This is a genomic window from Mesorhizobium sp. WSM4810, assembly GCF_055811235.1.
This window is the reverse complement of record NZ_JBVVQV010000003.1, coordinates 182,915-240,585: the sequence shown is the minus strand read 5'-3', so window position 1 is coordinate 240,585 and position 57,671 is coordinate 182,915. Positions and strand designations below refer to the sequence as shown.

The following is a 57,671-nucleotide window of genomic DNA, read 5'->3' as shown; positions in this document are numbered from 1 at the left end:
ACTTCTAAAAGCAGCAGTTGGTGCATGCTGGCATTAGCGTGGAGAATAGCCCTTGTTGCGCTGCATCTGAGTCTGCTGGAAGGAATCTCGGGCAACTGATGACCTTGAGAAATATCCTCGGAAATGGCACGATCAATCAACTCGCGGCAATCAAAAGAGATTGGCAGGAGCGTCTGTTGGGCATGTCCGCAGAAGTATGTGAGAGAAGAGTCTCAATTGGCATGAGGGTACGCGTTTGGACCCTCGTCGTATCCTTGATACTTCTCGCGCCGACCGCCGCTTGGTCGGAGCCTATCCGTCCGATAGTGTTGGTCCCCGGAGTATTGGGGTCTCAGCTGGTCGACAACTCAACCGGCGAATTGCTTTGGGGAAGCGCCGCAAGCCTACGGCGCCTAGATCGACTTGTGCTTTCTGATGGCCCCAGAGACCCGACACCAGAGGATGGGATAACCGTTGACGGCATAATTCAAGAGGTATCGGCCTTCGGAGTATGGAAGACGCAGCAATATTCTTCATTACGAAATCACCTTTCAGATCTTGGGTATACATCCTAAGCCGCCGTTACCATTCGCCCGACCCGTCCGACAGAAACGTCACCTCTCGGGTGATGACGATCATGCGGGCCGACGAGTGGTGACTCGCCCTCGCTGCCACGACACTGCTCAGACGATCAGCCTTTACCGAAACGTCGCTCGACGAACCACACAAGACGAATGGCGCAGTATCATCACCGACGGGTGAGGGAACCCAAATCCGACAGTTTGCGCGTAAGGAGTGTCAGCTTTGCGCGCATGTCGGCCGTAATAGTCCAGCTTTGCCATTTACTGAAAGCAGACGTTGCCAGTGATGATGTTTGAGATCGCGGTTGCGCCAGGGAACGAACCCGCTCGCGCGGGAGGGCGCAGGTTCGAGACCTGCTGGTTTATCGGCAGCGCCGGTGAGGTTGTAATCGACGAGGGGTGACGGACAGGCATCGGCCTCCGAGCATGAAGGGTCAACCTTCAGCTTGAGAGGAGCATCCGATGACCTTCCCTTCGCATCCGTCCGGCAGCGCGCTTCGCGAGCGCATGATCGAAGACATGAACGTGCGTGGCTTCACCGAGGACACGCGCCGTGACTACATCCGCTGCGTGAAGAGATTTGCGGCGTTCATCGGCCGCTCGCCCGATGCGGCGACGGCTGAGGACCTCCGCCGTTTCCAAGTGCACCAGACCGAGAGCGGCATGCGGCCGCCGGGCATCAACAGCTCGGTTTCGGCGCTGCGCTTCTTCTTCACCGTGACGCTCGACCGACCCGATCTCTCTCGTCGTCTCGCGATAGTCCACCAGCCGCGCAAGCTGCCGCTGGTGCTGAGCGCTGAGGAGGTAGCGCGGCTGCTCGAAGCGGCGCCGGGGCCGAAGTACAAGGCCGCGCTCGGCACGGCCTACGGCGCCGGGCTGCGGGTCTCCGAGGTGGTGGCGCTCAAGGTGACCGACATCGACTCGACGCGCATGTTGATCCGCGTCGAACAAGGCAAGGGCCGCAAGGATCGCCACGCCATGCTGTCGCCGCGTCTGCTCGAACTGCTGCGCGCCTGGTGGCGGGAGGGCAAGCGCCGCGGCGTGATGTTGCCGCGGGGCTGGCTGTTCCCAGGACGCAATCCGGTCACACCGCTCTCCAGCCGCCAACTGAACCGCGCTGTTCATGCCGCTGCGGAGGCGGCCGAGATCAGGAAACGGGTGACGCCGACACGTTGCGCCACAGCTTCGCCACCCATCTCCTGGAGCAGGACATCGATATCCGCATCATCCAGGTCCTGCTTGGGCACGCCAAGCTCGACACCACGGCGCTCTATGCCCGCGTCGCCACCAACACGATCCGCACCGTGATGAGCCCACTCGACCGGATCAAGCTGCTGACGGAGGACGAGACGCGACCGGACAGATGACGCCGCGGCGGTGAGCCGCCCGTCACTGGAGGTCGCCGACATCTTCCATCGCCATGGCGCCACCTGGCGCGCGGCGCATGCCGGTCATCTCAGCCTCGGCCAGATGAACGTGATGTCGGCGATCGAGAGCTGCCGTACCGCTGCCCTCGGCGGCCATGTCGAGGCTTGCGAGGACTGCGGCCACAGCCGCATCGCCTATAACAGCTGCCGCAACCGGCACTGCCCCAAATGCCAGAGCGCGGCGGCACGGGACTGGCTCGCCGCGCGCCAGGCCGATCTCTTGCCGGTCGGCTACTTCCACGTCGTGTTCACGCTGCCGGCCGAGATTGCCGACATCGCCTACTACAACAAGGCCGTGATCTACGACCTTTTGTTCCGCGCCGCCTCCGAGGCGCTGCTCACGATCGCGGCCGATCCAAAGCACCTCGGCGCGCGCATCGGCATCACCGCCGTGCTCCACAGCTGGGGCTCGGCGATGACCCATCACCCGCATGTGCACATGATCGTGCCCGGTGGCGGCATCTCGCTCGACGGCAAGCGCTGGGTGCATTGCAGGCCGGGCTTCTTCCTGCCCGTGCGCGTGCTGTCGAGGTTGTTCCGACGGCTCTTCCTGGCGAAGCTCGCCGACGCCCATGCTGCTGGGCGCCTGCAGTTCTTCGGTGATCACGACGGTCTGATTGAGCACAGCGCCTTTGCTGCCTTCCTGGCACCGCTTCGGAGGAAGAACTGGTTCGTTTATGCCAAGCCGCCCTTCGCCGGACCTGAGGCGGTGTTGGCTTACCTGTCGCGCTACACCCACCGCGTCGCGATCTCCAACAGCCGATTGATCGCCCTCGACGAAGCCGGCGTGACGTTCCGCTGCAAGGATTACCGCTGCAACGGGCGCGAGCGCTATCGGACCATGACGCTCGATCCGGGCGAGTTCATCCGCCGCTTCCTGCTCCACGTGCTGCCCAAGGGCTTCCACCGCATCCGTCACTACGGGCTGCTAGCCAGCGCCGGCCGCACGGCCAACATCGCGCACGTCCGCGAACTTCTCGCCGCGCCGCAGCCCAAGGCCGAATGCAACGGAACGGGCGCCGATGCCGCCACGCCATCGGACTGGCGGCCGCCATGTCCATGCTGCGGAGGCAGGATGGTCGTCATCGAGACCTTCGAACGCGGCGGCCGCGCCCGCGCACCGCCATGGACGACGGCGCTATGACCACAAGCCGCTCTTCATCGCTCTGCATACCCGCCGAGGGCTCTGATCGTCGGCGGCCCGACGCGATCGTGCGTCTCCGGCTGATCGCATGTCCCACACCATCTGCAGCGCCGAAACCGCCCGCTCTTCAAGGGCCGCATCGCAATGCGCACCGCCATCCCCAGTCCTCCGACGTACCCCTTCCCATCCGTCAGACGTATCAATGCGGGCCACAGCCGACCAAGCGGAACCGTCAAATCCCCATAGCGCCGAAACCGCGCCCTCCATCCCGCGGGTTCCTTCCCTGGAGGCTTCCGGACGCCGGCCCCAGCGCCAAGCGCCACGTGGAGGGCCGGCGTCCGCAACCCTTCACAGAAGTGGCCATCGCGACGTGTATGGTTGAACGACCGAAATTGGGTGAGATTGACTGCGGCGCTTGGTGCGGTCCGGTTCGATACGCGCTGCCGGCTGCCCCAAACGAGGACATTGGACATCGGCACGCTTTCTTCAAAACAATTCCACAACAAGCTTGGTGGATCCGTCGCGAGAGCCAACATAACTGCCGCCCCTTCATTAAACTTCACGATGGCGATCGTGTAATGTTGTCAAATTTGCTATAAGAGAATTGTACGTTCCAACAAGTTTCGGAGGAATAGGATGGACCCCTTATCTGCGATTCTAACTGCACTAGTGGCGGGTGCCACGGCAGCCGCATCGGGAACAGCGGAACAAGCCGTCAAGGATGCCTACCAAGGCCTCAGGAATATCCTCGTGGATACATACAAGTTCGTGTCAGCCTCGCTACTCGACAAAAACCCGACAGATCCGAGTTTCCAGAAGGCAGCACAGGCGGAACTAGCCGCAAATCCTAAGATTGCAGACGACCACAAAGTGCTTGAGCAGGTTACAGCCATCAAAGAAGCGCTCGAAAAGGAGACACCTGAGAAGCTAGCAAGCTGGGGAATTGACCTGCCAAAGCTAACTGTCGTCGGCAATATCGTCCTTGAGCGCATAGCGGGTGTGCATGGAGGCGAGTGGCAAGCCGGAGGAGACTTCAGGGCATCGGATATCACGCCAGGAGGCGGTTCGCCGGGAAAGCGGTAGGGGAGACGGCAGTTAGGGAACCCGTTTCCAAAGCTTCGTTCACAGCAAGAATTACGACGTTAAACGCTGGCAACAATGTGATATTCGCTGGCGGAAATGTCACGTACAATGAAGTATCATGGACTGTAATTTGGGCATTGTTCCTCCTCTATAGCTTCATCACGATTACCAATGTGCAAGGGCGCGACCTTTTTTTTGAGCGCCGTGTGTGGCTTCCATTTTTTGGTCAAATCCTTTCGCTTACTCAGTTTTCCGTGATATTTCCGATATTTTTTGTTGTCATATTTTCGATCGCATTAGTGCATGTTGATAGAGGATGGCGCAATGATGGTGCATCTGGTTTTATAAAATTTGTTGCGTGGGTGTGTGATGTGGCAATATTTCTTGTCGCGCCATTTACTATACTTATCTATACGCAGATACAATTTTTACCGTATCATTCTTCTCCGGTCACCTGGGTGCAGAGACTTTCCATCCTATCTGCAGTGATGGCATTTCTTTTCGTTCGGCTGATCTTTGGAAAGGAGGAGGTGCGTCGAAGCCGAAGCTGGGCTCTTAGCGGGTTTGGCAGGTGGGCAATATCGATTGCGGTCGTGGCGTTCTCTTGGACGTCGTGTGTGTTTCCGGGCGAATGGCAAGACCGGCGAATTGACCAAGTTCGATGGCTGCCTGCGTCTCAAGACTCAATAAGCAGGAGGTCAATAAGCGAATTCCTTTTTAGGGGCGAATGGGACCGAGATCGCCGGACACTCACAAGTCCGTTTTCTGACTCCCTGGTACTCCCGGGCGTAGATGCCGCCGAAACGGGTGGACGCACTTTGCGACTGGACGGCCGTGATTTGACGCACGGATACTTTATTGGCGCAAAGCTCCCAAATGTGACTTTCCTGGGGGCCAACCTAGCAGGCGCTCACTTCGAGGACAGTGACCTCCGGGGCGCGAACTTCTCAAACCGACAAGATGTGGGTAACTGGACCCGTGCAAACCTGCAGGGGGCCTTCTTTGACGCCGCGCAGTTGCAGGGCTCTTGGTTGACAATGGCGCGGGCATCAGGAGCATCGTTCAACGGTGCGGACTTGGTCGGCGCGAATTTGGACCTAATCGACCTAACCGGCGCGATGATGGTGGGTGCTCGCTTACCCGGAGCAAGTCTCTACAGCGCTAAGCTGGTCGGTGCCTCCTTTGCATATGCGAACCTACGTGGTGCTAATCTCTACAGAGCAGATTTAAGTGGAAGCACTTTTTCCCTTGCAGAGATGCAGGGGGCTTCGCTTGCGTCCACAGATCTAGATGGCGCCTCGTTCGTCAGCGCGTACTTTTGGCGAGCCGAAGCTGGCGCCTTTACAGGTTATGAAAAGTTTTCTTATGAAGGCGTGGACATGACTAATGCGGTGTTCTCATCGTTAAGGCGGTGTCGCAGTGACGAACTTGAACGGAGTGAATGTCTCGATTACACTACTCAATTCGAGGTGGCAGATTACGATCGCTCTCTAAACGAGATTGCTGAAAAAGTTTCAAACAGCACGTTGAGGTTCGAGGCCATTCAACGGATTAGTCGGCTCAATCCTTCTCAATCTGAGATGGTGTTCAAGGAGTCGATGTGGAGCAGCGAATGGAAAAAAGTCATAGAAGCAAACCATAATGTCTCTGGGCATTCTTCGCGCAGAGATAAGATACTAATCGAGATCGGGTGCAATGCAGACGGTCCCGACGTCATAAAAAGCCTTGTGTATCCAAACCCGATCATATGGTTAGAAGATACGAAGCAGACTATTCGGATGCAAGATGCGCCGATCTCGAATAACCCATCGGTAGCCCGACGGTTCCTTGACAAATCGAGTTGCCCAGCTTCACGAACTCTATCCGAACGCGATCGCCTGGAATTGGAATACGTTGTCGATGTACAATCTCAAGGAGATATGTAAGTCGCGATCTTTCGTTTAGTGCGTTGCCAAGAAGCGGCGTAACAACGGTAAGTATTCTGAGGCTGTCGATCTCCGCTGTAGTCGAGAACCACGACGGGACGTTGTGGGCCTCGACGAAAATGCCGAACCTAGTGCGACGTTCCAGTTCACCTTGCGGTCGCATCAAGAGGCCCGGCCGTAACTTGGGCGAGCGCCAGCTTCTGCGTTCCAATTCTCAGAGACTGACCGACCGCTTTCGGCCCCACAAAAACTTGTAGGCTCATGGATGGCCATCCTTGGTGGAAACCGGTCGGTCCGATTTCAGATCGTGGAGGGGGAAAAACGGTCATTCGCTCTGCAGACGCCGCTGAAACCGAAATGATAATTCTGTTCCAGTTCGCAGCGCGGGCGGTAGCGTAGTAGCGGGCTTTATTGCCCTGTAGATCAGTGCATTGTGTGGTCTATTGGTTCGGTCGTGGGGCGCAAGCAGCTATTCACCCCGCACCATGGCCAACTGACGGCGGAACTCGGCGTCTGGGATGGCCTGTTTCCAGAAGTTGATGAACCGAGCCACCACTTGCAGGTTTCCAGCCTCGTAATGGCCGTTACTGTCAATGCGGTCCAGAGAGGGCCGCAACTGATCGTCCGGGCCGTCAGCCTGCAACGCGAGCCCCGTGATGGCGCAACGGTGGCCCGTTTCGTCGAGCAGTTCTTTCAGATGCGCAATAAGCGCCTCTTTCGACAGCCTGAGGTCTTTATTCTTTACGGCGCGGTCGACTGTCTGTCCGTTGGCTTGCTTTGCGGCCCGTTCCGCCTGATCCGCCATGTACCAGACTGCTTTGAACCATGCGTCTTTGTAATAGCCAGTATTCTGGCGTTCGAGCTTATCTACCCACCAGAGCGCGTCCAGCGTCCACAGGTCAACGCCCCAATCACGGGCGAGGTTGAGTAACAGGGCATTGATCAGGTCGTACTTCTCGCCCTCTGTGGCCCCGCGAGGAAAAGCGGGCCATAGGCCACGGTCGCGCATTTCTGGCTCGCTGGTGCCGTTCCAAACGCCGTAGCGGTCCTCGTAGGCCACGAGCAGGATGGGTGTCAGGGTGGCGCTACCGACCCCGTCGAGCTGCGATGCGGCGGAATCGTACCGCCCGGACAGGGGTAGGGTCTCGTCGACCAGAGTGGTCAAGGCGTCCCGCAGGTTGTTCATGTCGTCTGCGGCGCGGCGGCCGAGGCGTTCCAACCCCGACCAGTGGTGATTGTGCTTGATGCTCAGGAAATCAAGGTAATCCTGCCTAGTCAGACGCGCCGAGTCGCGGAAAAGCGGTCCGAAACGTTCCAGCACACCGTCACGCTTAGCGACAAAGTTGCGGATGTCAGGCAGGCCGAGAGCCCTCTTAATGTCAAAGGTCATTGGTTCAGACGTCCACGACAGTATTGATATTGTTGTGCCTGACGCCGAAGCACGCCGCCAGTCTCAGCTTCACAAGTCTGCGAGAGATATGAAACAGAATTCGCAATTCTGTTTCATATCACAGCGTAGCACCGCCGACCGCATCCCCATTTTGATGATACTAGCCATCTGAAACAGAACCATCGTATTCCGTTTCATAGATCGAAGATCCGCTCTCAAAAGGCGCTTTTGGTGTCCTGGGGGACGGCTTCGGGTCGTCAGCGGAGTGGCAACTTTCCGCTAGTTCTTTCCGGAACCGGACCGTCTGCCTCCGGCCCCAAACCCGGTCATCCGCTACGTCGCCGACGACCCGGCGCTATTGCGCCTAGCGTAAAAACTGTCGTTTGCAAACCCGCCGGGGAGGAGAGGTTCAGTGTGAAAACCCAATTTCACACTATCAGTTGTCCGTCAGAGTCGTAGACTGTCTGCTGGTTCGAAACTTGGCGCCGGTTGGACGGCAGCTTTGCACCGCATGTCGGACATAAAGCGGGCCCAAGCCGGTTCCGAAACCGGTCATGTGAGCGACATGCGGGGCGGCGCGTTCGCGCCCCGGTCGTCATCGCTGTTGACCTTGAACCTAGCGCCCCAACAACTAGACCGTTGCTTTATTCGTGCAAATCCTTGAACGTTCATATTTTCAGGGCACGTTAAAATATGAACGAATTCGCGGTGCTTCCATCACCGATTGCGGCCGAGAGTGACGCCGACTTGGGTACTCGCGCCGCGCGAATGATCTGGGACGATCAGTCGGGTGTCGATGATCTGGTCGATCCGCACACTCCCGATTTCGCCAATGCCGTGGTCACTGGTTTGGCGAGTGCTTTGGCATCATCGCCCGGTGCCTTGAAAAAGATGATGCGCGGCGCAGCCGCCGCCGCAGAGGATTTGAACGTCGAGCCGTTTCAGGGGCTGACGGAAGTGATCCAAAATGCGGATGATTTACGCGCCCCGGAAGTGCGCTTCGCCTTCCGCGATACGGATGCTGGCCGCGAGCTATTGATCGTGCATAGTGGCCGGCCGGTTGCCTGCCAGCACGTGCTGGGCATGGCGCTGCCCTTCGTGACGACCAAGACTAACAGAACCGATCAGCGCGGGCGGTTTGGCATTGGCCTGAAGACGCTCAAGCGCATCGCGGATGATCTCGCGATCCATTCGGCGCCGTATCATTTTTCCGGGGATCAGCTTTCGGTCCGAGTCGTGCCAGCCGAAGGACCGCTGGCCGGCTTCTACGATCCCGCGACCGACACGATGATCGTCCTGCGCCTGAAACCAGATTTCAGCGAGGAGGGGCTGAAAGCCTGGTTCGCGGAATGGGAGGACGACGGCCTGATCTTCTTGACCTGGGTTTCGAGTTTCCGCTGGTGTGATCTAACCGGCGCGACCCTCGAAGGCCGCACCCTGACTTTCGGCCCGTGGAAAAACATCGCTTTGGTTGGCGGTCGCGCCTCCATCACGGCGCTGTCGAGACGCGAGGTCCAGAGCGCGGCGGAATCGTGGACTGTGTGGCGCGCGACCTTGCCCGTGCCCGGTCATCTGCATCCAGCTCACAAGGCGCGCGCCGAGGAGACGCGAATTTCCATCGCCGTGCCGAGCGCGGCGCGCGCAGGAAGTCTTTATGTCGGCTTCAAGACCCGCGTCGCGGTGGGCCTGTCGTTTTCGCTCGACGCGCAATTCGATCCCAGCACCACGCGCGAGGCCTTGATCGAAAGCACGTGGAACAACTGGCTGATCGAGCGATGCGGCGATGTTCTTGCCGAGATCGCGCATGGCCGTATGCTGTCGACGCCCAAGGACGCCTGGCGATTCGTGCCGGTCGCTGCCGAGTATATCGGCAACGAAGGGGACCGTTGGCTGCATGATGGCTTCGCGAAATCATTCGAGATCGCGCGCGATTGGCTTGGCGAGCATGCGGCGATCCTGATTGGCGGCGCGCCCGTTGCCCTGTCGGACATCGCCTATGAATACGCCATTCTAAGCGATCTTCTGACCGACGCCGATATCGAGGCGTTGGCCGAAGGATCGCGGGCGCTGCCGCTCAATGTTCGCGATAGGAGCGGCAGGTGGCGCACGGTGCTCGATCAAATCGGAGTCTGTGCCACTATTGGCACCACGGAGTTGCTTGAGGGCTTCAAGCAATCGCTGTTTCAACCAAAGGGACCAAATTGGTGGGTAAAAGCCGCGCGCGTGTTGGTGGAGACCCACGCCGATGAGGAACTATTCGATGTGCCGTTCTGGCTGACTGATGAAGGCCGCGCGGTGGTGTGCAAGCGCGAAGGCGCTACGGCCAAGCCGCTCGTTCTCGGCGGAGAGTTTTCATTGTTTTCCCTACGCTGGAACCTGCTCGATCGCCTGCATGCCGCATACGGCATCGAGAAGGATGGCGATGTCGCGACTAAATGGCTGGATGAACACGCGGCGTTCCGGAAAAGTGTCGATGCATCGACCGAACTCGCGGCCTTTGCGGAGCGGTTCGCGGCCACGCCGCTAGAGATAGAGGACGCGGATTTGCGCGAGCTTCGGAATCGATTCGATGAGCTGAGCGATCGCCGCGCGGATGAGATCGGCCATGCCATGGGCGCGGCGCTGATGGTGGACGGCTTCGTTTATAAGAGTGGCAAGATTCACCGACAGAAGGTGCGTCCGACGGAAGCCTATCTGTGCAAGACGTTGGACAGCGATTTTCCCAATTGGCCCACGGCGGCCGCGAACATACCGGGCATTCAATGGATCTCCGCCGGGTACGATGAGAAACTGAAGACGGGCGCTACGCGCGCGCAGCGTAAGCGCGCGGATGGGACCATCTCGCGGGGGCCGCGCAAGTTCTTCACCTTGCTTGGCGTGGAGAACGCGCCGCGACTGAAGCAGACCGGGTTGGTCCGTTGGGGCGGCCCGACGCGGACCCGGGAACTTCGCGGGGCGCAGGCCGAGCAAGTTCCGGCCGATTGGATCAGTCCCGATCTTGATCGCGCCCTGGCCGCATTCTCCAAGTTCTCCAAGAAGGACCTACGCGAGAGAAGCCCCGCTTTGTTCAAGGCCATGGCCCGTGCCTGGGAGCGGTCTTACGCCAATCGCAAGATGGTGGCCTCACAGCACGAGGCGCGCGTCTACGTTTATCCGAGGGCACCAGTCACCGCGCAATGGCTAATCCAATTGCGTGAGACGCCGTGGGTGGTGGTCGGCAAGGGCGAGTTGGTGACGCCAAACGAAGCCGTGGTGAAAACTCAAGAGACGCAAACGCTCTACGCCAGCACCGCCTTCGCGGTCGGTATCGATCTGGGGGATTTTAGCGCGGACTTCGCGGCGACGCTTGGGTTGGTCACCTCGGTGCGAGTCAGCGATCTCGTCAACCTGCTGCGCGAGACGCGCGATGGGGTCGAGGGCATCGATGACGCGCAGGTAATGGCGATCTATCGCAACATCGCGAAATACGTGCCCCGCGCGGTCGTGTGGAACACCCGCATCGGCGACATGACAGCCCAGGATTTGCGCAAGGCTTTCACGGAGAACCAGGGGCTTATCCACGTCGGCGGCAATGTTTGGCGAAGGCCAAACGAGCTGATGCGCGGCAAGGATATCTTTCACGACCGCTCGCGCTTCGTGCCGGTTGGCCCAGCCTTGGCCAGCCTCTGGTCGGCCTTAGACGTGCGCGAGCCTATGCTCGACGACTGCCTTACGTTCCTGAAGTCGCTGGCGGGGCAAGCGTATGACGTGGGGGTCATGTCACGCCTGATCGACGTATATCGCTATATGGAGCCCCTGCTGGCAAATGCGGAGCGGCGGCATCGCGAGCGCATGAAAACCCTGCCGCTGTATTGCGGCGATCGTTGGGAGTCCGAGCGGCCCATTTTCCTGGTGGAGGAATCCGAACTTAGATCGCAATTGGCAAAGGCGTTGCCCGCCAAGAAATTCTGGACGCCGCCCTGCGACCTTCGCGAGCTAGAGTCGTTCGTTGTTTTCACAGGCGTGGCGCGGAGCGAGCCCACCTTGGTCGTCGCGGATGATCGCGAGGCGGCCCAGGATCGTGGCGGTGGCATGCGCGCGCACTTCCGAAAAGCGGTCGATCACCTCTCCGATGAACTAGCGCGCAACGATCCAGAGGTGCGCCAGCACATGGCGATCAGTTGGGACGCGCTGCGGGAGATTCCCTTGTTCGTACACTCCGGTCCGATTGCGGTTCGGGCGAGGGACGAGGAATTGTCGGATGTGAAAATTCCGATCCACCTTCAGGCGTTGGTCGTGCGCGATCCGCTCGAATTGCATGTCTGGGACGAGGCTCTTCCCAAGCGCGAATACGGTGGCCACGCGATCGCGTCGTTGTTCGCGCATGCCTCGCGCCGCGGCATCGAGGCCGAATGGGTGGTAGCCTGGCAGGAAGCGCGCGAGACCGCGGCCGAAGCCATTCGCCTCGCATCGGACGAGGAACACGCCGAGGCGATGGAAGACCGTGCCGCCAAGATCAACGCCGCCCCAAAAAAGAAAATCACGGTGAGCACACCCGGTGGGAAAGGCCCCGCCATGAAGCCCCGAACCCTTAAGAACAGTGTTGGTCCCATTCTGGGAGCCACAGTGGTGCCGGGCAGCGATCCGAAGCCGGCGCCACCACCGGCAAAACCGAAGCTGCACGACACGCCGCCTCCGACAAAGCCGTCCGATCTCGGATCGCGCACGGCGCCGACGGCTTACACCGATCGCGATCTGGAACAACGCGGCTGGGAGTTGCTCACGCAGGCGTTGGAAACCTCGGCGGAAGAACTGCTGGTTGATTTCCGCAACCGGCATGGCGTGGGGGCCGATGGCGCGATCGACTGGAAGACCTTCGTCGAAATGAAAGCGACCGGCCGCGCGCCACAGGGTTCGGTCGAGATGTCCAACGCCGAATACAAGCGCGCCAAGGAATGCGGCAACGACTTCATCCTGGCTTTGGTCAGCGGCCTCGAAGATGGCTATCAGGACGAGGTGAGGTTGATATTCGACCCCGCGAATCGCGCGACCGTCCGCCCGTTGAACGGCGTGAAGCTAGTCGCGTTGACAGAAGCGCCTTCGGTCCTGATCCCGTTTGGGAACTCAGAGGAATGACCTTCTCGCCTATTGTCTCAGAATTCGAAGTTTGTTGCCTGCATTCGTTTATCGAACGGCGGAAGTAGTCGGAATAGAAAGAATGAGCCTGCCTACCGCTCCAAAATTTGAGAAGCGTTTGCACCACACTGTGCCTGACTTTTGGCAGGATGAGTTTGCCGCTGAGGGAGAAGTGGGGCCTTATTATAAGAACGTAAAGACAGGAGCATGTCTCAAGGCGCAAGGGCCCGGACAGAAGATGGCAGTCTTTCTGGCTAACATCGTCTTCGACGAGTTCTTTCGACCTAGCGACAAGCTAGAAGACATGTTTGAAAAGATCGAAGGGATTGCCTCAAAAAGCTTGAGCCAGCTTGTAGCTGCAAAATTCTTCAGTGACAGCATACATGTCGACATTGCCATGCTGCTGGCCATTCAGGCATGCCGATACCCTGAGTACTACCAAACGCGCCTCGACTTAGGAAAATATCTGGCAATTGCGCTAGGAGACTTGAGAGACTGCAATGACGTCGCAACTTTAAATAGCGAGTTGCATAAGCTTGGAATGCCGGTCCAAATTCTGGCTAGTGAATTCGCCCAGCTTTCTGCAACGTCGCCCCAAGCGCTCAACGCTGAACTCGAAAGAATCCTAGCGCTGCACGGGTACGAGGCTGATTTCAATCCAGAACTTATTCTCGCCGCGGCGGTGCGTACCGCTGAGCATCTGCTCGCACTCAAATGGACACTGCTCGTAGCCGACACCCCAGCGTTCATCCTTTCGGATCACCCTGTTCCAGCGCCGCTTGGTATGGGATTCTCGATTGGCTTGTCAGCGTCGCTTGGACTTTTGCTTGAGGACCCACTCACAGGGGGTGGCGGGGAGGTATCCGTCAGGAAGCCAAGCTCGGCGGAAATCGGTGCCGTAAACGCGGAAGTCAGGAAACGAGCTGTAGAGTGGATTTGCGGCTCCGGTGCGTTCGTGCATTCGCTGTGAATTTTCACTGATTGCTTCGGACGCCCGTCCCAGGCGATCTTATCTTGTCGGCTGTGAAGAACGTCGATTTCGCTGACGGCGGTTGCGATCAGGCCGGAAAGACGGGGCTGGCAAATGGGCGTCCGCCGGTTGGATCGTCCAGAGGTGATTAGGCTGTTCGTGGCTGGATCGGCGGCGCTGCGGGGGTGGCGAACAGCGCCAGGAAGAAGGCACACAAAAGCCTCAGCCAGTTGAGCAGGAGGCTGAAATTGTAGCCGACGGCGGCAAGCACAGCGTTGTTGGCATCGCCCTCGGAGAAGGCCCAGGAAGTTGCGGCCCATACGGTGGTCGTTCTTGAGATGGCCGATGACGGGTTCGACGGCGGCCCGGCGTCGCAGCGCCCGTTTGACGACCTTGGTGAGGCCGCGCTTGTAGCCGGCGACATGGACCTTGAACATCTTGCCCTTCGGGGCGTTGTGGCCGCGATAGCCGGCATCGGTGACGATCTTGCCGAGGCTGACGCCGATGGTGTCCTCGATTGCCGGGATGATGGTGGCCAGCGTGTGGCCGTCATAAGGATTGCCGGGCAGCGCTTTGACATGGGCGACGAACTGGCCGCCGCGGCTGCGCTGCAGCGGGGTGGCGACGGAGACCTTGACGCCGAACTCGTAGGGCTTGTGGGCTTTGCCCTTGCCAATGCACTCGACCTCCGGAGCGTGCAGGGAATACACCTGCTTGCCCCGCTCGCGCTGGCGCTGATCCCTGACGCGCCGGGCCAGCGACAGCGGCAGGCAAAGACCTGCATCAGCTCCGGCCGCCCGACGAGCTTGCGGGTGATGTCGCGGATCACCGCTCCCAGCATGGTGCGCAGGCGCTTGAGCTGCCGGTTGGCCCGTTTGAACTGCTTGGCATGGGCATAGCGCTGATGCTTGATCAGCGCGATCTTGCCGACCCGCGCATAGGATTGGCGCAGGGCAATGCCATGCCTCTTGGCCAGCTTCACCAGCCGCCCACGGGCGCGATGCATCAGCTTGGCGTCGGTCGGGAAGGTGATGGCTTTTTCCTGCACGGTGGTATCGACGATTACCGCGCGGAAGTCCGACGGCTTGGCCGCCCCCAGCCTGGCCGCCGCTGCAAGACTTTCCTGAAGCAGCGCCATCAGCCGCTCTTCCCCCATACGCAGCCGCCAGCGCCCACTGATGATCGAGAGCTTGCCCCAGGAGGAGATGGGATTGGGAGCCTGATTGACCCTCAGTTGCAGGTTCCATCTCAAAAGACCAAGTTTGAATATCAGCAGCCACTGCAAAGGGGGTTTTCAGTGTGAAATTCCAGTTTCACACTGAGGACGTCCTTGCCTGATTGAATTATTCGCTTGCCTGACCACCGGTTGGCGGATGTCCTATTCAGGATCTCGCCGCGACAACATCAGAGACTGGGCGCTGCTAGTTCACCCTTTTCTCAGACCCAACTTGCCGTGCTCCTAGTTCTAGAACATCCAGCATCGACACGTACACGTAGTCCAGAAACACGACCATTTCTGAAGCTTCCAAATTCTTCCGGTCCGTAAAGATGCTGGAGGGTGTTGCATGCAGCAGCCGGCTTGTGAAGGAATAGATGAACTCGTATTGTGCTTGCATGCCGACGCTACCGGCTTCCACTTTCCAGTTCCATCGCTCTTTCAGTTTCGTGCGCACGCGCGCCGAACACGCCACGACAAATGCGTTCTGTTCTGCCTCCAATTGGTCGATCTGCGCGTCAACGACAGGCACCACCTTTTTGCGAATAAGGAGCGCCTGGAATCCATAGCCGTTTCGCTTGGCGTCATCGGCATAAAGGCTGAATGCCCTCCTAGCCTTGCGGTCTATTTCGTTCATAACCGCTGCCCTCGCCGCGGAGACATGGTCGGCGCCAGCAGTTCGAGCGTTTTCCTTGAGTTCCCTGAGGTTGTCCTGATGCAGCGCGGATTCTTCCTTCTGCAGCCTTTCAAAAAACGCGATCTCTCCCACCAATTTCTTTTTGTAATCTCTGAAATGCTGGAGCTGTCCGGACATCACTCTCCCGTAGAAGACAAGCCCGTGGTCCGGTTCGCGATCTAGCAGCCGCAACCACACAAGTGTCTCGAACACATACCGCGTGGTGGCCAGCACATTCAGCGTTTCCAGATAGGAGAAATTGTTCTCGAGGATGAGTCGGAGCCGGATCAGCGCGTTTCGGTAGGCGGCGGAGACCCAAAACTCCTGACACCGCTTCAGATCTTCTGCGCCTTTCGAGTCTTCGAAAACGCTAAGTTTGGCATCAAACTTCGCGGTAATTGACACAAAGCTCGGTATCAAGCTCTCCAGCTCCCCCACGATGCGGGCCAGGCGTTGATACGCTACATCATCCACTTTTTACCCTCGTCTTCGTGCTGTCGCTTGTGGTTTTCTCGTTGAATCGCTTCGAACTTCGAAATCCTTACAACTGCTGCGTTGGATTATCGTCAGAGCGCATTCGGTGTTGATGACGATCTACAGCCTCCGGTGGCGCTCGACCACACACGTCGAGAAATCGACGTTAAAGACACTGACGGCATGAGCAATACCGTCTCGATCAAGCCGCCCCATTGCCGCCAATCCCGATGTCGCCTTGGGAAATCCTCGCCGGGCGAGGGGCAGTCAGGGTGAAATACCATTTTCACACTGACGACGTCCTCGGCTGAATGAACTATTCGCTTACTTACCGGACCTAACCTGGAACGAGGTTGTGTTTTTAATCGATGGACGGCGTGACAAGGTTTCGGCATCGAAGGCTGCATAACAGTCGTCTCACCGATCGTTGCGGGTCGAGCCGCGACTGCGTCCGCTCCATGGTGTGCGCCGGCGGCTGTCCTGTGCGTGAAGGCACCTTCTGAGCCAGTCGAGTTTGACTCCGACCCTGATCTGTCAGCACGATCTCGTGCAGCTGACGGATCACTACCTGAGCCCGCAGATCTTCGACCTCGTCGTGTGATCGAGAAAGCTCGCTTCATGGCAGGTCTTCTTCCTGGTCCGGCCATCACTGTCCCGCCGCAGCGCATTTACAACTGATGACTCCGACCTGACCCGGTCTCAGGCCGGCGACAATAGGAATATTTTCCTGTATCCTGATCCTGACCGGAGGGGGCGCCCATGTCGGGACGTCAGTCGAAGGTCGATGGTCGTGGACGGCTCGTGGGCGGGTAGGGAAGTCGTTGATCAGTCCATGTGTGAGCGGCTCGCGGCCTCGAGTGTCGATCACATTGCGACAGTGGCCGGGAAGGACAACCAACTGTGGCGGTGCAGTTCGGGAGCGTTCCCGGCTGGCGAGCCCTCGGCTGCATTGCCTGCGTCTGACGCGGGCTAACCACTCCAACCTAACAAGAACTCGAATACAGGAACTGACCGGCAATGGCGCCGGCCAGAAAGGACCAACCGTGTCCAGAAAGGGGAAAGACCATGACGAACCGGAAACGAGATACGCCCTTCGGGGAAGCCACTGACATCAGCCGGGCGCTCGACGCCACTGTCCTCGAGACCAGGCAACTCAACGACGACCTGAGGGTCCGGCGGCTTGGCGGGACCATCGTCATCACCACCGGGATAGCGGCCCTCGGTCCCTCGGCGATCAGGGATATCATCTCGGCCATCACCGCGTTCGATAGTTTCACACCCGAGAACGATCCCTATGGCGAGCACGATTGCGCGGTCATGACGGTCAGCGGGATCAAGATCATCTGGAAGATCGATTACTATGACCTAAGCCGCCGTTACCATTCGCCCGACCCGTCCGACCGCAACGTCACATCGCGGGTGATGACCATTATGCGGGCCGACGAGTACTGACGCGCCGTCGCTGCCACAATCATGCGCAGGACGACTATCCTCTCTCGCGATTGCAGAACCATTTTGGGGCGTCAGCTCGACCTTTCAAGCTGACGCCCACGCCGTTGGCGATTTTATGATCTCCACCATCTTTCCGCGAAATTTGTCGCAAAGGACGTGTCATGAGTCGTCAGAGGCCTGTGCCTTGGTGAGAATCTCCACATCGATCCGCTTACCGAAACGTTGCTCGACGCACCACACAAAACAAGTGGGTGCAGTAGCGTTCCGCCGACAGGTGAGGGGAGCTTTAGCGTGAAATCCCAATGCAGACGATGTATTGCAGTGGATAATCCCACGTCGCCTACCCACCGCCACGAAATATCGACTAGAGTAGCCTTGTATTTTTCGAGATTGCGGCTGGAATGGCCAAGAAGGCTGCTAAAACAAAACCCTTCCGAATTCTGAGCCTGGATGGCGGAGGCGCCAAAGGCTTCTACACGCTTGGCGTCCTCAAAGAGCTGGAGGCGGCAATCGGCCCGCTGCACAAGCATTTTGACCTCATCTACGGCACCAGCACGGGCTCAATTATAGGAACGCTGCTCGCAATCGGCGAACCGGTCGAGAAAGTCCACGCCCTCTACCAGGAACACGTTCCCAGCGTAATGAAGCGGTGGCTACCTTCGAGCAAAACGGCCCGGCTAAAGGAGCTTGCAGACGAGATCTTCCAAGGGAAGAAATTCGACGCGGTTCAGACTGGCATTGGCATAGTCGCCGCGAAGTGGATCGACCACGAGCCCATGATATTTAAAGCCGACGTGAGGGCGGCTCACGGCCGCCAGAAGACTTTCGTGCCGGGTTGGGCTTGTACCTTGGCGGACGCCGTGCAGGCTTCCTGTTCGGCCTACCCATTCTTCTGCCTGAAGACTGTAAAGCTGGGTAATGGCGACACGGTGAAACTGGCGGATGGTGGCTACTGCGCCAACAATCCCAGCCTTTACGCCATTGCCGATGCGACCAGAGCATATAAGGTCGAGCGGTCCGACATCAGGCTTTTGAGCGTCGGGGTTGGAGTGTACCCGACCCCTATCAAATCACTGGCGAGCCCCATGCGGTATATCGGCATGTTTCCGTCGGTGAGGCTGCTGCAACGGGTGCTGGAGATTAACACCCAGTCTATGGACCGCCTGAGGAGCATCCTGTTTGGCGACCTTAATGCCGTTCGGGTCAGCGGCAAATATCACGAGCCGGAGATGGCAACCGACTTGGTCGAGCACGATCTCATGAAGCTCTCGCGACTTCATCAGAAAGGTCGCACTTCGTTCGGCGATCAGGAACAAGAAATCCTTAAACTTCTCGCATAGCGGAGCTATCATGCCTGTCCCAGAGGAGCAGTTGGAAACTTGGTCGCAGATTGGTGCGATCCAGTCGTCGGCTAGAACCAACGAAATCATCACCAACGTTTTGACAGACCGAGGGGCACCCTATGCCAACCGGTCATTCCAGCCGCCCTTTTTGCAAGGCTCTTACAAGAACAACACCAACATCCGGACGGACAGCGATGTCGATCTCGTCATCTGCACCGACGAGATTTTCTATCACAACCTCTACGAGGTGAACCCGCCGAGGGTGACGGCCGACGGAATAGCGAACTTTCAAAGGTCCCACCCTGGCGAGGCGACATATTCCCAAGCGCAGTTCAAAGCCGACGTAACGCAGTGGCTTACAGCGAATTTTGGAAACGATGTGCGCCCGGGAAGCAAGGCGATCTACATTCGCGGAAACGACAACCGGCGCGATGCCGATGTCTTAGTCACCGCACAGTTCAGGCACTATTTCAACTACATAGACGAGGCGCGCCACGACCGGGCTGACGGCATCGTATTCTGGAAAGCCGACGGTACGAGAATTGTGAATTTTCCGCGCCAACACGCCGATAACTGCACGACCAAAAACCAGAACACCCGCCAGTGGTTCAAGCAGACGGTGCGGGTATTCAAAAACATGCGTAATAAGATGATTGAGGATGGCCTTTTGGCGGCGGGCGTGGCGCCGTCCTACTACCTTGAAGGTCTACTATCCAACGCGCCTGACCATTGCTTTGGACATAGCTTCCAGCGGACCTATGAACAGTGCATGGGGTATTTGCGCTACGCCCCGGTTGACGACCTTAAGTGCCTCAACGGCGTCCATTATCTGGTGCGAGCCAATTCAGATGTGAACTGGTCGCCCGACAACTTCGCAACCTATACGCGGGCGACTTCCCAGTTTTGGTATGGGTTCGGGCGGCGCGTGATTATGGGGCTCGGCCTTTAGGGGAGCGGGCATCGGTATCTCGCGAACATGTTGGGAGTTGATTTCCGGCGCCTCTGTGCCCGTCAGTGTAATACGAATTTTACTATCGGACATGCCGACTGCGGAACGGCCACGTCTGAACATCAATCATACTGTAAGCTGCCCGTCCGCTCGGACATACAGGTTGGAATTCAGTTGCGTTCGCCTAGCGAGCGCTCCGCTCTACTTCGCACGATCACGAAACAGCTAACCTGTTGAGAGCATTGATCGAAACCTGTGAACCCAAAGAACGAGGTTTCCAGGTTCGGAGAATACCCGCCGAGAGAACGATCATTCGGCGGAAAGATCCGGCAGCGCGGTTGCCAGCTTTTCCAGAAAAGTCCGCAGTTCTGCGAGATTTCGACCTTGCTAGGTCGAGCAGAGAATTTTTGGGGAGGGTGATTGGCGGAGGGAAGGGAACTGGGATCCAACGTTCTCCATTCGGCTACGGCGTTCCGGTTCGCGCACCAAGAAAGCCCAATCGCTGCAGGCTGAACTCGTTCCACCAAATGCCGGCACTGCGCGTACTCCTCGTCGGGCCACCTGGCCCTAGATCTTCCGAATAAGTTGGCGTCGATAACCACGTTCCGTTCAATGGCAATTGACTGCTTTGGTTGTGTGGCAGAGAATGACAACGAAATAACAGGCAAGTGCCCTTGCGGAGGTAGTTTGGTTTCTCACGGCGAAGGAGATCAGGATGGAAGACGGCGCGCCCGAGGACGACTATACGCCCCCCCGCAACCAGCAACTTCCTTTATCCGAGTTCCGGCCATGCAAGCACACTCGCCACAACCGCAAACGACAAAAGATCTTTAACACCGTAATTGGGTTGGTGGGCGCTGCTATCGTGCCGACCGCAGGAGCACTAGCTCAAAATACTGAAGAATGGATTGTCGTTGGGTCAGATGCTGCCGAGTTGTCGCAGCAGAACTTTCAATCGAGTTTTGCGGGCCAGCCAAATGCCCCCGAATTTGAGGTCGTTGAGGCGCAGAATGGCCTAAGCATCGTCCGGATCGATCCCCAAGTTAGGGGCCTCGTGCAGAATGTCCTCCACTTGGATTTCCACCGCTGTGGCGGCTACACGTTGCATCCGACCCGCGAGTCCGCGCTGCGAGAGCTCAACAATCCCATCTATCAGCCCGGCTTCGTTCACTCGGAAGGCGTCTTTACTTCGGAAACGATCGATCAGCAGGCGGCCGTGTTACCCGCGCTCGAAAAGATCGACGCCGTAAAGCTCGTCGCAACTATCCGCAGTCTCGAGGCGCTCGGAACGCGGTACTACCAGTCAGCGGGCGGCGAGCAGTCGGCCGCTTTGATAGCCCAGCTTTGGAGCGGGTATTTGGCCGGACGTGACGATATCTCCGTCGAGCGGGTGAACCATGACTGGAAGCAAGACTCCGTCATAGCCACTATCCGTGGCTCACTTCATCCCGACGAGATCGTGATCATCGGCGGGCACCTCGATTCCATTCACAATGACGACAACGACAATGCGCCAGGCGCCGATGACAACGCTTCCGGGATCGCAGCGATTTCGGAGGCACTGCGAGTATTTGTGGAAACTGGCTTACGCCCGGAACGGACGATCCAGTTCATGGCGTATGCGGCGGAAGAAGTTGGCCTGCGCGGCTCCGGCGCAATCGCGGGAGAATATGCAGGATCTGGAAAGAACGTCGTGGGTGTGCTCCAGCTGGACATGACCGGATTACATGGCTCGGACAAAGACATATATTTCGTCACGGATTTCGTGAATCCGCACGTGACTGACTTTCTGAAGGCGTTAATTGCCGTGTATAATAGCAGCGGCAAGCATGTCATAACCCATGGGGAGACAGCGTGTGGATATGCATGCTCGGACCATGCCTCGTGGACGAGGAATGGATACCCGGCCGGATTTCCCTTTGAAGCTCAATTCGCTGACTTCAACCCGAAGATCCATACGCCAGAAGACCTCACGGCCAGCCTCGACGCCACCGGAGAACATCAGGCCCGATTTGCCAAGCTCGCCGTGGAATTTGCGATTGAGCTCGGGGGCGGAGCCGCTTCGTTGCCGATGCCAAAATAAGCGAGACCACAAAGCTACGATGGCGATGCGCACTCGGAGGGCGTCCGCACCATGCAAGGAGGGTGCCGCGGCAAGGTTAGACCGGTGCGGGGAGTCCATATTTCAGCTTGATCAAGGTCGTTGCACCGGCCGAGCCGATGGACAAGATGAAGAGCTTATCGAATTCGTGCGCACCGATTGAGTCCACAGGGCCGCCGCCCAACCCACTTATGATCGGCCCAACTGTATTGCTATGACCGACTACCGCAATCACGGAGTCAGGCGACTGATTTCTCACTGCCGCGATTGTTGTCGCGACGTCATCCAACCCGATGATGGAAAGGGCGGAACCGAGCTTCTCCTTTAGTGGTTCGAGAGTCCGGCGCGCGCGCACGAAGCCGCTGTGATAGCCAAAGCTGATACCAGTATCAGCCAGCATCCATGCCAGGAGCCTCGCACGTTCCTCCCCCATCGAAGTCAGATCATCGACAGGCTCAGCCTGCCGGTCGGCGTGGCGAAGCACAAAGACTATCATTAAGCGACTCCCGAAATGAACATAGCGTGATCGTGCGCATGTGAAGGCTTACGGGGCCGGCGCCGGATTCGGCCGAGTGACGCCGATCATTCATATCACGCTGGCTACGGGGTGAGGTAAAGGCTGTCGGAGGTCATCGAAGTTGCGCCGAGCCAAGCTGATGAGTCAAGCTTGGCGCTTATGTGATACCGACAATCTACGGCCCGGCCGCCACAGTGCGGCTGGGGTCGCACACGAAGCGTTTATCCGCCACGCCGGGCCCGTTATATAGCGCTTGGGGCAGAGAGCCGACCCAAGCGTCTCGGCGACTTCAGCGTCGCAAACCCTTCCTGTCCTATGGACTAGGGGCTCGCGTAATGGCCTGGCCATTTGTGTCAAAAGCGTTCACCGGCTCCATTCTCCTCGATAATGGCGCTGTCACTGTCGACTGAGCTTCTGCTACCTCGAGAGTGGAACCTGCGCTGTCGAATGCCTGTACCAACAGAGATCCAGAACTCAGCTTAAGCGAACCGCCGTTAGTCCAGATCTTCCAATAAATTGTATGGTCGCCGGCTGGAAGTCTGACCGCCGCTACCGATCCAAAACTAGTCCATTCATTGGCGCCGGCAGCCACATCGCGATACGAACTTGTCCAGACTACATTCGGGTCAGGATCGTTCAAGAATCCCGTTTGAAACGTATGGCCCGTCGAGCTCAGGCCGCTGGAGTTAGCGACCATATGAATTGCCGCCGGCTGAGCGAGGTGGATGGTGGCCTGGAGAATAACACTGTTGGCGCTGACTATCTGTGGGGGCGTCCACGGGAAAGTAGCTGACGAAGAAACCGCGCCTCCAGCTGTTGCTGCTGGCGGGTCCGGCGGGCGAGGAATGTTGCGCGAGTCGGCCGCGGCTGCCAGTTCACCGAAATGGGGCGAGCCATTGGCAGGATTCCCGTCTGGCGCGTCTATGACGAACATCAGCCGAACGGCGTCGGGAATGTCCGAAGGATTCGCCGCGCTTGCACCCAGTACCAGACGGGTGGCGAGCGCATTGGCTTCGTTAGCGGAGTGCTCCTGCTCTAATTGCTGCACTAGCTCCCAGACGAAACCAGCATATCGACGGCCGATGTTGTGCACACCGTCGCCCGGAGCAGGCGGCCAGAGGATCACATCGGATGCGGGCCTCAAGCAGGTTCCGGCACCCAGGAAGTCACGCCCCAAACAAGGCTGTTGGGTTCCCAATATGGCGAGCGCATCCCCGAAACCCTCGCTGTATCCGCCGTCGACAATGCCGCCTGTGACTGAATCCACACCGTGCCCGAACTCATGCAATACCACGTCCGAATAGGCGGTGTTTGGGCAGCCGTCACCTTTCTTGAAGAAATTGATGGACGAGCCGTCCCAAAAGGCATTGCACGTGTCAGCGATATTGGTCCTGACCGGCAGATTGGCCAAATCCGTCTGACCCAACGCCGGCCCGGCGAATTCGTGTGCGAAGTTGGTCCAGTAAAACGCTGTCGTCTGGGCTACTTCCGATTCGCCGGAAGCAGTGAAATGAATATCCATCGGGCTTGCATTAGTCCCTGATTGTGACGCCTGCAGCCCTGCACCAGCCTGTTCTTCAACTACTGCGAAGGGGCCCTGAAGCGATGCTGCGATCTGCGCATTTCCAGTGCCCGACGGATATGCGTAACGTCCGTTGGCTCCGGTAAAGCTGGCGAGGCCGTCGATATCCCGTGTAACGCGCGTCCTTGGGAGAGCTTCGTTACTGATTGCGGTTTCGACAAAAGAGCTTCCTGCCCATACGGCTGCTGTCACCGTCCCATGATGCGTATGATAAACCTCACTTTCCCACTCGAGAACCCGGGGCTCACCGATTGCTGCGACCCAGTACCGCCGAACAACCGGCGCGGTCATCGGTCCTGCGCGGAGTTTGAACGTCCAGGCTAAGTGACCGGTCTGCTGCTGATCCACCCAGACCTCGAGGGCAGGGCTCTCCAAGGCTGTGCTGGCGTCGTCCAACGCCGGGGCGGCCGCCTCCCGGGCAACACGGACGGCCTGTTCTGCGGTAACTGATGGAGTTGTCCCGTCTACCGTCTCGGGCAATCCGCGCTGGCGTACAATAAGAAGCCGGCCATCGCCGCTGGCTATCGTCATGTAATCGCTCCCCTTTGAGAGAGGCACGCCTTGATAAGCAAGCGGGTGGACGGTGATGAGCTTGTCGTCGTTCTGAGGGGTTGCGTCAGGACTCTGCAGTCCAGCGGGAGAGGCAGCGGCTGCGTTTCTCTCGGAGCCGATATTCTTTGTTTCTCCGGGCTGGATACTAAAGCCCTGCGGTAAGTTTGCTTGGATTTCCGCTGCTGCGGCAAATCCAATTGTCGCAGAGGAGCCTTGGCCTGTTGCTGGGGTCATGATGGGGGTGTTCACCATGCTGTAACCCGAGTCTAGCCGGGCACCGTCTGGAAATCGACCTTGATCCGATGAGACACCCGAGAGAGGGGTTTCTGGTGTTTGGCCATACGACCACGACCCAGGGACGAGGAGTGCCACAGTAGCATACATCAAGCAAATCGAGTGCTTAAGAGTAAATCCGCGCTTCATAAACGGCCTCCCTTGTTTGAGTTAAACTTTAATCACCTCATGTTACGTCCTTGAAGTTACCCACAATTCTGTCAATCGAACTTTCTAGGAGGCCAATTATACCAGTTTTACACTGCTGCAACAAGAGCTGCCTATGAGTCAGTTTTGAAACTCTGCTAAGCGGCCAATGCCTCAGTGAGAAGGGGAGCGGCGTAGAGGGGGCGGCTGCCAAGCGTCCTTTTACCTCCCGCTAGGACCTCCGGTTTCTGTTGATCCGGCCGCGCGCTTGGTCGCCCAGCGCGCGGGCCGGATGGCAATGCCGCTCTGGCTTGGCTTGCGACGCACGATTTCGGCAATACTGATGGACTTGGCTTGGCAACGTGCAAGGCCTTGGTAGCCGCTATCGGCGAAGATATTCCGAATGAAGGGGAAAGGCGGCGGGGGGTGCGAGCAACGGACCTGCCCGTCCCGGTCCTGCGTGCCGGCAGGAAGAGGAAACAGGACCGCGTCAGTCGATACTATCCCAAACAGGGCATAACACTTGCGGCCAATGACCTTCCTTCAGCATCATAGCCTCGCATCGAAGCCCGCACGACTTTGCTGCCGGGCAAGCAGAGGGGTCCACATCGCTCGTCCAAGTTGGCCTGAACAACCCTCACAGATCACGCGATTCCGAGCCACTCAACCCTTTCGAGACGGGCCGGGAGATGAAGGTATAGAATGTCTCTGCCCCCAAGAAGACTAAGCCTTGCTAGGGTTCGAGAGGCTTTATCCCGCCAACAAGATGTTGCCGCAATGGTTTGCGCAGCTATATTAAGTGCGCCGGTGAGCGCTCGACGCGACGGAGGCAGAACACGTGGGAGCACCCTTTTTTTTCAGCGGACTTGTCCTGCTAACTGTCCTAGCGGGTTTTGGAGCTCTTGAAGTGAGCGCAGAAGATCAATTCCTCCACGAGCCTCTCACGGTACGTTTGCTGCAATCTGGCTTTGCTGGAGTGACCGGTCTTGAAACAAGGGTCTCGCCAGACGGCACGTGGAATCAATTCCGTGTCATGAACGGCACGTCAACCGAAGTTCTTAATTCCGGCCGCTTTGGTTCAGACTTAATGGCCGAATTGTCACTCTCCGTAGCTCAAGTAGATGTCGACAGTGTACCTGATCTTGTCGAGCAATATAGGGGTATTAATCCGAAGACGGTGGAGATACATTATCGTCGCCGAGTGTCGGTTTTGCTACCGCCAGATTTCCGGATTGACCAGCCATGTGAACCCGAGAACGGCGATATATGCCGACTTTTGCGAGTGGCTCAGCTTGTGACAGGCGCTACAAAATAAGTATGTGTTTTGATAAGTATGTGTTTTGCTGGAAGCGAAACATGCCGAAAGGACTTGTTAGCCGCATTGAGGGAAGTTGCCAATCCGAGTCGCCCCTTTAGCTAACATCGAATTGCCGTCCGTGCCGGTGCAACGACTATGTTAGGCGACCGGATGCTACTGCCCTGGGGTCGCGGCCGGAGCAGAGTTAGCAGCCCCCAATCGATGGTGAGATGGGAATGATCGAGGAGTCCATGCGTGTGCAATTAACGCGCAATTTCACTGCATTAAGTATCATCAGCCTAGCGGCACCGTCCTAGACGCTCAAAACGTCGCCGTACGTGAATACGATTTCGTGTCGCCCACTACGACCTGATCGACCATCGCGCATGACTTCGACAGATGCCAGCGGGATGTTTCGATGGACCGAGCGCATATCGTAGCCAAGCCCGCTCAAGGCGAATATTCGCACTGCAACGTCCGCGCGGCCGCCACTAGTTTCGGCAGCCAGAGTAGCTCTCGGTAGTCGCCGTTGTATCGCGGTGTGTTGCACACCGCTGAGAGACAGCGCCTGCCGCGCGCGCGTGCGGTTACTCGGGCTGGACCGGGAAGCGGTATTTGATATCATTTCCATTAGGTAGAGTATTCATGCGGGACAGTTGGACGCGAGCGGCTCGGGCAAGTTTCTTGGCGCTCCTTGCATCTATCTCCTGCTCCACAGCGGCCGAGCTGGTCAGCGATTTCGATCACGGCAATCTCGACCGCCAGGTCTGGAATGACTGCCAGATCGACAAACCGCCGCTCAAATTTGAAGAGCAGAAGAATCCCGATGGCACGGTAAGGCGCGTTCTTAGAATGTCGTGGACGAAAAGAGGGGGAACATCGACGAATGCAAGAACTCGGTTCCCTCCGGGCTAGTGTTAACCAACAGCTCGGTCCGGAGCCACTTGGCCCTTCGGCTCATCGCCCCATCGCCTTTGGAGGCGCTCGGTGCCACTGAATGCCATAAGGGCAGCGACGAGGCTCAGCGCAACGAGCTGCGACTCCAGCACAGGCCGAATCTGGTGCACACCCAAAGCAAAGCTCATTGGTATTCGATGACCTTCCGAGCTGACGGCGACATTCCGTCCTGCGGATCGGCCCGCTGGATCTTGGCTCAATGGAAGCAGGAGATGGATGGCCCGAGTCCTTTCTTGGCACAGCGTTTCGACAACGGCGTTCTCCACGTCACCGTCCAGAACGACCATTGCCGGTGCGCAGTAGCCAGGGCGGAAGGAGATTTCGATGCCATTTTTTCCGTGGTTAGCGCCCAGGCGTTGCCTCTATCGGTCCTAGAGAAAAGCGAGCCTATCAAATGCATCCGATCCGACCTGGACACCGAGACCATGTGCCAGTCGTCCGGAATGAGCGTTCTGACCATAGGGGGACCGCGCCCCCTCCGCTCCCCGACCCAAAGCGCGGTTGGGTAACGATGACTTATCTCGTGCGCGGCGGCTCTGACGGAAAGGGGAACGTCGACATCTACGCCAACAATCAATTCGTCGTACGCATCACAGGCCTGATCGGATACAAGACTGAGGATCCTGGCATTGTGAAGTTCAAGTTCGGGCACTATCGTGACCGGATCGATGGTGCTGCCTCAATCAGCGTGGATCGCATTTGTTTTTCATCCGATCCGGACGTTTGCACCCCAGATCTGCAGCCAATGCCGTAGGCTCTGGCGAAGCCTTTAATCTGAAATTAGCAAGTTCGGGTGCGGCCAAAGCAAACGGAGGGAACACAGCGATGAAAGTCGAACCAAGTGAAAGCCTCCGCTTCTTCGCAAGCGTCTGAGCATCGTGGATCGCATGGTGGGGTGGTCGTTCTTCGACGCCGACGCTGCATACCACCTCTTCATTCCAGTTTCGACCTGAGCGCAGCTGTCGGACGTCACATGCTTTATGTCGCTCACAGGGTGATAAATAATCACCAACGGCTGACCTCGCTCTGACTTCCCGGCCGCGCCAGTCGAGCGACTGGTGGAAAACCACCGTTTGCAGTTTGCTCACGCGGGCAAAACTTGACAAGGAATTTCAACAAGTTAAGTGGTTAAATTATTGCAGTGCAGCATGTACAGAGCTGCGTCCGCGCTCAGCAGCTCCGCTAGCAGTAGGCCATTGCCTTTCGCCCGAGTTCCATCACGGCGTTCCCCGAAATGCCGCGCGAGAAGTGGGCTGACTCCAGAATCGGCACTTGACTCCAAACCAATTGATCGCTTCCACAGCAGGCTTGCCATGGGCGACGATCACCTTGGGCTTAATAGTCTTTAGCAAGAAACTGAATGGCGCGATCTCGCGGAGCGCTAAATCAAGGCTCTTCATGTCATGATCGTGCCCACTGGCGTGGTGTAGCTGACGGCATTGGACGCCGTGCTCTCCGGCATGGGCCGGACTGATCAGCGCGCCACTGCCGGCAGGCTGATAAGCGGATCATCGCTCATCTGGCTGATGGTCTCAAGCGTCATGTAGCGGGCCCGCTGCACGGCCCATTCATCGTTCTGTTCGAGCAGCAAGGCGCCGACGAGACGGACGATGGCGTCGTCATTGGGGAAGATGCCGACGACCTCGGTCCTGCGCTTGATCTCGCCGTTGAGGCGCTCGATGGGATTGGTCGAGTGGAGCTTGGCACGATGTTCCTTCGGGAAGGTCATGTAGGCGAGCACGTCGGGCTCGGCGTCGTCCATGATGGTTGCGAGCTTGGGCACCTTCGGCCGGATCTGGTCGGCGACGGCGCGCCATTGCGTGCTTGCGGCCTCGGCCGTCTCCTGGGCGAAGGCGGTGGCGATGAAAGCCGAGACGACGCGGCGCCCGCTCTTGCCGGCATGCGCCAGCACGTTCCTCATGAAGTGGACGCGGCAGCGCTGCCATGTGGCGCACAGCACCTTAGTGACGGCCGCCTTGATGCCTTCATGGGCATCGGAGACGACGAGCTTGACGCCGCGCAGGCCGCGCCGGGTCAGCTTGCGCAAGAACTCCGTCCAGATCGGCTCGGCCTCAGACGTGCCGACCTGCATGCCCAGCACCTCGCGCCGGCCGTCCGCGTTGACGCCGACCGCGATGATGACGGCGACCGAGACGATGCGCCCGCCGCGACGCACCTTCAGGTAGGTGGCGTCGATCCACAGGTATGGCCAGTCGCCCTCGATCGGCCGGTCGAGGAAGGCCTTCACCTTGCCGTCGATCTCCTCGCACAACCGGCTGACCTGGCTCTTGGAGATGCCGCTCATGCCCATCGCCTTGACCAGGTCGTCGACCGAGCGCGTCGAGATACCCTGGACGTAGGCCTCCTGGATGACGGCGGTCAGCGCCTTCTCGGCCATGCGCCGCGGCTCCAGGAAGCTCGGGAAGTAAGAGCCCTTCCTGAGCTTGGGGATGCGCAGCTCGACGGTGCCGGCCCGCGTCTCCCAATCTCTGTCGCGGTAGCCGTTGCGCTGGACAAGCCGCAGCGGGTTCTTCTCGCCATGGGGCGCGCCGGTGGCGGCGCCCACCTCCAACTCCATCAGCCGCTCGGCGGCAAAGCCGATCATCTCGCGCAGGATATCGGCGTCGGGGGACTTCTCTACGAGCGTGCGCAGGTTCATCATGTCGTGGTCATCGGTGGTTCCTTCGAATCAGGTTGTGTCAGCAACCCAACCCTACCGAAGAACATCGATGACCGCCGCTAAGCTACCGCCGACCTACACCACACGGTGGGACACGACCCATGTCATTGCTGGGACAGGCGAATATGTTGGTTTCGAGCACACGCGCCGGGCACGCCGCATGAACTATTTCTCAATATTACGGCGTGTCGCGCTTATCGCTTGGCGCCGCGTCCTACCGGGCTTCAGAGGCTTTGCGGATCGCTCGCGCTTGTATTCCTCGAGCCAGGCGGCCTTCTCGTAGCCGTATCCACTTCGCCAGAACGTCCAGAAATCAGCATTCATCGTAGTGGCAGGGTTGAACCCCACCAAAAAGACATCGCATTCGAGTGGCGATCCTTCGCACACCAGCGGCCGCAACTCAGTCGGGCCTCCTACGAGTGCCCGCAACTCAGTCTCGAACTCGTCTAGATTCATAGTCCCTGCATACCCTTTCTCGCACATACGTACCTGCTGATGTTCCGGTCCGAGCATTTGACTCGTATGAAGGATCACAAGGACGGCAAAGTCACGACGATGCCCACAGCAACCTGAATGTCCGCTCTTGAATATTCGCGGCCCGAAGCTGCCGGCCTGCTCTCGGCCCCAAACGCGACGTCTGGGTAGTGGTTCAGCGATGACCGCTCTTTGCGCGAAACGATCATTCAGCTGCGGTCGCGAAGGAGTTTTTATCATATGTTGGAATTCAGCTGCATTCGCTTAGTGAGAGTTCACCCAACCTGCTGGCTACTGGCGCACTGCAAATAATTGAAATTGTTCAGATTGAAAGCCGAGAACCAAAAGTGCGAAGTTGAGAGCTTCGGAGAATGTTGAGCCAGAGCACGCCCATTCAGCCCGGGGGGCCGGCAGCGCGGTTGGCAGCTTAAATTGAAAAGCCCCGCGGTTCGTGCGCCATCGAGCCGAGGCAAGAGAATGTTGGGGCAGCGTGCATTGGCGGAGGGAAGGGAGCTGGAATCCAACATTCTCTGACCACGGCAAACCACCGAGCCTAAGCATGAGGTGGCCATGCACACTCAGCCAGACGACTGTCCATGCCGATAGGCAGATTACAAGTCAGGAAATCTCTTCGACAGATGAGGCTTCCATACCATGCAAATCCCATGTTTCTTCCGCATCATATCTGATCTTATCCGATTTCACAGAAACATGGATGTGCTTATTGTGTGGGTTTGAACCCGAATAGCGCCGCCATTCCCAAGCCGGGGAACCTCCCACCGTGGAAGAATTGGCGATGCGCCTTTCCCAAATCATATATTTAATCCGCGCATCTTTTCCGGCGTGAAGCGCTCGCGCGATACTATGGCAGTCGCACCCGCCATCAGAATCATGAGTGATGTCCATCGCTGTAACAATGCCGACGATTCCATCCCTAACATTGGGGCAGTGATCTGACCTCCCACCGCCGCCGCAGTGGCGCTCATCCCAGATTGTGCCGTCCGAAGCCTTCTTCCGGTTCGGGGCCATGGCGTTGATCTGAGCTCGAAGTGTCAGCAAACTTTTCGCGACGCGCCACTGAGTGGCTGCTTCGGCGAACTCGCTTTCACGGCCGCCATCGGGGTGAAACTCCGGATCCACATGAAGGTCTTCCCCGTAAGCAGCAGACTCGAGTTCATTGGCTACTTCGCTGGGAGGGCGGTCCTCCCTAGATCGCAAGATGGTCTTAGTCTCATGGGAGCGGATGTCCTTGTCGGTCATGACGAACTCCCTCCTCTCGCAGGATACTCTACATTGGCCTCCCCACATTGGCCTTCTGGAGTCAATTACCCAGCTGAGACTCAATCACCATCACCAGAGTTTGCAAGCTTGTTAGCCTTGAAATTATTTGACTCTGGCACCGACGCTATCCCGCTTGACTCCCAGTCGCCTGACGGCATCGACGCTATCCCGCTTGACTCCCATTCGCCTGACAATGCAATTGCAACAGCAGCGAAGGTAGCGCCGACAAATGCTAAGAACATAGTCTGTTTTGTAACCATGGTCCGGAGCTTTCCTCGTTTTTCTTAGATCATATATAGCCTTAATCTATCCGTAAACCCTCGGCTTGAGCCCTTGACAACTGCGGGGTGTTTCGATCTTGGCTGATTGAGCTGCTCGCTTAGCGGCGAGCCCGAGCCGTCGTTGCGAGCCTGATCAAGTCGATGCGAACAAGCAGCGCTAGGCGGAAGTGTTGGCACCGATCAGTTGGTCGGCTATGGCGGCCACCCGCCGCTCGGTTCAGGAATATCTCAACACTCTAGACGCCGCCGCACCGGGGGGCGGCGAGCGCCATGGGGTAGAAGTTCGTGTCGAGATCGTCGACTGACGGACTCGCACCGCGTTTCGGGTACTAGAGATGGTGATCGACGGAATGAACAACTTCTCGGTGCTTTATAATATCGAAACCTAGGCTAGACGGTATTCGCAAATCCGTCTAAAATATCTACTCATAGCAGAACAACCGGGAAGGGTTTGAAACGGAGGGCGAAATCATGCTTAATCTTATGCGGCTTGTCTGTATCTTAACAGCAGCGGTATGTATAAGTCCCGCGTACAGTCAGCAAAAGCCTGGTCCCGACCTGCCTAACGTTAGGGTACTCGAAGCTCTGCCGCCGCACCTGAACGCCCGGGTGCTTCGACAGGAACAGACTGTCTTGCCGCCGGGCGCCGGTGAAGAGCTTAGGGCAATTTACGAACAGGCCAAACTCTGGAGTCCCGGCTCATCGATGCTTGTCTGTTTCATGGGGGGGCGGCAGGAACTGCGTGCTCGTATAGCAGTTGCCGCTCAGGAGTGGACAAGATGGGGAAACTTTCAGTTGAACTTCGGCAATGTCAACAATCCGGTTGTCTGTGGGCCTGGTGCGGTCTACGACATACGGATCGGTTTTGGTTATGACGGTTACTGGTCTTTGGTTGGGAGAGACAGCATCAACCTGGCTGATCAGTACGAGCAATCAATGAACCTGGAGGGGTATGATATCGTGCCACCCAGCGAGCCCGAATTCTCCCAAGTAGTGCTGCATGAGTTTGGTCATGCGCTGGGTCTGCATCATGAGCACCAGAATCCCTTGGCAAGCTGTGAAGAGGAATTCGATTGGAACACAATCTATCAATATCTTGCCGGCCCTCCAAACTATTGGTCTAAAGAAACTGTTGATTTCAACCTTCGCAGATTGGTCAACGACGGACGGTATACAACCGTCGGCGATTTCGACGCCAATTCAATCATGCTGTATCGCTTTGACGCATGGATGTACAAATCGAGGGAGCAGAGCCCGTGCTATATTGCCAAGGACAACGTCATTTTATCGGATGGGGATAAGGCATCCATCCGCGACGCGTACCCAACCGTTAATGTTGGTGCACAATTGGCCGATCGCGGGGCGGATATCGAGAAGTTGCGGGCAGAACTGAAGGCGGCCCCCATTGACGCTCAGACGTTAACCCAGGCGCTGGACCAGTTAAACGCAATCGTCTCTCCTGACCTGTCCATTACTTCGCGACGCTCGATTACTGACAGGTTAATGGCACCGCGGCAGTAGCGCAGGGCGAAGCCAATGAGACTCAGTCATAAGATTCCAACCATGAGAGCGACTTTCCTACCCATGGCCGCGGTGATGATTGTGGCCGGAGGAAATCCGGCATTCTCTGGAACCGCAGTGGGTGATAAACTTTGGGAGCCTGGATCACAACTGCGCATTTGCTTCGAGGGCGGGGACTTGGAGGTGCGCAAGCACATCGCTGAGATAGCGACTGAGTGGACGCAGTATGCAAATATCCGATTTGATTTTGGCTCGCCGAATCGGAATTTCAATAGCTGTACTACAAGTGAGCTGAGCGATATTCGAATTGGCTTTGAGAGGTCGGGCAATTTTTCGTATCTGGGAACGGACAGCAAGAGAAAAAGCACCAACTCAGAACTAACAATGAATCTCGATATCAACTATGTGAACGCGAAGTCTGGCTTCACGCGGTCCGTTGTGCTTCACGAATTTGGCCACGCGCTTGGGTTCATAAATGAAGCGCAATCACCAGCCGCTCCCTGCGAAGAAGATTTGATAATTGATCGGCTAATATCCAAGTTCGGTTGGGAAGTGGAGACAGTGGAGTCCAATATCCGCCGCATCGAGGGGGCTCATCCGCTTACGGAATTTGATCCTCAATCCATCATGATGCACCCCATACCTCCCGAATTTCTTAAGAATGGGATAGAAAGCGCTTGCTACTCGCGTACCAACACCCAGTTGTCCAAACTTGACAGGTCTGCAGCGGCGCTGGCGTATCCTCAAGAAGGAAAAGCAGCGGGAGTTGTTCGGAGCGCTGTGGTACTGACATCAGCAGAACTGCAATCTAGGCGACCGTTCAGAGAGTCTCTTATTTCAGCGGGAGTAATATCCCAAGACGAATTGCTTCTGCTGTTTCAGTCTGACCAGGACTCATCCCCAGGGCAAGTTATCGATCGAGCGATCAAACTTCTCGATGAAGTGGTTCAGACCGAAAGAAACAAAGCGCAAGCTGGACCTCTATTAGACGCCATCAAAGCCTTGGACAATGGTGATTCAGTTACAGCGATTCATATCCTGCTAAACTTGGGACCGGATGCGTCGGCAGAAGCATACCTTATACTTACGCAAGTGTATCTACGCGAAGCGAAGGTTACGGGCGATCTTGGTGAAGCCCAGCGATGGGTTCGCGCATCTGCAGAGAGGCGACACAAGATCGGACAGTACCTTCTTGGCGAACTTTACTCCTTCGGAATCGGAACCGCCCAGGACTATGAGCAGGCTTTGACGTGGTTAGAAAGAGCGGCGGAACAGCGCTTCATTCCAGCGCAACTTAGTTTGGCTCGGATTTATATGGGCCGCGACTCTCCTGTCCGAGATTTTGAGCAGGCGGCGCGCTGGCTGCGCAATGCCGTTAAGGAGGAGTCGCCTGAAGCCAAGGCAAAACTAGCGATTCTCTTGGACCAGGGGCTGGGGGAAACGCGTGGCGCGGCAGCGGACATCTACACTCTTGCGGCCGAGGCAGCCAGCCGAGAGTTGGCAGAAGCCGAGTTCTTTGTCGGCCTCCTTCTAGCGGACGGTTTGGGCGTCAACGCTGATGTAAAGAAGGCAATAGAAAGCATCGAGCGAGCGTCGTCTAAAGGGGTAGGTGGGGCACAGGCTGTGCTGGCGCATGCTTACGAGACAGGGTTAGGTGTACCGGAGGACGACACGAAGGCCATGCAGTTGTACGAGCAAGCGGCAAAGGCAGACTATCCCTATGCCCAATATAAGCTTGGCCTGGAAGCGCTTCCGCCCAACAAAGTAGGGGCACCATCCGGTGCCTCATTAGAGTGGATGACCCGAGCCGCGAATAATGGTTACGCCGAGGCGCAACTGAAGCTGGCAGAATTGTATCGTGACGGCGTAGCCAAAAGCGATGGATTCGAAGTTCAAGTGGATCCGGTGGCTTCACAATTGTGGTTTGATTTAGCTTGGCTTAATGGAACCAACGACGTTCGTGATGCAGCCGAAAACGGGCGAGTCCAAGAAGCTGCAACATTGTCGCGCAGGCAATGGGCAGAAGCGCGGCGCCGGGCCGCTGATTGGGTTACGGAGCGGGAGATCCAAGGCCCCACGCAACAGCTATCCGCAGCCGGGCTTGTCGGCCGTCTCTTCGGAGACTTGCATTCGAACGCCAAGCGCGTCAGTTCCGGCTCGGGTGTAATTGTAAACAAGGTTGGATACGTTTTAACCAATCACCATGTCATACAGGAATGCTTAGGTCTTTCCATCTGGAAGGATGGGCGACACTCGCCTGTTGAGAGCGGTCCGTTCGACACCGCGAATGACTTAGCTGTTCTTAGGTTGAAAACGTCGTCATCTGTATCGGCCAGGTTGCGCGAGACCGTTGGCACGCCTATAGAGAAAGGCCAGATGGTTGTGGCTGCAGGGTTTCCGTTACCTGACGTTGTGGGGGAATTCGAAGTTCGCGTTACATCGGGCGAGATCAACGCAAAAAGTGGACCGCAGACTAATACATCTTGGTTACAACATTCCGCAAACATCCTACCAGGGAACTCCGGAGGGCCTCTCTTTGATGCTGCTGGAAATGTTGTCGGAATTGTGAATGAGAAACTGAGGCACGAGGTGGCGCCGAACACTTTCTTCGCAATTAAGTCGAACATTGCCGCTGAATTCCTTGAAGTGGCTAATGTGCCATTCGAGCGGGGACCGCTCTCTCGAACTTTGACGACCGAGGACATTGGCAAGTTTGCCGATGGCGTAACCGTTCGAGTCGACTGCTGGCGCTGAGAAGGAATGCGGACGCGCCTCCGGAGACGCGCCAACAGCGGTTCAGATCCCAACCTATATCGATCCACTTGCCTGGCTCACCCAGACCCTTCGAGCGCATCGGCAATGGCTGGCCAAGCTCATGGATACAATGCTGGTCAGCTTTAAGACCTTTACTGTGGGACTACTTCCACGAGTGAGCCTGCGCGTCGGTCACACCGCGAACGCGCAGCGAACCGTGCTATTCAACGCATGCATAAGCGCAGTTGGCAGGTTTATGCGAGAACCAGCGTGGCGAGACTCCCCAGCGGACGAGGAGCCCCCTCTTGTCTAATTTAACCAAAAAAGGGACGTCGGTCATACGCCGGCCGCGTTCTTCATTGCTTTCAGTTTGAAGACGACGAACCGAACTTTCTTCTGGCGCCCGGCCACGCAAACGCGAATTTGCCGGGTCCGCTTGCCGCCGTCACCTTTCAGTGCGATCCCAAGGCTCTTCAGTTGATCGATGGTTGGCGCGAGGGTGTCGGGAAATAGCGCCGAGAGCGCATCGGTGCTCATAAACAGTCGCTTGTTGCCCGACGGGCCGGCAACAAAACCTGGGCATGACTCAACTATCCTTATATCGTCGCCGTCTTTGAACCGAGGAAAAACGTTCCTGTCTCTCGTGGCCTGCCAGATTGCGGCGGCCGGGTCGTCCTGAGGCTTTTTGCGATCTCGCCCGTCCTCACGAGAACGCTGATAGATCCTCAGTAGGAGTCGATCACTGTCGAGCCGCTGCCAAGGCAATATCCCGGTCTTTATGGCCAACCTCCCGGCAGCAAAGACCAAACCAAACTTTTGCGCGATCCGTCGCTGGACGCCACCCTGGTCTGGACAGACGTGATCCACGAACTTGTCGATGTAGCCCGTAACGGATGCCTCGAGTGTGTCCTGGTTGGCCACCAAGTACGTGACCCACTCGATCAGTGCTGCCCCATGGTACTCCTTGACGTCATTGGCCAGCCGTTCTGATGCCTTGGCCCGCGCCTTTTTTCCGGGATAGTTGGCAGCCGACCATATCCCGCCGTCAGCCTTTCCTGGCACCGGAATGTCGATCATTCGAGCTCTGTCGCCATCGGTGCGGACGTTTCGTCCAAGCGCGAATTCGGCTTCAATCGAAAGGGGACCCGTCGATAAGCCCCACCCATCGAACTTCACGTTCGGCAATCGATTCTGTACCGCCTGCGAATATGTCGTTCCCTTACCGCCCGTAAGCTGATGAACAGTCGAGCCCAGGATCCTCCATTTTGCCGCGTCTTTGATTTTCTCAGTGTCGTCCAGGACTAGCTGAAGGCCGCTTCGAGTAGCTGCGAGTTCTTGCAAGGCTCGTGTGCTGGCATCCCAGTCAGGTAAGTGTGCTTGAGGACCAGCCACTGATGCTCCTACCTTCAGCGCCGTCGTCTTTCCCGTCGAACCGCTTGCCCACAGATGGAATAGCGCTCCCTCCTGAAGTCTCGAGCGCGAGAACCGAAAAAGCGGAGCGGCAAGAGCGTGTAAGATCGCGAAGGCTGTGTAATCGGAGCGCAGGGCCGGTTTCGCTACATGTTCTCGCCAGCCCTCGAGTGTGCCCGCGCTGTAAGGCGCATCAAGGATGCTTCCCACGGTCAGCGCTGGGTTCAGTAGGACGTCGTCGTCTCCGATGCATCGGTTGGCACTGACTAGAAAGGACCGATTGTGCCAGCCGGTCCGGCTCGCCAAAAATTCCGCTGCCTGGAGGTAGCTCGGCCTCCAACCGCGCGAAATCGAGATTGGCTTCGTCTAGTGTCGCACCACGAGCTAACAGGGCGTTCTTGAGCTCCTTGGGGTTCATTGCTTTTTGCCTGGGCAGCAACTCAGTCTCTTCGAGATGGTCGTACCGCTTGAATGCTATCAAGGACCACTCTCTGCCGTCCTCGTCGCGGTACCGGCGGATTTTCGATGTAGGTGACATGGTAATTTTCCTCGGCTTTGCCTCACTTGCCTCACCTGCCTCACCGGATCTGGACACAGTTGGTCGATCTCCACTTTAAGGAGGCTGAGAGAATTCGTGATCAGTTTGATGATGAACGTGCAGTTGTGTAGGTCGTGATTAGGTATTTTACGATCAATGGCGTATGAATTACTCATTCACGCGCCACCAAAGCGATTCCGCGCTATTTTTTGACTTTTCTCGTCTTATCATTAAGAACCTCGAGTTGACTTCCATTTCTCCGAAGTCCGAACAGGATAAGCAGATCGCTGACTTTATGTTTCAGCAAGAATTCGTCGAATAGCGCTTCATAGCCGACGCCTAGTCGTTGCCGATTCCGAGCAAACTCCGGCGGCGCGTCGCGTTGGTTGGGTAGTCCGCCGAGGCGGCATTTAAGCGCGTAACGAAGCGCGCCCTTGTCTTCGACCGGAACAACTTTGACCGGCCTCAGCCTCGGAAATGCCTCGCGATCGTAGCGTTGGCGGAGGTGGGTCTTGAGCGTTCGTACGTTCAACCCCGCAACCACTAAGTGGACGTGCGGGCGCACGATCACATTCCCGTCCTGGGCCTTACCGAGGTCGAAGTCCACCCTACCGACGGCTACGATAGTTAGACCTGTGGCTTCTTCTGCCCTCTTCAGCCCCCGTTTGATCGACTGGACGATGCCGCCGACTTTGAACCGGGGTAAGTCTTTAGGTGCCAACCAATAGGACGGACTCGCCACGGTCATGAACAGTGGTTGGCGATCGAGAGGGGCTAGGATCTTTGCTATCCCGGGCACCTCCTTCCGTTCCAGTCTGATATGAGCCACCCGACACATGGCCGAGCAGGGGTAGGGGTTAGGTGAGGTCGTTCTGTGTGGTGGGATCTTTGATCCGTGCCCGCAACGACCCTTTCCACACTCAAAGAGTTTGTCGTCGAAACCAATCTTTCCAAGATCGCGTAGCCGGCGTAGCCGCAGTTGGTGGTCCGTTTCCGCATGGTCCATTTCGTTGTACTGACGCCACTTGGTTCGCCGGCACAAGAGGTGCTTGGCTTTAGCCATTGTGCCCTCCCTGAGTTGGTAGCGAGCCGCTGTTTGCCCCGAACTCGCAATGTTGGAAGGCCACGAGGAATCCGGGAAAGATGGATTCGAAATAACGGGGGTCATCCCCCCGGTCGTTGAAGGATTGCATCAGATCACCTTGATGTTTGTTGAGTAGAGGGATGTGACTAACCGCGATCGGACGTGCTCTTGCGCATGTTCGCGGCCTCAAATCCCTCGATATCGGACAGGCGGTAGCGGACTGATCGTCCGATCTTCACAAAGGGAATTACCGGATTGGCGCCCGAAACTCTCGCATTCCGTAGTGTCTTAACTGAGAGCTTCCAGCGAGCTGCCAGATCGTGATCGTCAAGCAGACGTACAGGATCTTGAACCCTGCTAGAGGGCCCGGATGGTTTTTCGTCGATTTCCATTGGTCGTGCTCCGTGTTGACACGACGGATGTACCCCTGCCGAAATTGGTTATTTAGATCAGGCCTAAATTCCAAAAAATAATTGCGCAGGAAATGGCTGTAGGGATTGACGGCCGACCCACTCATGGCTGCTTCGCGGCGCGGATTTCCTCAATCCTGGCAATGAGGAACGCTTTGAAGTCTACCCTGTCCTTCTCGTAGGCTTCCCTTTCCGCCGTTGCCTGCCGGCCGGGGCCCTCTTTCTTTGCGAGCGTGAGACTTTCGTGATCCCAAATTGCTCTCAATCCAGCGTCGTTGAGTTCGATGCTAGGCTCGAACGCCGTTGCCACCTCGTCCAACAGTTTGCCGAAAGCCTCCTCGGTTAGCTTGTAACCCTTTTGTCTTGCTCGATCAGCAATCTCGCCCAGCACAGGCTTGAACGTGAGAAACCCAAGCTTCCGATGTTTCGGGCAATTCCCATCTTCTAGCCAGCGGGTGAAAGATTTTTCGTCAACCAGAATCCAGCGCTTACGCTTGGTGTCGTTCTCCGTTATTCGTACGGTACCGGTGTAAAACGCGCGCACTACCTGAGCGGCAACAATCTCTGGGTGCCGCATCTCTGTGATTTGACCGTCCGGCCCGAATAACCGCACTTTAAACCGATCGGTTTGAATGGCTTGCGAAAGCTCTTTCAGAAGCTTTTTGTACGCTCGGGAAGCTGAACGAAATTCTTTCCTTTGGAGGCGGCCTCGAACAATAATTTGGTGGTCTTTACGATCGTGCGGGCGCTTTCTGCTAACGCGATACCGGTAGAACGCTCGCTTTCGCGAGACGTACTGGAAGGGAAAGCAGCGCAGCCCGACGATTTCGTCCCATACAGAGCCAAGGCGCTTCGTGCCAAACCTATCAAGGCATTCGTCTACGTAGAGGAAGCCGTACGGCGCCACCAAGCCCTTGGTGTCCAGAAACTGTAGACGCGTACGAGTCGTTTGAGGCGATACGGCTCGGTGCGCTGGATCTGCCTTAGACGGCTCAAGGCCCGCAATGTCCTCCGGCATTTGTACTACCCCAAAAACTAAAATGCGTTGAGAACCTACCGAGCACCACCGGCTCCTGGCAACAGTTCAGAAAAATGAGATTGCAAACTCATAATCTGCTTCACGCTTGCCTTCTGCCGCTCAGTTGGGCTACGCGCTCTTAACCGAAATCGACCACTTTCTCCTCGCGCAATCAGGGTGGGAATGGTGCGATACCACTAACTCTTTACGGTTGGTCAAGTCGCTGTGACCGCGGGCTCGAAATAAACTAGCCAACCGCCACAATTTCCAAATTTGCGATGTGAACTCACATTTCCATTCTTCTCCAGACATCACGCGACACTGCGTCCGCCGCAGACGCCAGCGCTGCGTCTGGCCTGTGAACATAGCGAGATGTGACACCCCGACCCTTATGGCCGAGCAACCCTGCGATAGTTCCGTCTGAGTAGCCGAGATCGGAAGCCACCGATGCAAAAGTATGTCGCAACACGTGACAGGTTACATCTGAGAAACCGGCCAATTGGAAGACGCGCGGCGCCTCCTTATTTAGACCCTGATAATGGGTTGTCCCCTTAGCCCCGGGGAATACGAAGGATCGACCTTCGATCCTGGAATGCGCGGCCAGTAATTCGACCGCGTTGGTGCCGATCGCTCGAAGGCTCCTGCCAGATTTGGTATCTTCAAGCCGAAGGCACTTTTGTTCTAGATCCACCTCTGTCCACTCCAAGGTCGCAATCTCGCTCGATCGACACCCGGTTAGGCAAAGCAGTTGGATGATGGCGATCGCATAAGGGTGAAAGGGCCTATCCTCGGGATCGACCCCGGCTCGGATCCGAGCTCCTAACATGGCTAGCTCGCTGTCGTTTAGGAATCTCTGTCGCGGCTCACTGCGGTATCTGCGGATTCTATGGACCGGGTTAGCCCCTATGAGCCCCTCATCGGCAGCCCAGGTCATAATCCCTGACAATAGGTCGGCGACGCGGGCAGCAGTGGCTGCGCCTCCGGTGACCAACGCGCGACCCCTTGCTTTCGTTTTGATTTTCGCGGCCGTCTTTCCCACAGTGACATCTTGGATCAATCTCTTGACGATGCGGGCGTCGACATCCGTAACCCGGGTGGATCCGATCAGCGGCTTAATGTGCCGTTCGATCCGGCCGACATCGATATCGAGTGTCGAAGACTTTTTTGGCCTATTAAACCTGGTCAGAATGGCGCCTGCTCTGGCCGCCACCATGTATTGGTCACAGAGCTCGGCCATGGTCGGGTTTGCGCTATAAACCTTGGCATCTTCGCGGCAAACGGATGGATCCTCGCCAGAGGCAATCCGTCCCAGGAGCTTCTTCGCCTCTAGTCGCGCCAGGTCAACGGTCCATGGCGACCCGAACCGACCAATGGTGTACCATCTTTGGCGACCCTTCATCGAATACTTGAGTACGAAAACGGGGTCGCGGCGCTGCTTCCGAACTCCAAATCCAAGAACGCTACCTTTCCCTGCGTCCCAGAGGAGTGTCCCGGGAGCAAGCTTGTCCACATCGGTTTTCGTGATAGGCATAGATTCCCCTAGCAACAGACTAGCAACAGGTATGAAGGGAAATCGGGAGATCTACAAGGTAGCCACAATGAAAAAAATGTAGAAAAACAATGCGTGTAGGTAAGGGTTGGACCTGTCGGGAAGTGGACTGCCTTCGTTACACCGAAGATGTCGGCGGTTCGAGCCCGTCATCGCCCACCAAATTTCTTAAGGAAATTCACATAGGTACCAGCTTCCAGTTCCCGGTGACCTCGGCAACCGCCACCGATAAGCCTTGAAATGGTGGCGATGGTCCAGCGTACTTGACTGGCAACCCGCTAGCCGTGGTCTTGCATCCGGGACGCTACAGGTAACTGGGCATGGGCTGGCGGGCAGACAGGGCATACGGAGAAGCTGAAAAAGAGGCCTACCACAAGTGGCGGGCCTCCCTGACGCGTACGGAACCTCCAATGGCAATGGGCGCGCTGGCGACATTTCGTTAAGAGCCGGACAGACCGTCCTCATACTGTTCCGTCGCGGTGAAACTCAAAGGTCCCCTTCCATCGGGATATCCGCCCGACAGAGGACTTTGGAGGCATCCACGCGGTCGGCGGCAATGAAGCGGACGTTGTAGGTCTTCCCTTTCCCCTTCTCGATCTCAAGCCAGCACTGGGCTTGCGGGCACTCCATGCTGTACCCGCCGACATAGGGGTCGCGGCCGGCGGCGTGGATGGTCGCAAGGCCTGCCGACATGGAAAAGAGACGGCAGCCGCCGAGAGTTTCCAGCCGCGCATGTCAGTAAACCTTTGCCGTATTGTCGAAGGCTAGACAGCCCGATGCGCCAATCCGAATTCTAGGAACAACGCTGGCTTGCGCGCTCACATTGTTGAGTGCTATCGAAGCCAGATGCTTAATCGGATTTGGATTTTCGGACGTGGCCGGACGACAGTCTTGCGCAAGCACGTTAATCGGTGCCTGAAGGACTTTTGCTCACCGCTGGGGGCAAAAACGGTTCTCAATCTCGGCGCGAAGCCAAACCATAAAGACAAGGAAGGCCGAGTTTACGAAGACTATTTCCCCGGCGCGGATTTCAGAACCTTGGACTTGGCCCCGCATGATGACCCCCGCCATATCCACGGGGACTTAATGAATCTTCCGGCAGATGCCGGAACCTACGATTTGGTAATCGCGAACTCGGTCATCGAACACATCGACAGGCCGTGGGTTGCCGCTCCGAACATAACCGGCCTCGTTCGGCCGGGCGGCCACCTTTTCATCGCTATGCCCTGGTTCTACCCTGTTCATGAAGGTCCGTATTTTGGCGACCATTGGCGGGCCACCCCTTCCGGGATGCGCTTTCTTTTTGAGGACATGAAAGAGATCAGGCACGACTTTTCGCCATCCAGTATCCTTGTGGTTTGGGACCGTAAGAAATATTGGAATGAGACGAACAGCACATCTGCCGGCTTTTGTATGCTGATGAGGCGGGAATAGCTTGTCTAGGAGACCTACAGTCAGTCTCTTCGCCAAAATTCGACGCGGGTATAAATTTCAATCTCGGAATAGCCTGCCGCCGCACCCAGCATCCGTTCCTCAGGTGCTGGTGCAACGGTGTTCCACCCTATAAGCTTTTCCAGCCACGACGGGACACGCACCTATGCTTGTAACGGTAATGCCAGCGCCATTGCTGGCGTAGCCCGCAGTCCCGACTGCCGCCACGGCCCCGTCTGTAACGTTGTAAAGCCGGCTCTTATGCTGGTCTGCAAGGGCGGGAGCATTGTTTACACCGAAGATGTCGGCGGTTCGAGCCCGTCATCGCCCACCATGTTTTCTCAAGGGTTTGAGGTTTTCCGGTTCAGCAGCCGCCACGAAACCCGTATCGAACAGCCGCTTTGCGGACCGAATCGGCCCGTTCGCGTTCAGTGATGTACCGCGGCTCCAGGTCGCCCGGTTCAACGCGAGATGGTATGCTCGTCATATTATCGGCAAGGGAGGTTCGGCATGCCTGTAACGGTTGGTGCGCACCATCTGACGCTTTTCACACACGACATGGACCGTTTCATTCGCTTTTATGAAGAAATCTTCGACGCGGAAACGAAGTTCGATCTCTCCGAGCCCGGTCCCGGTGGCGTCACTCTTCGTCACTCACTAATCGACGTTGGAGGTGGCTTTGCCCTTCATCCGTTCCAAATGCCGGAACCAACGGGGTATGAAGATGGGTCGATGCAGATGGGCAAGAGAGGTCACATAGATCATCTTGCGCTGAAGGTACACGATGAAGAGTGCTTGCAGGAAGTCAGGCGACGTCTGGTGAATGCCGGCGCTTCGGATGGGACCATTACAGATTTCGGCGCTGTCCGTCTTGTGACCTTCAAGGACCCGGATGGAATGGAGGGCGAGGTCGCGCGGTGGACCGATAGCAAACGCGTGCTCGGCTTTGAAGAACGCAAGCGGGAGCTTTGGCCAGACTGATCGCGAAGGCCGCATTGGGCTGCCTCACACCTGTTCTCCAGTCATCGGCCTTTACTGTGCTATCAGCTACCTCCGATGAGGACTGGAGTCGCTGCGCGAGTCGGTCAGGCGGGGCAACGCTATCGCGCCGCCGTTGCTCGAACAAAAATTGCGTTCTGCGTTGAAATATACTTCTCTATCCGGGAAGAGATAATAGAACAAAAAAGTACCTTGTCTTTTAATTGTTGTTAACCATGTGTTAGGCGAAATTATCCGGTTAACGCTTGAGCCAGCTATCGAGCTTATGTTCCGCATCTCACCGATTTATGAGTCATGGCAATGTGCGGATTCGGGGGCTATTTCGGTTCGATCCGGGATGCGGAAGCTTTGCTTGCGCGCATGATCGCTGCGATCGCCCATCGCGGGCCGGATGAGCAAGGGAAATTTGTGGCAGCCGACGCCGGGCTCGGCCATGCGCGGCTGTCGGTGATCGGCATCGGTGATGGCCAGCAGCCGATGTCCGACGTGTCAGGCAATTTGACGATTGCGTTCAACGGCGAGATTTTCAACTACCTGGAATTGCGCGAAGGGCTGATCGCCAAGGGCCGGCGCTTTCGCACGTCGAGCGACACCGAGGTCATCCTGCACCTATATGACGAGATGGGCGAAGACTGCCTGTCGCTTCTGAACGGCGATTTCGCCTTCGCGATATGGGATAACAGGCGCCGGCGCATGGTGCTTGCCCGAGACCGGATGGGGGTCCGGCCGCTGTTCTACACCAGCAGGGACGGCGTGCTGTACTTCGCGTCGGAGATCAAGGCGCTGCTGAAGGTCCCCGGCGTCTCGGCCGAGATCGATCCGATAGCACTCGACCAGATCTTTACGCTGTGGGCGCCAATCGCTCCCCGCACGGCTTTCCGCAATATCCATGAGCTGGAGCCGGCAAGCGTGATGATCGCGACACCGGGGCAAGTCACGGTCAAGCGCTATTGGCACCTCGACTATCCGCATCGGGACGCGCCGTCGAAGCTCACGAACGAGGACGATGCCGCCGAGGAACTGCAGGCGCTGTTGAGCGATGCGGTGAGGCTTCGCATGCGCGCCGACGTGCCGGTCGGTTCTTATCTTTCGGGCGGGCTCGATTCATCCCTGGTTTCGGCGATTGCCGCCGGCATGACTCCTCTCCAGCTGCAGACATTTTCGGTGACGTTCGACAGCGCCGAGCACGACGAAAGCGCCTTCCAGACCGAGATGGCTTCAGCGCTTGGCGCCCGGCATCGAACCATTGCCTGCCAGGCCGGCGATATCGCCGGCGTCTTCCCCGAAGTCATCCGCTTTGCCGAGCGGCCGATCATCCGCACCGCCCCGGCCCCGCTCTATCAGTTGTCCGGCCTCGTTCGCCAGGCCGGCCTGAAAGTGGTGCTGACCGGCGAGGGCGCCGACGAGGTTTTTGCCGGCTACGATATTTTTAGAGAAGCGCGTGTGCGTCGGTTCTGCGCACGGCAGCCGGCATCGCGCTTGAGGCCACAGCTGTTCCGCAAGCTTTATCCCTATCTGCCCGGTCTGCAGCAGCAGTCCGTGGAGTATCTGGCGGCGTTCTTCGGCGCCGGCAATACTGCGCTCGACGATCCGCTGTTCTCGCATCGGCCGCGCTTCAAGACCACGGCGGCGGCAAAGTTTTTCTTTTCCGGTGACCTGCGCGCGACGTTGAAGGGCTATGATGCGGCCGAGGAACTGGTCAGCCGGTTGCCCCAGGCTTTTTCGCTATGGCACCCGCTGCATCAGGCGCAATATCTGGAAAGTCGTTTCCTGCTGCCGGGTTACATCCTCTCCAGTCAAGGCGATCGGATGGCGATGGCGCATGGTATCGAAGGGCGGTTTCCCTACCTCGACCATCGCCTGGTGGAATTTGCCGCGAGACTCCCGCCGGACATGAAGCTGAAGGGATTGGTCGAAAAGCACATATTGCGCAAAGCGGCGGGGCATCTGCTTCCCAGCGCGATCCGGGAGCGTGCCAAGCAGCCCTACCGGGCGCCGGAAGCCCGCTCCTTCGTTGGAGCCGGCGAACTGGACTATGTCAGCGATTTGCTGAGTGAAGCGAGCATCGCTGCCGGCGGACTGTTCAACGCCAAGGCAGTGGCCAGCCTTCATGAGAAATGCCGCACGCAGCCAGCGTCAGGGTTTCGCGACAACGCTGCCTTCGTCGGCATTTTGTCGACGCAACTGTGGCAGAAGAATTTCACCGGCCAAGAGGCTGGTGCAGCAAGAGCAGCTTGAGAAATCCAGGGAAGGAAAAAATTATGATGACAATCAAGGACAAGGTCAGAGCCTTTATCGTCGACAATTTCTTGTTCGGCGACACGTCTTACGAACTTGCAGATACCGCCTCGCTGATCGAGAACGACATCATCGACTCGACCGCCGTGGTCGAACTCGTGGCGTTCATCGAGGATATCTTCGGCATAGCGATGGTCGATTCCGACATCGTGCCGGCCAATTTGGATTCGGTCGACCGTATTTCGTCCTTCATCAAGGCGAAAGCGACAGTCTAGGCCCGATCGGCGAGGAGCGTTCCGTGCGGATCGAAGATTTTTTGGCAGCGAATGCCGCTGCCCAACCTGCCAAGACGGCATTGATCACCAGCCATAAAAGGCTGTGCTACGAAGAACTGGACGATCTCTCGAGCCGCCTTGCCGCTGCCCTTTTCGCAAACGGCGTCAGGCGCAACGACCGGGTCGTCGTTTTCATGGACAATTGCTGGGAGATCGCGGTTTCGATTTTCGCCGTGCTCAAGGCAGGGGCGACCTTCATCCCGGTCAACCCGTCGACCAAGGCCGACAAGCTTGCCTACATCCTTGCCGATTGCGACGCTGCCGCGATCCTCACCCAGGCAAAACTGATGCTCGTGGTCGCCGAGGCCTGCGGCGGCAACACCGGCGTCTTCGTGGCTTCGACCGTCGGCGCTGATGGCCAATGCCCGGTGGGGGCCACATCCTTGACGGACTGCCTGACGCTCGAAGCCGGGGAGATCGACCACCGTGGCATCGACGTCGATCTGGCGATGTTGATCTACACGTCGGGCTCAACCGGCCGGCCCAAGGGCGTGATGATGACGCACCGCAATTGCGACGCGGCGGCGGCCTCCATCACCACCTATCTGCGCAACACGCCCGACGACATCATTCTGAATGTGCTTCCGCTCGCCTTCGACTACGGCCTCTATCAATTGCTGATGGCCGTCAAGCTCGGCGCCACGCTCGTGCTCGAAAAATCCTTCGCCTTTCCTCAAGCGATCTTTGAGCGTATCCGCGAGGAGGGCGTCACCGGTCTTCCGCTGGTGCCGACGATGGCAGCGATGATCCTGCAGATGCGTGACCTGGAACCGGGCTTCCTGCCCAGTGTCAGCTATATTTCCAACACGGCGGCGGCCTTGCCGCCGGCCCATATCGAACGTCTGCGCTGCCTTTTTCCCGGTGTCAGGCTGTATTCGATGTATGGCCAGACGGAATGCAAGCGCTGCACCTATCTGCCGCCCGAGGAGCTCGACCACCGGCCGGGTTCGGTCGGCATAGCCATTCCGAACACCGAAGCCTTTGTCGTCGACGACAACGGGCAGAGCGTGCCGCCAGGTGTGGCGGGTGAGCTGGTCATTCGCGGACCGCACGTCATGCAGGGTTATTGGCGAAACGAAGCTGCGACGGAACGAGCGCTGCGACCGGGCCCGAACACTTGGGAGAAGGTCCTCTACACCGGTGACCTGTTCAGGACCGATGAGCACGGCTTTCTCTATTTCGTCGGCCGCAAGGACGACATCATAAAGACGCGGGGAGAGAAGGTGGCGCCGAAGGAAGTGGAAGCCGTGCTTCACGCCCATCCCGGCATCGCCGAAGCCGTTGTCGTCGGCGTGCCGGATCCGCTGCTCGGGCATGCGATCGGCGCGCTCGTCATACGCTCGGACCTGAAGCTCAGCGAAAAAGATGTCATGCGCCACTGCGCCCGTCATCTCGAGGATTTCATGGTGCCCAAGATCATCGAATTCCCCTTGGAATTGCCGAAGACGGATACCGGCAAGGTCAGCCGCCGGCTTGCGGCAGACATGATGGAGGCCGCGCAATGAGCGTTCGCCCCGGCGATGACGCGCCGACCATTCTGGCGCAGGCCCTGGCGATCGACCCCGGCGCCGAAACGGACAGGATCGTGACCGCCTTGCGCCAACAGTTGCGCGGCATTCGCAAGCGCGGCCTCGTGCTCGGTCTTTCCGGCGGGATCGATTCCAGCGTTTCGGTGGCGTTGGCGGCGCGAGCCGTCGGGCCACAGAATGTACTGTGCCTCTTCATGCCGGAAAACGATTCCGATCCGGAAAGTCTGCGGCTCGGCCGCCTTGTCGCCGGCACTTTCGGTGTCGATTCTATCGTGGAGGATATCGGGCCGATCCTGCGCGCCATGGGCTGCTATCAGCGTCGCGACGCTTTCATCCGCGAATTGGTCCCGGACTACGGCGAAGGCTGGGCCTCGAAGATCGTGATTGCGAATGCCCTTGAGCATGAGGGCTACAATATTTCGTCGCTGGTGGTGCAGGACCCCAAGGGCAAGCAGACCAAACTAAGAATGCCGCTCCCGGTTTATCTCGGTATCGTCGCTGCCACCAACATGAAACAGCGCACCCGCAAGCAGATCGAATATTTTCATGCCGACCGGCTGAACTTCGCCGTTCTTGGAACGCCCAATCGGCTGGAATACGATCAGGGCTTCTTCGTAAAAAATGGTGACGGCGCGGCGGACGTCAAGCCGATCGCCCACCTCTACAAAACGCAGGTCTATGCGCTGGCGGCCTATCTCGGCGTGCCCGAGGAAATCCGCAATCGGCCGCCGACCACCGATACCTACTCGCTGGCGCAGACGCAGGAGGAGTTCTACTTCTCGCTTCCTTATGACCGCATGGACCTTTGCCTTTGCGGCCTCAACAACGGCGTGGCGGCCGAAGTGGTGGGGCAGGCGGCGGGACTGGACGCCTCGCAAGTGGAACGCGTCTGGGCCGACATCGCCGCCAAACGCAAGGCGACGCGCTACCTGCACCTGCGCCCGCAACTCGTCGATGAGGTTGAGGAAGTCGATACCTGACCTGCCTCCCCAACCTGGCCAAGGCGAGCGCTTCGGGGTGACCGATGTTCCGCCTGTCCGTCTTGAGTGCGCTCGGCCAGTCGGACGGAAATCGGCGGTGCTGGACTAGTTGCCGTGGACAAGGCTTAATGCTGCGCGGCGAGACTGCCCGGGGGCGATTATGAGTTCACCGCAGCACATGAGCGATGGCAGCGATGTTCTCGATGCCGTCGTCATCGGGGCCGGCTGGGCCGGCCTGGGTGTCAGCTATTGGCTGGCGCGACGGGGCCTGCGCCACAGCGTATTGGAGCGGGGCCGCATAGGAGAGACCTGGCGCACACAGCGATGGGATTTATTTCGGATGAATACTCCCAACGTGCAGACCGTCATGCCGGGCGATTGCTATGACGGTCCGGATCCGGATGGTGCCCTGACGCGCGATCGGTTCGTCACTCTCCTTGAGGAGTTCGCCGGGCGCAACGCGCTGCCGATCGAACCGGACACTGCGGTAAGCGAACTCACGCACGAGAATGGCGCCTATCGGCTGACCACCTCACACGGCACGCGTTGGGCGCGCAATGTGATCGTCGCAAGCGGCAGCCTGAATTGTCCGGTGCGCCCGGTCTGGGCCGCCGCGTTGTCGCCCGCTCTCCACCAGATCGACGCTTCCGGCTACCGCAGCGCCGCCGATCTGCCCGGCGGAGCGGTGCTGGTGGTCGGAAGCGGCCAATCTGGTGCCCAGATCGCGGAGGAATTGGCGGACGCGGGTCGAACGGTCTTCCTTGCGACCAGTCGTGTCGGACGGCTTCCACGGCGCTACCGGGGTCGCGACATCATGGTCTGGCTGCTCGAAAGCGGGTTTCTCGACGTGCGCCGGGAGGAGGTCATTCGACTTGCGGGACGCATTCCGCCGCGTGGTGTGCTCGGGTCGTTGCGTACGATAAGCCTTCAGGCGCTGAGCGCCCAGGGTGTTGTGCTGCTTGGGCGTCTCACCGGCATCGAGGATGCCGGCAGCCTCTCGTTTGCCGAAGATCTCGAAGCGAATGCCCGCTTTGCGGATGAAGCCTCCGAAAATGTCAGACGCCATGTCGACGACTATATCAGCCGCATGGGGATCGATGCACCCGTTGCGGAGCCCGACCCGGCGGAGACGGTCGCGATGCGTCAGCCGAACCCGACGATCGGTTCGCTCGATCTCTCCCGCTCCGGCGTAACGAGCGTGGTGTGGTGCACGGGCTTTAAGGGCGATTTCAGTTGGATGAGGCTTCCCGGTGCGCTCGACAGCGCGGGACAGCCTGTTCACGCGGATGGCGTGGCCGCCCTGCCGCGCCTTTACTTCGCAGGGCTGGACTTCGCCTCCACACGCAAGTCAGGCACCATCCTGGCGATCGCCGAGGAAGCACCTCGCCTTGTCGAACATATCGCAGGGCATTCGTGACCGCCTGGCATAGTCAAGAAGCTCCTGACAGCTGAGCGAAGGCAAAGGCTTCCAACGATCAGCCAATATCTTCGCTCCCCCACGACTGAATGCTTCAGGTGAAGCGGCCCAGCCGGCTCCACTGCTCGCCCGCAAGCCCGTTCAGGAAAGCTTGCGAGTTCTTCATGGCGTTCAAAAGCTCTGGATCGCGTGAATGCACCACGGTCGAGGCAACGGTCAGGAAAGCGATGCGGCGCCCCAGCATTGCTTCCAGAAGTGCAGGTTGAATGCGGCCGCGCAGGCCGCTGACGCCGCGTACGGCGGCATCATCGATCAGGCAGTCGATCACCGAACCCGCCTGGCCGGGGAGGGCGAGGATCTGCAGCACGCGACCGATTCCGCCCGCCTGTGCGTGATAGGCGAATGCGCCGACATTGGTGCCGACCGGCGATGCCACGGAAACATAGACAAGCTCGCCCAGCTCCGGTTTTTGTGCCGCATCGGTCAGCATATGATGGATCTGGCCTGCCGCCCAGTTCGGGCGCAGGGCGAACTGGGCGGTCAACGGTTCGACGAGCCTGGCAAATGCGTCGCCGTCGATTTGCGATGTCCGAAAGGCGCCATGGCCTGCCCCGTCTGCCGCCACGCCGGACCAGCGTCGTTCGCTGGACTTCATTCGCCTGCAATAAAACCGGTCGAGGGTATTGGCAAACGGACTGAGCATTCGGGCAAGCTTCATGCGACTGGCGGAAAGGCCGAGCACAAAGCTCGCCGGCCGCATCACGCGCACCCAGTCGAGACTGTATTGCGGCAGGACAACGCCGCGCAGCCGGGTCCACAATTTTGTGGAAATGTCGTTGGCGGTCTCGCTGAACGAGATATCCTGCGGACCATCCAGATAAGCCTTCAACAAGCGGGCGCCGGCCATCGGGTCGCGTTCATGATCCTCGACCATGAGCGAACTGCAGATGGCGGCGCGTAATTGCCTGCCGTTGAACTGCATCGGCAACACGTGAACGCCGACGAACCCGGAGACGCGGCCGGCGTCGTTGACATGGACAAGCGACCGCAGATCGCCTCCGCCACCGGGCGCCTCCAGATAAAACCGTCTCATATAGTCGATGAGCGCGGCCGGCGCTTCGGTCCGCTCCTTGCGCAGCACGCGTTGGAACATGCCTGCGACTGCCGGAAGATCGGCACCTTCCAGGGCGCGAATGACGCTCAAGCCCGGCTCCCGGCACCAGAGTCCCCGCGTTTCCAGACCATGGCAAGGCCCGGCTCCCCATTGGCCATCGCGGCGAACGGCAACTGCCCGCAGCTATGCAATCTACAATTGCACTCGCTCCGGTGATGGTCGAAAGGAGAGCTGTAACGCAGCGGCAAGGCAGGCCCTTTGCTTGATCATGAAAACCAGCGTAGCTGCTGTTACCAGCTTCGGGTAAACCGATGTTGAAGTATTGGGCGGCGAATCGAGTTTATCGGGCGCGGATCATGGCGGAAGCAGCCGGAAATCCTTGCCTTCGGGCAGCAGCTGCCCGCCATCGACGATGATGGTCGTGCCGGTAATGTAGCTGGCGTCGTCCGAAGCCAGGAACAGGAAGGCATTGGCCACGTCGCGCGGGCTGCCGAGGCGGCCGAGCGGTATGGAGTCCTCCATGTTCTTGATATAGGCGGCGCCGCGATGCAGCTGGATTGCTTCGGTGAGGATATTGCCGGGCTCGACGCCGTTGACGGTGATGCCATAGCCCGAGAATTCGAGAGCGGCCGAACGGATCAGGCCGTTGATGCCGGCCTTGGTCGCCGAATAGTGGCCGTGACCGGGGCTGGTGACGTGCGGACCGGTGATCGAGGAGGTGAACAGCATGCGACCAAAGTGCTGCGCCTTCATCGGAACGAGCGCGGCACGGGCGGCATTGAAGCTGCCGCGCAAATTGACCGCCATGACACGGTCCCAGTCCTCCGGGCTGGTGTTTTCCAGCAATTGCCAGGGATAGATGCCGGCATTCTGGACCATGATGTCGAGACGGCCGTGATGGTCGAGCGCCAGCGCAACAGCTGCCTCGGCATCGGCCATCTGCGAGATGTCGGTGCCGATGAAGGCGGCGCCGACTTCGTCCGCGGCCGCTTGCCCGGCCTCGACCTCGGTATCGGCCAGCACCAGCTTGGCGCCCTCTTCGGCAAAGCGCTGTGCGATGCCCTTGCCGATGCCGCGGGCACTGCCGACGATCAGCGCGACCTTGTCCGAAAGTCTTCCGATCTGTGGACGCCCGGTCATGCCAGCCCCCCCTCTCATGCCAGTCTTTGGCGGATGGTTTGCTTGAACGCGTCGAGCAGCACGGCAGCAAGCACCAGCAGGCCGTGGATCACCTGGGTGAAGTTGGCCGGCAGGCCCATGAGGTTGATCGCCGTGTTGATGGCCGACAGCAACAGCACGCCGGCATAGACGCCGGGCAGGGTGCCGACGCCACCCTTGAGGCTGACGCCGCCGATGACGACGGCGGCGAAGGCGTTGAACAGCAGGCCGACGCCGAGATTGGCGGTGGCGCCGGAGGTGCGGATCGCCAGCAGCCAGCCGGCAAGGCCGGCGATGGCGCCGGCGAGAACGAAGGCGATGACGAGGTTGCGGTTGACGCGGATGCCGGCGCGGAAGGTTGCGGTCTCGTTGCCGCCGATCATGATCAGGTGCCTGCCGAAGGGGGTCTTGGCCATGATCAGCGAGAAGACCACGAAACACGCAATCGCGATCCAGGCGGTGAGCGGCAGGCCAAGCAGGCGCTGAATGCCGAACCAGCGGATTGCCGGCGCAAGGTCCTGTGCCGAGCGGCCGCCGGAAATGACCAGCACGAGGCCGCGCACCCAGATGTAGGACGCCAGCGTGATGATGAAGGCACTCATCTTCACCTTGACGACCAGGTAGCCGTTGATGGCGCCGATGATGCCGCCGACGACAAGCCCAATCAGCAGCGAAACCGGAACCATCAGCCATTCCGGATGCAACTGAACGCCAAGGCCGATACCCGCCGAGCAGAACAGGATGCCGACCGCCATCGCACTGAGCGCCGCCACGGATTCGACTGACAGGTCCATGTGTCCGGTGATGATGACCAGCGCCAGGCCGATCGACATGACGCCAAGCACGCTCGACGCCTCGATGATGTTGGCGAAGATGCCGAGCTGGAAATAGTTCGGAATGGAGATGGAGAAGACCACCAGCACGAAGACCAGCATGAACCAGACGAGGTTGTCGAGGACGAACTCGAGGGCGCGGCGCGTGCGGGGATTCATCTGCTGATCCGGCTGGCGCATCGATCCTCGAAAAGCATCATGCGCGGATTGAAAATTGCTGCAGCTTGCTCTGCGCGTCGTTCGAACGCCCAGGGCTCCGGGCCAGCGCGGCCCGGAGCCCTGGGCGACTTTGCTATTCGACCGGCTTCACGGTGCCCGAGGGCGGCTTCATGTTGCCCCAGAAGGCCGGGTTGTCGACGTTTTCCTTGGTGATCGCAGCGCCGGGGATCTTGATGTTCGGTCCCCAGGCTTCGATGGTCACGGTCGATTTCAGGCCGAGCACGTCGTACTCGCCCGGCTTGATCTCCTGCTTGTTGACGACCTTGTCCATGAACATGGCGACGGCGGCGGCCTGAGCATAGAGCGGCTGCTCGATTTCGGCGTTGAGCCAGCCCTTGCGGATCAGGTCGAGGCCAACCGGCGCACCGTTCGAGCTCATCAGCATGACGTCGCCCGGCTTCTTGCCGGCGGACTCGAGCGAGGCGACGGCGGCGACCGAGAGATGGGCGGCGTGGCTGAAGATCAGGTCGATATCCGGGTTGGCGAGCATCTGGTCGGCAACGATGGTGCCGGCATTGCTGGCTTCCCATTGCATGGCCGGCACCGAGATGATCTTGACGTCCGGGAACGCCTTCATCTTCTCCTCGAAACCCTTCTGGATATCGAGCGTGTAGGGGTCGCCAGGATCGCCGAGCACCTGGAGGATCTTGCCTTTCACCGATCCGTGCTTCGCCTTCAAGAGTTTTTCGGCCTGGTCGGCGGCAATCTGGCCGATCTCGACCGTTCCCGCCACCGAGGTGAAATCGGATGGTGTCGAGGTGATCTGGCGATCGAACTCGACAACCGGGATGCCGGCGGCGCGGGCGGCCTCGATCGACGGCTTCAGCGCATTGAAATCGACGGCGGCGAGAATGATTGCCGACGGCTTGAGCGCAATGACGTCGTTCATCTGCGATTGCTGAGCGTCGGTCTTGTTGTCGGCGTTCAGCGTCTTCATCTCGTAGCCGACCTGCTTCAGGAACATCTCCAGAGCGCTCACCGAGCCGGTCTGGAATTCGTCGAGCAATGTCGGCACCAGGTAGTAGACGGTGCCCTTGGACTGGGCGAGTGCCGGCGTGAGCGTGGCAAAGGCCAGTGCCAGGATACCGAAGACGGAAAGAAGTATTTTCTTCATGTCGTTCGCTCCTCTTGCGCCGGACCCCTCATTTGTCCCTCAGCCTGCCGGTCCGGCACCGGCGAGCGTCTCTCCGGTGATCATGTCGATCACCGCGTCGGGACTTGTTTTGTTGCGCGCAACATCGCCCGCCACGACGCCTTGCCGGATCACCACGATCCGGTCGGCGACCTGGAAGGCCTGCTGCATGATATGGGTGATGATGACGACGCCGATGCCTTGCCTCGCCACCTGGCGGATCATGTCGAGGCCGCGCCGCGTCTGCTCGACGCCGAGTGCTGCGAACGGCTCGTCGAGAAGCACGAGCTTGCCGCCAAAATGCACGAACCGGTTGAGCTCGATGGCCTGCCGCTGGCCGCCCGAGAGATGCTCGACATTGGTTCTGAGCGAAGGGATGCGGGTGCCGGCGCTGGCCAAAGCCTTTTCGACCACCTGCTCCATGGCGGGTTCGTCAAGCACCGGAACGCCAAGGAATTTCCTGGTGATCTCGCGGCCCATGAAGAAATTGGCCACCACGTCGACATTGGTGCAAAGCGACAGGTCCTGGTAGACGGTCTCGATCCCAGCCGCCTTGGCCTCGGCGGGAGATTTGGCGAGAAATTCCTTGCCCTCGAACAGCATGCGGCCGGAGGTCGGCTCCAGGCCGCCGGCGATGATCTTGACCAGCGTCGATTTGCCGGCGCCATTGTCGCCCAGAAGCGCCACCACCTCACCCTTGCCGATCGAGAAGCTGATGCCCTTGAGCGCTTCGATCGCGCCAAAATTCTTGGTGACGTTGTCGAGCACCAGCAGGGGTTCGCTCATGCCAGGCTGAGCTCCGCTCATGCCAGGCTGAGCTCCGCTCATGCCAGGCTGAGCTCCGCTCATGCCGCGATCCCCTTGCCTTGCAGTATATCTCGCCCGCGTTCGCGCTCGGCGGTGAATATCTGGCCGAAGCGCGGCGAAAGCACACCTGAGACGGCAAGTGCGGCGGCCCCGCGCAGCACCGCATGCTGGCCGCCGCGTGCGACAGTGACACGCGGCGCCGTGCGGTCGCTTCGCGCCGAGATCGAGTTGGCGAGCCTGGCAGCCGAACCGGCCAGCCGTTCAAGCAGATCGGTGGACGCCAGTCCGCCGAGGATGATGGTTTCGGGATCGAACAGGTTCTCGACGATGGTGATGGCGTTGCGGAAGATCGGCCCGACTTCGTCAACCCAATCGGCGTCGCTGATGTTCCGGCGCCGCAGCGCCTCGAGCGAGAGGTATCGTTCGAGGCAGCCACGATTGCCGCAGGGGCATGGCTCGCCACCCGGCACGACAGGGATGTGTCCGATTTCGCCGGCATTTCCCCAGGCGCCGCGCAACGCGCTTCCGTCATGGACCATGACGCCGCCAAGACCGACACCGAAATAGAGATAGTAGTATTCGGAATATCCCGTCCCGAGGCCGTACAGGCGCTCGCCCATTGCCGCGGCCGCCATGTCGGTCTCAAAAAACGCGGGCAGCCCGGTCGAGGCCTCCAGCCGTTCCCGAAGCGCCACGTCCTTCCAGCCGGTCATCGTCGTCGGGCCGACAAAGCTCATCGACTCCACGCCGAAAGGGCCGGGCAGCGCCATGCCGATGCCAAGAACGCGACCGCCCGGCCGCAGCCCGGTCAATTCAAGCACCATCGCGCCGATCAGATCGAAGGCATGGTCGGGCGTAGCGTTGGGGGCCTCGCGGTAGGCGCTCTCGATCACGTCTCCGCTCAAATTGATCAGCGCCGCATTGATACCCAGCGGGGTGACGTGGATGCCGACGGCATAGCCGCCCTCCGGGTTGATCCGCAGGGTCGCCGGAGGCAGCCCGCGCCCCCGCGGCTCTTCGCGCATCGATAGAACGTAGCCGTGTTCTTCCAACTCGCGAACGATCGTCGAGACGGTTTGAACGGTGAGCCCGACCCGCTTGGCAATGTCGCCGCGGGCGATCGGACCGTGAAGGCGAATGGACTCAAGGACGATGCGCCTGTTGTAAGGCCGCCCAAACTCCTGATTGGTCCCCCGCAGTGCCATGTCTTGCATCCCTGGGAGACAAGAGGTTCGCACCAAAGAATTATTCAGTCAAATGGAATTCAAAAAGAATGTCGCGCGTGTTCACGGTTATGCCGAGATCCTTCGCGCCCCCCTCTGTCCTGCC

Annotated in this window: 41 protein-coding genes and 2 pseudogenes; 24 read left to right on the top strand and 19 right to left on the bottom strand. The window is 58.5% G+C overall.

Annotated features, from left to right (window positions below; all coding sequences use genetic code 11):
• The first annotated feature begins 490 nt into the window (after positions 1 to 490).
• From AC0L3O_RS06220 to AC0L3O_RS06200, 5 genes and pseudogenes are all read left to right on the top strand, one after another.
• Complete coding sequence (locus AC0L3O_RS06220) at positions 491 to 637, top strand: DUF3768 domain-containing protein (RefSeq protein ID WP_473615136.1); 147 nt, start codon at positions 491 to 493, stop codon at positions 635 to 637.
• A gap of 385 nt (positions 638 to 1,022) precedes the next feature.
• A pseudogene (locus tag AC0L3O_RS06215) lies at positions 1,023 to 1,927 on the top strand (tyrosine-type recombinase/integrase).
• Positions 1,928 to 1,937: 10 nt separating this feature from the next.
• Positions 1,938 to 3,131, top strand: a complete 1,194-nt coding sequence (locus AC0L3O_RS06210) for an IS91 family transposase (RefSeq protein ID WP_473615135.1) — start codon at positions 1,938 to 1,940, stop codon at positions 3,129 to 3,131.
• A 636-nt stretch (positions 3,132 to 3,767) separates the two neighbouring features.
• On the top strand, positions 3,768 to 4,214 hold the full coding sequence (locus tag AC0L3O_RS06205) for a hypothetical protein (protein WP_473615133.1): 447 nt from the start codon (positions 3,768 to 3,770) through the stop codon (positions 4,212 to 4,214).
• 137 nt (positions 4,215 to 4,351) lie between these two features.
• Complete coding sequence (locus AC0L3O_RS06200) at positions 4,352 to 6,139, top strand: pentapeptide repeat-containing protein (RefSeq protein ID WP_473615132.1); 1,788 nt, start codon at positions 4,352 to 4,354, stop codon at positions 6,137 to 6,139.
• 469 nt (positions 6,140 to 6,608) lie between these two features.
• Here the strand turns inward: AC0L3O_RS06200 and AC0L3O_RS06195 are convergent, their stop codons facing one another.
• Positions 6,609 to 7,529 carry a hypothetical protein gene (locus tag AC0L3O_RS06195; protein ID WP_473615130.1) on the bottom strand — a complete coding sequence of 307 codons (921 nt, stop codon included), beginning with the start codon at positions 7,527 to 7,529 and terminating at the stop codon, positions 6,609 to 6,611.
• A 693-nt stretch (positions 7,530 to 8,222) separates the two neighbouring features.
• Here AC0L3O_RS06195 and AC0L3O_RS06190 point away from each other — a divergent pair.
• Positions 8,223 to 12,644, top strand: coding sequence for a sacsin N-terminal ATP-binding-like domain-containing protein (locus AC0L3O_RS06190; RefSeq protein WP_473615128.1), 4,422 nt, complete (start codon positions 8,223 to 8,225; stop codon positions 12,642 to 12,644).
• 82 nt (positions 12,645 to 12,726) lie between these two features.
• Positions 12,727 to 13,614, top strand: coding sequence for a DUF4238 domain-containing protein (locus AC0L3O_RS06185; protein WP_473615127.1), 888 nt, complete (start codon positions 12,727 to 12,729; stop codon positions 13,612 to 13,614).
• 148 nt (positions 13,615 to 13,762) lie between these two features.
• Here the strand turns inward: AC0L3O_RS06185 and AC0L3O_RS06180 are convergent.
• Together AC0L3O_RS06180 and AC0L3O_RS06175 are read right to left on the bottom strand one after the other, a co-directional pair.
• A pseudogene (locus tag AC0L3O_RS06180) lies at positions 13,763 to 14,785 on the bottom strand (IS5 family transposase); the annotation flags it as partial.
• 250 nt (positions 14,786 to 15,035) lie between these two features.
• Positions 15,036 to 15,980 carry a hypothetical protein gene (locus AC0L3O_RS06175; RefSeq protein WP_473615126.1) on the bottom strand — a complete coding sequence of 315 codons (945 nt, stop codon included), beginning with the start codon at positions 15,978 to 15,980 and terminating at the stop codon, positions 15,036 to 15,038.
• A 1,065-nt stretch (positions 15,981 to 17,045) separates the two neighbouring features.
• Here AC0L3O_RS06175 and AC0L3O_RS06170 point away from each other — a divergent pair.
• The 4 genes from AC0L3O_RS06170 (at position 17,046) to AC0L3O_RS06155 (ending at position 21,807) form a co-directional block, all read left to right on the top strand.
• The gene (locus AC0L3O_RS06170) at positions 17,046 to 17,432 is read left to right on the top strand and encodes a DUF3768 domain-containing protein (protein WP_473615124.1); all 387 of its coding nucleotides are present in this window, start codon (positions 17,046 to 17,048) and stop codon (positions 17,430 to 17,432) included.
• 401 nt (positions 17,433 to 17,833) lie between these two features.
• Complete coding sequence (locus tag AC0L3O_RS06165) at positions 17,834 to 18,772, top strand: patatin-like phospholipase family protein (protein WP_473615123.1); 939 nt, start codon at positions 17,834 to 17,836, stop codon at positions 18,770 to 18,772.
• A 10-nt stretch (positions 18,773 to 18,782) separates the two neighbouring features.
• On the top strand, positions 18,783 to 19,724 hold the full coding sequence (locus AC0L3O_RS06160; RefSeq protein ID WP_473615122.1) for a nucleotidyltransferase domain-containing protein: 942 nt from the start codon (positions 18,783 to 18,785) through the stop codon (positions 19,722 to 19,724).
• Between the two features lie 715 nt (positions 19,725 to 20,439).
• Positions 20,440 to 21,807 carry a M20/M25/M40 family metallo-hydrolase gene (locus tag AC0L3O_RS06155; protein WP_473615120.1) on the top strand — a complete coding sequence of 456 codons (1,368 nt, stop codon included), beginning with the start codon at positions 20,440 to 20,442 and terminating at the stop codon, positions 21,805 to 21,807.
• A 76-nt stretch (positions 21,808 to 21,883) separates the two neighbouring features.
• Here the strand turns inward: AC0L3O_RS06155 and AC0L3O_RS06150 are convergent, their stop codons facing one another.
• Positions 21,884 to 22,321: a SixA phosphatase family protein gene (locus AC0L3O_RS06150; protein ID WP_473615118.1), complete on the bottom strand. Its 438-nt coding sequence runs from the start codon at positions 22,319 to 22,321 to the stop codon at positions 21,884 to 21,886.
• A 334-nt stretch (positions 22,322 to 22,655) separates the two neighbouring features.
• Positions 22,656 to 24,728, bottom strand: a complete 2,073-nt coding sequence (locus tag AC0L3O_RS06145) for a hypothetical protein (RefSeq protein ID WP_473615116.1) — start codon at positions 24,726 to 24,728, stop codon at positions 22,656 to 22,658.
• A gap of 1,075 nt (positions 24,729 to 25,803) precedes the next feature.
• On the opposite strand from AC0L3O_RS06145, the gene AC0L3O_RS06140 reads away from it, so the two are divergent.
• The 3 genes from AC0L3O_RS06140 (at position 25,804) to AC0L3O_RS06130 (ending at position 27,904) form a co-directional block, all read left to right on the top strand.
• Complete coding sequence (locus AC0L3O_RS06140) at positions 25,804 to 26,211, top strand: hypothetical protein (protein WP_473615115.1); 408 nt, start codon at positions 25,804 to 25,806, stop codon at positions 26,209 to 26,211.
• Positions 26,212 to 26,877: 666 nt separating this feature from the next.
• Positions 26,878 to 27,108, top strand: a complete 231-nt coding sequence (locus AC0L3O_RS06135; RefSeq protein ID WP_473615113.1) for a hypothetical protein — start codon at positions 26,878 to 26,880, stop codon at positions 27,106 to 27,108.
• A 553-nt stretch (positions 27,109 to 27,661) separates the two neighbouring features.
• A complete protein-coding gene (locus AC0L3O_RS06130; protein WP_473615112.1) occupies positions 27,662 to 27,904 on the top strand; it encodes a hypothetical protein in 243 nt (80 codons plus the stop codon).
• 720 nt (positions 27,905 to 28,624) lie between these two features.
• Here AC0L3O_RS06130 and AC0L3O_RS06125 read toward each other — a convergent pair.
• A complete protein-coding gene (locus AC0L3O_RS06125) occupies positions 28,625 to 29,812 on the bottom strand; it encodes an IS256 family transposase (protein ID WP_473615110.1) in 1,188 nt (395 codons plus the stop codon).
• A gap of 1,110 nt (positions 29,813 to 30,922) precedes the next feature.
• Entirely contained in the window at positions 30,923 to 31,564 is a 642-nt protein-coding gene (locus tag AC0L3O_RS06120) for a hypothetical protein (RefSeq protein ID WP_473615109.1), read from the bottom strand.
• 472 nt (positions 31,565 to 32,036) lie between these two features.
• Between AC0L3O_RS06120 and AC0L3O_RS06115 the strand changes: the two genes are divergently transcribed.
• The 3 genes from AC0L3O_RS06115 (at position 32,037) to AC0L3O_RS06105 (ending at position 36,141) form a co-directional block, all read left to right on the top strand.
• Positions 32,037 to 32,171 (top strand): hypothetical protein, encoded by a 135-nt coding sequence (locus tag AC0L3O_RS06115; RefSeq protein WP_473615108.1) that lies wholly within the window; start codon positions 32,037 to 32,039, stop codon positions 32,169 to 32,171.
• A 166-nt stretch (positions 32,172 to 32,337) separates the two neighbouring features.
• Complete coding sequence (locus tag AC0L3O_RS06110; protein WP_473615106.1) at positions 32,338 to 33,387, top strand: zinc metalloprotease; 1,050 nt, start codon at positions 32,338 to 32,340, stop codon at positions 33,385 to 33,387.
• Positions 33,388 to 33,429: 42 nt separating this feature from the next.
• Positions 33,430 to 36,141, top strand: a complete 2,712-nt coding sequence (locus AC0L3O_RS06105; RefSeq protein WP_473615105.1) for a trypsin-like peptidase domain-containing protein — start codon at positions 33,430 to 33,432, stop codon at positions 36,139 to 36,141.
• Positions 36,142 to 36,477: 336 nt separating this feature from the next.
• Here the strand turns inward: AC0L3O_RS06105 and AC0L3O_RS06100 are convergent, their stop codons facing one another.
• The 6 genes from AC0L3O_RS06100 to AC0L3O_RS06075 form a co-directional block, all read right to left on the bottom strand.
• Positions 36,478 to 37,857 carry a DUF927 domain-containing protein gene (locus AC0L3O_RS06100; RefSeq protein WP_473615103.1) on the bottom strand — a complete coding sequence of 460 codons (1,380 nt, stop codon included), beginning with the start codon at positions 37,855 to 37,857 and terminating at the stop codon, positions 36,478 to 36,480.
• 434 nt (positions 37,858 to 38,291) lie between these two features.
• Complete coding sequence (locus AC0L3O_RS06095; protein ID WP_473615102.1) at positions 38,292 to 39,152, bottom strand: hypothetical protein; 861 nt, start codon at positions 39,150 to 39,152, stop codon at positions 38,292 to 38,294.
• A gap of 167 nt (positions 39,153 to 39,319) precedes the next feature.
• A complete protein-coding gene (locus tag AC0L3O_RS06090) occupies positions 39,320 to 39,565 on the bottom strand; it encodes a helix-turn-helix transcriptional regulator (RefSeq protein ID WP_473615100.1) in 246 nt (81 codons plus the stop codon).
• 121 nt (positions 39,566 to 39,686) lie between these two features.
• On the bottom strand, positions 39,687 to 40,601 hold the full coding sequence (locus tag AC0L3O_RS06085) for a hypothetical protein (protein ID WP_473615099.1): 915 nt from the start codon (positions 40,599 to 40,601) through the stop codon (positions 39,687 to 39,689).
• Between the two features lie 286 nt (positions 40,602 to 40,887).
• On the bottom strand, positions 40,888 to 42,132 hold the full coding sequence (locus AC0L3O_RS06080; protein ID WP_473615098.1) for a tyrosine-type recombinase/integrase: 1,245 nt from the start codon (positions 42,130 to 42,132) through the stop codon (positions 40,888 to 40,890).
• A gap of 504 nt (positions 42,133 to 42,636) precedes the next feature.
• On the bottom strand, positions 42,637 to 42,843 hold the full coding sequence (locus tag AC0L3O_RS06075; RefSeq protein ID WP_473534574.1) for a hypothetical protein: 207 nt from the start codon (positions 42,841 to 42,843) through the stop codon (positions 42,637 to 42,639).
• A 198-nt stretch (positions 42,844 to 43,041) separates the two neighbouring features.
• Between AC0L3O_RS06075 and AC0L3O_RS06070 the strand changes: the two genes are divergently transcribed.
• The 7 genes from AC0L3O_RS06070 to AC0L3O_RS06040 all read left to right on the top strand — a co-directional run bounded on the left by AC0L3O_RS06070 (position 43,042) and on the right by AC0L3O_RS06040 (position 51,079).
• On the top strand, positions 43,042 to 43,584 hold the full coding sequence (locus AC0L3O_RS06070; RefSeq protein WP_473534573.1) for a class I SAM-dependent methyltransferase: 543 nt from the start codon (positions 43,042 to 43,044) through the stop codon (positions 43,582 to 43,584).
• Between the two features lie 507 nt (positions 43,585 to 44,091).
• Entirely contained in the window at positions 44,092 to 44,562 is a 471-nt protein-coding gene (locus tag AC0L3O_RS06065; RefSeq protein ID WP_473534572.1) for a VOC family protein, read from the top strand.
• A gap of 318 nt (positions 44,563 to 44,880) precedes the next feature.
• Positions 44,881 to 46,818, top strand: a complete 1,938-nt coding sequence (gene asnB / locus AC0L3O_RS06060) for an asparagine synthase (glutamine-hydrolyzing) (RefSeq protein ID WP_473615096.1) — start codon at positions 44,881 to 44,883, stop codon at positions 46,816 to 46,818.
• Between the two features lie 20 nt (positions 46,819 to 46,838).
• Positions 46,839 to 47,093 (top strand): acyl carrier protein, encoded by a 255-nt coding sequence (locus AC0L3O_RS06055; RefSeq protein WP_473615239.1) that lies wholly within the window; start codon positions 46,839 to 46,841, stop codon positions 47,091 to 47,093.
• Between the two features lie 23 nt (positions 47,094 to 47,116).
• Positions 47,117 to 48,658 carry a class I adenylate-forming enzyme family protein gene (locus AC0L3O_RS06050; protein ID WP_473615095.1) on the top strand — a complete coding sequence of 514 codons (1,542 nt, stop codon included), beginning with the start codon at positions 47,117 to 47,119 and terminating at the stop codon, positions 48,656 to 48,658.
• The gene (gene nadE, locus AC0L3O_RS06045) at positions 48,655 to 49,662 is read left to right on the top strand and encodes an NAD(+) synthase (RefSeq protein WP_473615093.1); all 1,008 of its coding nucleotides are present in this window, start codon (positions 48,655 to 48,657) and stop codon (positions 49,660 to 49,662) included. The genes AC0L3O_RS06050 and nadE overlap by 4 nt, the downstream gene beginning before the upstream one ends.
• Positions 49,663 to 49,822: 160 nt before the next feature.
• Positions 49,823 to 51,079, top strand: coding sequence for a flavin-containing monooxygenase (locus AC0L3O_RS06040; protein ID WP_473615092.1), 1,257 nt, complete (start codon positions 49,823 to 49,825; stop codon positions 51,077 to 51,079).
• Positions 51,080 to 51,173: 94 nt separating this feature from the next.
• Here the strand turns inward: AC0L3O_RS06040 and AC0L3O_RS06035 are convergent, their stop codons facing one another.
• The 6 genes from AC0L3O_RS06035 to AC0L3O_RS06010 form a co-directional block, all read right to left on the bottom strand.
• Positions 51,174 to 52,283, bottom strand: coding sequence for a hypothetical protein (locus AC0L3O_RS06035; protein ID WP_473615091.1), 1,110 nt, complete (start codon positions 52,281 to 52,283; stop codon positions 51,174 to 51,176).
• 264 nt (positions 52,284 to 52,547) lie between these two features.
• Positions 52,548 to 53,333: an SDR family NAD(P)-dependent oxidoreductase gene (locus AC0L3O_RS06030; protein WP_473615090.1), complete on the bottom strand. Its 786-nt coding sequence runs from the start codon at positions 53,331 to 53,333 to the stop codon at positions 52,548 to 52,550.
• Positions 53,334 to 53,347: 14 nt separating this feature from the next.
• Positions 53,348 to 54,343 (bottom strand): ABC transporter permease, encoded by a 996-nt coding sequence (locus tag AC0L3O_RS06025; RefSeq protein WP_287075803.1) that lies wholly within the window; start codon positions 54,341 to 54,343, stop codon positions 53,348 to 53,350.
• Between the two features lie 133 nt (positions 54,344 to 54,476).
• On the bottom strand, positions 54,477 to 55,517 hold the full coding sequence (locus AC0L3O_RS06020) for a sugar ABC transporter substrate-binding protein (protein WP_287173729.1): 1,041 nt from the start codon (positions 55,515 to 55,517) through the stop codon (positions 54,477 to 54,479).
• Positions 55,518 to 55,556: 39 nt separating this feature from the next.
• On the bottom strand, positions 55,557 to 56,321 hold the full coding sequence (locus AC0L3O_RS06015) for an ATP-binding cassette domain-containing protein (RefSeq protein ID WP_287295945.1): 765 nt from the start codon (positions 56,319 to 56,321) through the stop codon (positions 55,557 to 55,559).
• A gap of 59 nt (positions 56,322 to 56,380) precedes the next feature.
• Positions 56,381 to 57,547 carry an ROK family transcriptional regulator gene (locus AC0L3O_RS06010; protein ID WP_473615089.1) on the bottom strand — a complete coding sequence of 389 codons (1,167 nt, stop codon included), beginning with the start codon at positions 57,545 to 57,547 and terminating at the stop codon, positions 56,381 to 56,383.
• Between the last annotated feature and the right edge of the window lie 124 nt (positions 57,548 to 57,671).

Excerpts from the sequence above, each read along its gene's own strand:
- AC0L3O_RS06220 (WP_473615136.1), top strand. The coding sequence starts at position 491 with ATGGAAGACGCAGCAATATTCTTCATTACGAAATCACCTTTCAGATCT.
- AC0L3O_RS06205 (WP_473615133.1), top strand. The coding sequence starts at position 3,768 with ATGGACCCCTTATCTGCGATTCTAACTGCACTAGTGGCGGGTGCCACG.
- AC0L3O_RS06195 (WP_473615130.1), bottom strand. The coding sequence starts at position 7,529 with ATGACCTTTGACATTAAGAGGGCTCTCGGCCTGCCTGACATCCGCAAC.
- AC0L3O_RS06190 (WP_473615128.1), top strand. The coding sequence starts at position 8,223 with ATGAACGAATTCGCGGTGCTTCCATCACCGATTGCGGCCGAGAGTGAC.
- AC0L3O_RS06185 (WP_473615127.1), top strand. The coding sequence starts at position 12,727 with ATGAGCCTGCCTACCGCTCCAAAATTTGAGAAGCGTTTGCACCACACT.
- AC0L3O_RS06170 (WP_473615124.1), top strand. The coding sequence starts at position 17,046 with ATGACGAACCGGAAACGAGATACGCCCTTCGGGGAAGCCACTGACATC.
- AC0L3O_RS06165 (WP_473615123.1), top strand. The coding sequence starts at position 17,834 with ATGGCCAAGAAGGCTGCTAAAACAAAACCCTTCCGAATTCTGAGCCTG.
- AC0L3O_RS06160 (WP_473615122.1), top strand. The coding sequence starts at position 18,783 with ATGCCTGTCCCAGAGGAGCAGTTGGAAACTTGGTCGCAGATTGGTGCG.
- AC0L3O_RS06155 (WP_473615120.1), top strand. The coding sequence starts at position 20,440 with ATGGAAGACGGCGCGCCCGAGGACGACTATACGCCCCCCCGCAACCAG.
- AC0L3O_RS06150 (WP_473615118.1), bottom strand. The coding sequence starts at position 22,321 with ATGATAGTCTTTGTGCTTCGCCACGCCGACCGGCAGGCTGAGCCTGTC.
- AC0L3O_RS06145 (WP_473615116.1), bottom strand. The coding sequence starts at position 24,728 with ATGGTGAACACCCCCATCATGACCCCAGCAACAGGCCAAGGCTCCTCT.
- AC0L3O_RS06130 (WP_473615112.1), top strand. The coding sequence starts at position 27,662 with ATGACTTATCTCGTGCGCGGCGGCTCTGACGGAAAGGGGAACGTCGAC.
- AC0L3O_RS06125 (WP_473615110.1), bottom strand. The coding sequence starts at position 29,812 with ATGATGAACCTGCGCACGCTCGTAGAGAAGTCCCCCGACGCCGATATC.
- AC0L3O_RS06120 (WP_473615109.1), bottom strand. The coding sequence starts at position 31,564 with ATGACCGACAAGGACATCCGCTCCCATGAGACTAAGACCATCTTGCGA.
- AC0L3O_RS06110 (WP_473615106.1), top strand. The coding sequence starts at position 32,338 with ATGCTTAATCTTATGCGGCTTGTCTGTATCTTAACAGCAGCGGTATGT.
- AC0L3O_RS06105 (WP_473615105.1), top strand. The coding sequence starts at position 33,430 with ATGAGAGCGACTTTCCTACCCATGGCCGCGGTGATGATTGTGGCCGGA.
- AC0L3O_RS06095 (WP_473615102.1), bottom strand. The coding sequence starts at position 39,152 with ATGGCTAAAGCCAAGCACCTCTTGTGCCGGCGAACCAAGTGGCGTCAG.
- AC0L3O_RS06090 (WP_473615100.1), bottom strand. The coding sequence starts at position 39,565 with ATGGAAATCGACGAAAAACCATCCGGGCCCTCTAGCAGGGTTCAAGAT.
- AC0L3O_RS06085 (WP_473615099.1), bottom strand. The coding sequence starts at position 40,601 with ATGCCGGAGGACATTGCGGGCCTTGAGCCGTCTAAGGCAGATCCAGCG.
- AC0L3O_RS06080 (WP_473615098.1), bottom strand. The coding sequence starts at position 42,132 with ATGCCTATCACGAAAACCGATGTGGACAAGCTTGCTCCCGGGACACTC.
- AC0L3O_RS06075 (WP_473534574.1), bottom strand. The coding sequence starts at position 42,843 with ATGTCGGCAGGCCTTGCGACCATCCACGCCGCCGGCCGCGACCCCTAT.
- AC0L3O_RS06065 (WP_473534572.1), top strand. The coding sequence starts at position 44,092 with ATGCCTGTAACGGTTGGTGCGCACCATCTGACGCTTTTCACACACGAC.
- asnB (WP_473615096.1), top strand. The coding sequence starts at position 44,881 with ATGTGCGGATTCGGGGGCTATTTCGGTTCGATCCGGGATGCGGAAGCT.
- nadE (WP_473615093.1), top strand. The coding sequence starts at position 48,655 with ATGAGCGTTCGCCCCGGCGATGACGCGCCGACCATTCTGGCGCAGGCC.
- AC0L3O_RS06040 (WP_473615092.1), top strand. The coding sequence starts at position 49,823 with ATGAGTTCACCGCAGCACATGAGCGATGGCAGCGATGTTCTCGATGCC.
- AC0L3O_RS06030 (WP_473615090.1), bottom strand. The coding sequence starts at position 53,333 with ATGACCGGGCGTCCACAGATCGGAAGACTTTCGGACAAGGTCGCGCTG.
- AC0L3O_RS06025 (WP_287075803.1), bottom strand. The coding sequence starts at position 54,343 with ATGAATCCCCGCACGCGCCGCGCCCTCGAGTTCGTCCTCGACAACCTC.
- AC0L3O_RS06020 (WP_287173729.1), bottom strand. The coding sequence starts at position 55,517 with ATGAAGAAAATACTTCTTTCCGTCTTCGGTATCCTGGCACTGGCCTTT.
- AC0L3O_RS06015 (WP_287295945.1), bottom strand. The coding sequence starts at position 56,321 with ATGAGCGAACCCCTGCTGGTGCTCGACAACGTCACCAAGAATTTTGGC.
- AC0L3O_RS06010 (WP_473615089.1), bottom strand. The coding sequence starts at position 57,547 with ATGGCACTGCGGGGGACCAATCAGGAGTTTGGGCGGCCTTACAACAGG.